The sequence below is a fragment of the Polynucleobacter sphagniphilus genome (assembly GCF_029892205.1).
In the GTDB taxonomy this organism is placed as follows: Bacteria; Pseudomonadota; Gammaproteobacteria; order Burkholderiales; family Burkholderiaceae; genus Polynucleobacter; species Polynucleobacter sphagniphilus.
In genome coordinates, this window is the sequence record NZ_JARXVX010000001.1 from 685427 (window position 1) to 743097 (window position 57671).

Annotated in this window: 52 protein-coding genes and 5 tRNA genes (2 of these 57 running past the window's edge); 33 read left to right on the top strand and 24 right to left on the bottom strand. The window is 45.1% G+C overall.

Going from position 1 to position 57671, the window contains the following annotated elements; all coding sequences use genetic code 11:
- From phaC to M2125_RS03655, 5 genes are all read left to right on the top strand, one after another.
- On the top strand, positions 1-1463 hold the 3' portion of the coding sequence (gene phaC, locus M2125_RS03635) for a class I poly(R)-hydroxyalkanoic acid synthase (protein WP_277540914.1). 169 nt of this gene lie to the left of the window's left edge; 1463 of the gene's 1632 nt are visible here — the last part of the coding sequence; its start codon lies off the left edge, out of view; its stop codon occupies positions 1461-1463.
- Positions 1464-1499: 36 nt separating this feature from the next.
- Complete coding sequence (locus M2125_RS03640; protein WP_076023317.1) at positions 1500-2240, top strand: 3-ketoacyl-ACP reductase; 741 nt, start codon at positions 1500-1502, stop codon at positions 2238-2240.
- A gap of 111 nt (positions 2241-2351) precedes the next feature.
- Positions 2352-2921: a polyhydroxyalkanoate synthesis repressor PhaR gene (gene phaR, locus M2125_RS03645; RefSeq protein ID WP_076023318.1), complete on the top strand. Its 570-nt coding sequence runs from the start codon at positions 2352-2354 to the stop codon at positions 2919-2921.
- Between the two features lie 2 nt (positions 2922-2923).
- The gene (rimO, locus tag M2125_RS03650; protein WP_076023319.1) at positions 2924-4282 is read left to right on the top strand and encodes a 30S ribosomal protein S12 methylthiotransferase RimO; all 1359 of its coding nucleotides are present in this window, start codon (positions 2924-2926) and stop codon (positions 4280-4282) included.
- A 69-nt stretch (positions 4283-4351) separates the two neighbouring features.
- Positions 4352-5536 (top strand): acetyl-CoA C-acyltransferase family protein, encoded by a 1185-nt coding sequence (locus tag M2125_RS03655; RefSeq protein ID WP_076023320.1) that lies wholly within the window; start codon positions 4352-4354, stop codon positions 5534-5536.
- Positions 5537-5541: 5 nt separating this feature from the next.
- Here M2125_RS03655 and serB read toward each other — a convergent pair whose 3' ends face one another.
- Entirely contained in the window at positions 5542-6432 is an 891-nt protein-coding gene (serB, locus tag M2125_RS03660) for a phosphoserine phosphatase SerB (RefSeq protein WP_280741496.1), read from the bottom strand.
- An 11-nt stretch (positions 6433-6443) separates the two neighbouring features.
- A complete protein-coding gene (gene mfd / locus M2125_RS03665) occupies positions 6444-9983 on the bottom strand; it encodes a transcription-repair coupling factor (protein ID WP_076023322.1) in 3540 nt (1179 codons plus the stop codon).
- Positions 9984-10006: 23 nt separating this feature from the next.
- Between mfd and ispD the strand changes: the two genes are divergently transcribed.
- The 9 genes from ispD (at position 10007) to M2125_RS03710 (ending at position 19256) form a co-directional block, all read left to right on the top strand.
- Positions 10007-10765, top strand: a complete 759-nt coding sequence (gene ispD, locus M2125_RS03670; protein WP_076023323.1) for a 2-C-methyl-D-erythritol 4-phosphate cytidylyltransferase — start codon at positions 10007-10009, stop codon at positions 10763-10765.
- A 15-nt stretch (positions 10766-10780) separates the two neighbouring features.
- Complete coding sequence (gene ispF, locus M2125_RS03675; protein ID WP_076023324.1) at positions 10781-11284, top strand: 2-C-methyl-D-erythritol 2,4-cyclodiphosphate synthase; 504 nt, start codon at positions 10781-10783, stop codon at positions 11282-11284.
- Between the two features lie 71 nt (positions 11285-11355).
- Positions 11356-11442: transfer RNA gene (locus tag M2125_RS03680), tRNA-Leu, on the top strand.
- A 56-nt stretch (positions 11443-11498) separates the two neighbouring features.
- The gene (gene tig, locus M2125_RS03685) at positions 11499-12836 is read left to right on the top strand and encodes a trigger factor (RefSeq protein WP_280742489.1); all 1338 of its coding nucleotides are present in this window, start codon (positions 11499-11501) and stop codon (positions 12834-12836) included.
- Between the two features lie 40 nt (positions 12837-12876).
- Positions 12877-13506, top strand: a complete 630-nt coding sequence (gene clpP, locus M2125_RS03690; RefSeq protein WP_076023326.1) for an ATP-dependent Clp endopeptidase proteolytic subunit ClpP — start codon at positions 12877-12879, stop codon at positions 13504-13506.
- A gap of 29 nt (positions 13507-13535) precedes the next feature.
- Positions 13536-14906 carry an ATP-dependent Clp protease ATP-binding subunit ClpX gene (gene clpX / locus M2125_RS03695; protein ID WP_280742490.1) on the top strand — a complete coding sequence of 457 codons (1371 nt, stop codon included), beginning with the start codon at positions 13536-13538 and terminating at the stop codon, positions 14904-14906.
- 180 nt (positions 14907-15086) lie between these two features.
- Positions 15087-17519, top strand: coding sequence for an endopeptidase La (gene lon / locus M2125_RS03700; protein WP_280742491.1), 2433 nt, complete (start codon positions 15087-15089; stop codon positions 17517-17519).
- Between the two features lie 106 nt (positions 17520-17625).
- Positions 17626-17701 (top strand) — tRNA-Val (locus M2125_RS03705).
- A gap of 88 nt (positions 17702-17789) precedes the next feature.
- Positions 17790-19256 (top strand): peptidylprolyl isomerase, encoded by a 1467-nt coding sequence (locus tag M2125_RS03710; RefSeq protein ID WP_076023329.1) that lies wholly within the window; start codon positions 17790-17792, stop codon positions 19254-19256.
- Between the two features lie 10 nt (positions 19257-19266).
- Here the strand turns inward: M2125_RS03710 and M2125_RS03715 are convergent, their stop codons facing one another.
- A complete protein-coding gene (locus tag M2125_RS03715; protein WP_277540947.1) occupies positions 19267-19923 on the bottom strand; it encodes an arylesterase in 657 nt (218 codons plus the stop codon).
- Between the two features lie 28 nt (positions 19924-19951).
- Between M2125_RS03715 and M2125_RS03720 the strand changes: the two genes are divergently transcribed.
- The 3 genes from M2125_RS03720 to M2125_RS03730 are packed head-to-tail and all read left to right on the top strand — an operon-like array spanning position 19952 to position 25457.
- Positions 19952-20632, top strand: a complete 681-nt coding sequence (locus M2125_RS03720; RefSeq protein ID WP_076023331.1) for an ABC transporter ATP-binding protein — start codon at positions 19952-19954, stop codon at positions 20630-20632.
- Between the two features lie 21 nt (positions 20633-20653).
- Complete coding sequence (purL, locus tag M2125_RS03725) at positions 20654-24691, top strand: phosphoribosylformylglycinamidine synthase (protein ID WP_280742492.1); 4038 nt, start codon at positions 20654-20656, stop codon at positions 24689-24691.
- A 10-nt stretch (positions 24692-24701) separates the two neighbouring features.
- Positions 24702-25457, top strand: coding sequence for a spermine/spermidine synthase domain-containing protein (locus M2125_RS03730; protein ID WP_280741501.1), 756 nt, complete (start codon positions 24702-24704; stop codon positions 25455-25457).
- Between the two features lie 100 nt (positions 25458-25557).
- Here M2125_RS03730 and M2125_RS03735 read toward each other — a convergent pair whose 3' ends face one another.
- Together M2125_RS03735 and M2125_RS03740 are read right to left on the bottom strand one after the other, a co-directional pair.
- On the bottom strand, positions 25558-28143 hold the full coding sequence (locus tag M2125_RS03735; RefSeq protein WP_280742545.1) for a bifunctional aconitate hydratase 2/2-methylisocitrate dehydratase: 2586 nt from the start codon (positions 28141-28143) through the stop codon (positions 25558-25560).
- 142 nt (positions 28144-28285) lie between these two features.
- A complete protein-coding gene (locus tag M2125_RS03740; protein WP_076023334.1) occupies positions 28286-28474 on the bottom strand; it encodes a superinfection immunity protein in 189 nt (62 codons plus the stop codon).
- A gap of 121 nt (positions 28475-28595) precedes the next feature.
- Between M2125_RS03740 and M2125_RS03745 the strand changes: the two genes are divergently transcribed.
- From M2125_RS03745 to ftsB, 4 genes are read left to right on the top strand one after another with little or no spacing between them, the layout of a single operon-like run.
- Positions 28596-30257 (top strand): CTP synthase, encoded by a 1662-nt coding sequence (locus M2125_RS03745; RefSeq protein ID WP_280742493.1) that lies wholly within the window; start codon positions 28596-28598, stop codon positions 30255-30257.
- Positions 30258-30263: 6 nt separating this feature from the next.
- Positions 30264-31127, top strand: a complete 864-nt coding sequence (kdsA, locus tag M2125_RS03750) for a 3-deoxy-8-phosphooctulonate synthase (protein ID WP_076023336.1) — start codon at positions 30264-30266, stop codon at positions 31125-31127.
- 33 nt (positions 31128-31160) lie between these two features.
- Positions 31161-32453 (top strand): phosphopyruvate hydratase, encoded by a 1293-nt coding sequence (gene eno, locus M2125_RS03755; protein WP_277540970.1) that lies wholly within the window; start codon positions 31161-31163, stop codon positions 32451-32453.
- 20 nt (positions 32454-32473) lie between these two features.
- Positions 32474-32806, top strand: a complete 333-nt coding sequence (ftsB, locus tag M2125_RS03760) for a cell division protein FtsB (protein ID WP_280741503.1) — start codon at positions 32474-32476, stop codon at positions 32804-32806.
- A gap of 16 nt (positions 32807-32822) precedes the next feature.
- On the opposite strand, the gene hslO is transcribed toward ftsB, so the two are convergent.
- A complete protein-coding gene (gene hslO / locus M2125_RS03765; RefSeq protein ID WP_277540975.1) occupies positions 32823-33788 on the bottom strand; it encodes an Hsp33 family molecular chaperone HslO in 966 nt (321 codons plus the stop codon).
- A gap of 56 nt (positions 33789-33844) precedes the next feature.
- Here hslO and gltX point away from each other — a divergent pair, with 56 nt between their 5' ends.
- From gltX to M2125_RS03785, 4 genes are all read left to right on the top strand, one after another.
- Positions 33845-35251 carry a glutamate--tRNA ligase gene (gene gltX, locus M2125_RS03770; protein WP_420875825.1) on the top strand — a complete coding sequence of 469 codons (1407 nt, stop codon included), beginning with the start codon at positions 33845-33847 and terminating at the stop codon, positions 35249-35251.
- A gap of 78 nt (positions 35252-35329) precedes the next feature.
- Positions 35330-35405: transfer RNA gene (locus M2125_RS03775), tRNA-Ala, on the top strand.
- A 36-nt stretch (positions 35406-35441) separates the two neighbouring features.
- Positions 35442-35517, top strand: a tRNA-Glu gene (locus M2125_RS03780).
- 51 nt (positions 35518-35568) lie between these two features.
- Positions 35569-35645 (top strand) — tRNA-Asp (locus tag M2125_RS03785).
- Positions 35646-35709: 64 nt separating this feature from the next.
- On the opposite strand, the gene M2125_RS03790 is transcribed toward M2125_RS03785, so the two are convergent.
- Positions 35710-36588, bottom strand: a complete 879-nt coding sequence (locus M2125_RS03790; RefSeq protein WP_280742494.1) for an alpha/beta hydrolase — start codon at positions 36586-36588, stop codon at positions 35710-35712.
- Between the two features lie 51 nt (positions 36589-36639).
- On the opposite strand from M2125_RS03790, the gene M2125_RS03795 reads away from it, so the two are divergent.
- Both M2125_RS03795 and M2125_RS03800 read left to right on the top strand, forming a co-directional pair.
- Positions 36640-37098: a DUF4118 domain-containing protein gene (locus M2125_RS03795; protein ID WP_076023340.1), complete on the top strand. Its 459-nt coding sequence runs from the start codon at positions 36640-36642 to the stop codon at positions 37096-37098.
- A 62-nt stretch (positions 37099-37160) separates the two neighbouring features.
- On the top strand, positions 37161-38630 hold the full coding sequence (locus M2125_RS03800) for an MmgE/PrpD family protein (protein WP_076023341.1): 1470 nt from the start codon (positions 37161-37163) through the stop codon (positions 38628-38630).
- Between the two features lie 34 nt (positions 38631-38664).
- Here the strand turns inward: M2125_RS03800 and M2125_RS03805 are convergent, their stop codons facing one another.
- From M2125_RS03805 to M2125_RS03815, 3 genes are all read right to left on the bottom strand, one after another.
- Positions 38665-39402, bottom strand: coding sequence for a sterol desaturase family protein (locus tag M2125_RS03805; protein ID WP_076023342.1), 738 nt, complete (start codon positions 39400-39402; stop codon positions 38665-38667).
- A gap of 15 nt (positions 39403-39417) precedes the next feature.
- The gene (locus M2125_RS03810; RefSeq protein WP_269844382.1) at positions 39418-39552 is read right to left on the bottom strand and encodes a hypothetical protein; all 135 of its coding nucleotides are present in this window, start codon (positions 39550-39552) and stop codon (positions 39418-39420) included.
- Between the two features lie 246 nt (positions 39553-39798).
- The gene (locus tag M2125_RS03815) at positions 39799-40386 is read right to left on the bottom strand and encodes a hypothetical protein (RefSeq protein WP_076023344.1); all 588 of its coding nucleotides are present in this window, start codon (positions 40384-40386) and stop codon (positions 39799-39801) included.
- Between the two features lie 150 nt (positions 40387-40536).
- Here M2125_RS03815 and hyi point away from each other — a divergent pair, with 150 nt between their 5' ends.
- The 3 genes from hyi to M2125_RS03830 all read left to right on the top strand — a co-directional run bounded on the left by hyi (position 40537) and on the right by M2125_RS03830 (position 42892).
- Complete coding sequence (gene hyi, locus M2125_RS03820) at positions 40537-41313, top strand: hydroxypyruvate isomerase (RefSeq protein ID WP_076023345.1); 777 nt, start codon at positions 40537-40539, stop codon at positions 41311-41313.
- Positions 41314-41328: 15 nt separating this feature from the next.
- Positions 41329-41916, top strand: coding sequence for a YqiA/YcfP family alpha/beta fold hydrolase (locus tag M2125_RS03825; protein ID WP_083657499.1), 588 nt, complete (start codon positions 41329-41331; stop codon positions 41914-41916).
- Between the two features lie 175 nt (positions 41917-42091).
- Positions 42092-42892: a DUF3108 domain-containing protein gene (locus tag M2125_RS03830; RefSeq protein WP_280742495.1), complete on the top strand. Its 801-nt coding sequence runs from the start codon at positions 42092-42094 to the stop codon at positions 42890-42892.
- An 8-nt stretch (positions 42893-42900) separates the two neighbouring features.
- Here the strand turns inward: M2125_RS03830 and M2125_RS03835 are convergent, their stop codons facing one another.
- Entirely contained in the window at positions 42901-43455 is a 555-nt protein-coding gene (locus M2125_RS03835) for a phasin family protein (RefSeq protein WP_425334232.1), read from the bottom strand.
- Positions 43456-43648: 193 nt separating this feature from the next.
- On the opposite strand from M2125_RS03835, the gene M2125_RS03840 reads away from it, so the two are divergent.
- Together M2125_RS03840 and M2125_RS03845 are read left to right on the top strand one after the other, a co-directional pair.
- Positions 43649-44536 carry a DMT family transporter gene (locus M2125_RS03840; protein ID WP_076023347.1) on the top strand — a complete coding sequence of 296 codons (888 nt, stop codon included), beginning with the start codon at positions 43649-43651 and terminating at the stop codon, positions 44534-44536.
- Between the two features lie 88 nt (positions 44537-44624).
- Positions 44625-45647 carry a serine hydrolase gene (locus M2125_RS03845; RefSeq protein ID WP_076023348.1) on the top strand — a complete coding sequence of 341 codons (1023 nt, stop codon included), beginning with the start codon at positions 44625-44627 and terminating at the stop codon, positions 45645-45647.
- 3 nt (positions 45648-45650) lie between these two features.
- Here M2125_RS03845 and M2125_RS03850 read toward each other — a convergent pair whose 3' ends face one another.
- The 13 genes from M2125_RS03850 to M2125_RS03910 all read right to left on the bottom strand — a co-directional run bounded on the left by M2125_RS03850 (position 45651) and on the right by M2125_RS03910 (position 57367).
- Positions 45651-46469, bottom strand: a complete 819-nt coding sequence (locus M2125_RS03850; protein ID WP_280741506.1) for an IclR family transcriptional regulator — start codon at positions 46467-46469, stop codon at positions 45651-45653.
- Positions 46470-46544: 75 nt separating this feature from the next.
- Positions 46545-47573 (bottom strand): quinone-dependent dihydroorotate dehydrogenase, encoded by a 1029-nt coding sequence (locus tag M2125_RS03855; RefSeq protein ID WP_280742497.1) that lies wholly within the window; start codon positions 47571-47573, stop codon positions 46545-46547.
- 8 nt (positions 47574-47581) lie between these two features.
- Positions 47582-48328, bottom strand: a complete 747-nt coding sequence (locus M2125_RS03860) for an arginyltransferase (protein ID WP_277540999.1) — start codon at positions 48326-48328, stop codon at positions 47582-47584.
- Positions 48325-49062: a leucyl/phenylalanyl-tRNA--protein transferase gene (aat, locus tag M2125_RS03865; RefSeq protein WP_076023351.1), complete on the bottom strand. Its 738-nt coding sequence runs from the start codon at positions 49060-49062 to the stop codon at positions 48325-48327. Before aat ends, M2125_RS03860 begins: the two co-directional genes overlap by 4 nt.
- 14 nt (positions 49063-49076) lie before the next feature.
- Positions 49077-49637 (bottom strand): NUDIX hydrolase, encoded by a 561-nt coding sequence (locus M2125_RS03870; protein WP_076023352.1) that lies wholly within the window; start codon positions 49635-49637, stop codon positions 49077-49079.
- A 7-nt stretch (positions 49638-49644) separates the two neighbouring features.
- Positions 49645-51477 carry a bifunctional chorismate-binding protein/class IV aminotransferase gene (locus M2125_RS03875; protein ID WP_280742498.1) on the bottom strand — a complete coding sequence of 611 codons (1833 nt, stop codon included), beginning with the start codon at positions 51475-51477 and terminating at the stop codon, positions 49645-49647.
- A gap of 21 nt (positions 51478-51498) precedes the next feature.
- Entirely contained in the window at positions 51499-52068 is a 570-nt protein-coding gene (locus tag M2125_RS03880) for a peptidylprolyl isomerase (RefSeq protein WP_076023354.1), read from the bottom strand.
- Between the two features lie 37 nt (positions 52069-52105).
- Positions 52106-52738 carry a 2-hydroxychromene-2-carboxylate isomerase gene (locus M2125_RS03885; RefSeq protein WP_280741511.1) on the bottom strand — a complete coding sequence of 211 codons (633 nt, stop codon included), beginning with the start codon at positions 52736-52738 and terminating at the stop codon, positions 52106-52108.
- The gene (locus M2125_RS03890) at positions 52735-54048 is read right to left on the bottom strand and encodes a replication-associated recombination protein A (protein ID WP_076023356.1); all 1314 of its coding nucleotides are present in this window, start codon (positions 54046-54048) and stop codon (positions 52735-52737) included. Before M2125_RS03890 ends, M2125_RS03885 begins: the two co-directional genes overlap by 4 nt.
- Before the next feature lie 7 nt (positions 54049-54055).
- On the bottom strand, positions 54056-54535 hold the full coding sequence (locus M2125_RS03895; protein WP_280742499.1) for a DUF3429 domain-containing protein: 480 nt from the start codon (positions 54533-54535) through the stop codon (positions 54056-54058).
- 35 nt (positions 54536-54570) lie between these two features.
- The gene (locus M2125_RS03900; protein WP_076023358.1) at positions 54571-55425 is read right to left on the bottom strand and encodes a 3-hydroxybutyryl-CoA dehydrogenase; all 855 of its coding nucleotides are present in this window, start codon (positions 55423-55425) and stop codon (positions 54571-54573) included.
- Between the two features lies 1 nt (position 55426).
- On the bottom strand, positions 55427-56167 hold the full coding sequence (locus M2125_RS03905) for a glutathione binding-like protein (RefSeq protein WP_277541014.1): 741 nt from the start codon (positions 56165-56167) through the stop codon (positions 55427-55429).
- Between the two features lie 6 nt (positions 56168-56173).
- Positions 56174-57367 (bottom strand): pyridoxal phosphate-dependent aminotransferase, encoded by a 1194-nt coding sequence (locus M2125_RS03910; RefSeq protein ID WP_076023360.1) that lies wholly within the window; start codon positions 57365-57367, stop codon positions 56174-56176.
- A gap of 66 nt (positions 57368-57433) precedes the next feature.
- On the opposite strand from M2125_RS03910, the gene yaaA reads away from it, so the two are divergent.
- Positions 57434-57671, top strand: partial view of a peroxide stress protein YaaA gene (yaaA, locus tag M2125_RS03915; protein ID WP_280742500.1) — the 5' end (the start) only. Its footprint extends 539 nt past the window's final position; the window shows 238 of its 777 coding nt (coding positions 1-238); it begins with the start codon at positions 57434-57436; its stop codon lies off the right edge, out of view.

Below are 57671 nucleotides of genomic sequence, written 5' to 3' on the forward strand. Positions count from 1 at the left end.
AAGCTTGGCACTCTTCATGGAGCAAAATCATCGCCGCAACTTATCTGCTTAATTCAAGGTATTTGATGAATTTGGCGAAAGCGGTGGAGGCTGATGAAAAAGCAAAGCAAAAAATCTTGTTCACCACAGAGCAGATGATTGATGCATTATCGCCGTCCAATTTCATTGCAACCAACCCAGAAGTTTTAGAGAACATCATTAGCTCCCAAGGCCAGTCTATCCAAAACGGGATTGTTAATCTGCTTGGCGATATGAAAAAGGGGAAGGTGTCCTTAACTGACGAGAGTGCATTTGAGGTCGGCAAAAATATCGCCACCACCGAAGGCCAAGTTGTTTTTCGTTGCCCGCTGTTTGAGTTGATTCAATATAAACCAGCCACCGAGACTGTTTTTGAAAGACCTTATTTAATGGTGCCTCCTTGCATCAATAAATATTACATATTAGATCTACAGCCGGATAACTCGGTGGTTCGTCACATGGTGAATGAAGGTCACACTGTATTTTTAGTTTCTTGGAAAAATCCTGATAATTCCATGGCAAAAGTGACCTGGGAAGATTATGTTGGCGGTGGTGTGATCAAGGCTATTGAGGTTGTGCAAGAGATCAGCGCCAGCAAGCAAATTAATATCCTTGGTTTCTGTGTTGGGGGTACGCTAACTAGTTGCGCTCTCGCAGTATTGGCGGCAAGAAAAGAAAATCCAGTGGCCAGCGTAACCTTGTTAACTACGTTGCTAGATTTTTCTCATAGCGGAGTGCTGGACGTCTTTATCGATGAGACCATGGTAAAGATGCGTGAAACCACCATCGGTGGTGAGGGCGGAAACTTTGGGATGATGTCGGGCTTAGATCTTGGAAATACCTTTTCCTTCTTACGTCCCAATGACCTGGTATGGAATTACGTAGTTGAGAATTACTTAAAAGGAAATTCTCCGCCACCATTTGATTTGCTCTATTGGAATGGCGATGGCACCAATTTACCCGGGGCGATGTACTGTTGGTATTTACGTCATACCTATTTACAAAATGATTTGATCAAGCCAAACACAGTGACTATTTGTGGGCAAAAAATTGATTTAAGCAAAATCACTATTCCAGCTTATATTTATGCATCCCAAGAGGACCATATTGTTCCTTGGAAATCGGCATATGAATCCACGCATCTCCTCAAAGGGAAAAACCGTTTTGTGTTGGGTGCCTCCGGACATATAGCTGGCGTGATCAATCCGCCAGCAAAAAATAAACGCTATTACTTTGAGAATGACGCTATTGCTAAAACATCCGATGAATGGTTGGCAGGCGCCAAAGAAATCAAGGGGAGCTGGTGGCCAAACTATACAAAGTGGCTTGCTCAATTTGGCGGAAAAAAAGTACCAGCCAAAACGACATTCGGTAACGCGAAGTACAAAAAGTTGGAGGCTGCACCGGGTAAATATGTAAAAGAAAAAATTGGTACAGCTGTTTAATTTAATAATAAAACTGATTTCACAAGGGGGAGCACAATGTCTCAAAAAGTCGCATACGTAACTGGTGGTATGGGTGGTATTGGTACCGCTATCTGTCAACGCTTAGCTGCAGATGGCTTCAAGGTGATTGCTGGATGTGGTCCGAATTCTCCACGAAAAGACCGCTGGATTGGCGAGCAAAAAGCATTGGGATTTGACTTTATTGCTTCAGAGGGCAATGTGTCTGATTGGGATAGTACCGTTGCTGCGTTTGATAAGGTGAAGGCTGAAGTAGGGCGTGTGGATGTCTTGGTAAACAACGCAGGCATTACCCGCGACAGTGTTTTCCGTAAAATGACCCCGGATGCTTGGAAGGCGGTAATTGATACCAATCTCAATTCCTTATTTAACGTCACCAAACAAGTGGTTGATGGCATGGCTGATAACGGTTGGGGTCGCATTATCAACATCTCCTCTGTAAACGGTCAAAAAGGACAATTCGGCCAATCAAACTACTCAACCGCAAAAGCGGGCTTGCATGGATTTACGATGGCCTTATCCCAAGAGCTTGCTTCTAAGGGTGTCACAGTCAATACGGTTTCTCCTGGCTATATTGGCACCGACATGGTTAAGGCGATCCGTGAGGATGTACTTGAGAAGATTATTGCCGGGATTCCAGTCAAACGCCTTGGCACTCCAGAAGAAATCGCTTCAATTTGCTGTTGGATTGCTTCAGAGGATGGTGGTTATGCAACTGGTGCTGACTTCTCCTTAAATGGCGGTTTGCATACGGGCTAAGCTGTTTTTAGGCCATATTAAGTGCCCAACATCGGCAAATTTACCCAAAGTAGAAACTAGGGATAAACTATGCCGATGTTGCATTGCAGTACATAAATTGAGGAAACATAAATGGCCACCCGTACCAAGACTCCAAGTGATGAGCGTTTAATTAAAAAATACCCCAATCGCCGTCTATACGATACCCAAACGAGTGCTTATGTGACCCTATCAGACATCAAGGCTTTGGTGATGTCTGGGGAAGTATTTAAAGTGCTGGATGCCAAGACTGACGATGACCTCACTCGCAATATTCTTCTGCAAATTATTTTGGAAGAAGAGGCTGGGGGTGCCCCTGTTTTTTCTAGTCAGATGCTTTCCCAGATCATTCGTTTTTATGGAAACTCAATGCAAGGGCTGATGGGTAGCTACCTTGAAAAGACCATGCAGTCTTTTGTTGATATCCACAATAAATTAGGCGACCAATCCAAGGGGATGGGAGCAGGCAGCAGTCCTGAGGCCTGGGCGCAAATGCTCAGTATCAATAATCCTTTGATGCAGGGCCTCATGGGCAACTACATGGATCAGAGCAAGGATCTATTTGTAAAGATGCAAGAGCAAATGCAAGGTTCTCAAAATTTGTTCAGCAGCTTCCCTTTTGGGCAGCAAGCCCCTAAAACTGATAAAGCAAGCAAAGAATAATCGTGGTCGGAAAAGTTGGTTTTGTATCCTTAGGATGCCCTAAGGCCCTGGTTGATTCTGAGCTTATTTTGACGCAATTGAGTGCAGAAGGTTATGAGACCGCTAAAGATTATTCAGGTGCGGATCTCGTTGTTGTAAATACCTGTGGTTTTATAGACTCAGCCGTAGAGGAAAGTCTTGCCGCTATTGGTGAGGCACTTGCCGAGAATGGCAAGGTGATCGTGACTGGTTGCCTGGGTGCGCGAAAAAATGCCGATGGCAGCGACCTTATTCAGAGCATCCATCCAAAGGTGTTAGCCGTGACTGGCCCACATGCTACGGACGAAGTGATGCAGGCGATACATCAACATTTGCCCAAGCCGCATGATCCGTTTACAGATTTGCTGCCACCGATTGGCGTCAAGTTAACGCCAAAGCATTACGCCTATCTCAAGATCTCAGAAGGCTGCAATCACCGTTGTACCTTTTGCATCATTCCCAATTTGCGTGGCGATTTAGTTTCCAGACCAATTGGTGAAGTGCTACTTGAGGCTAAACGCCTGTTTGAGTCTGGTGTGAAAGAGCTGCTTGTGGTCTCACAAGACACTAGCGCCTATGGTGTAGATATACAGTACCGTACTGGTTTTTGGGATGGTAAACCAGTTAAGACACGCATGTATGATTTGGTGAATGCACTCAATCAGATTGCCAGGGAGCATCAGGCTTGGGTGCGTTTACATTACGTCTACCCCTATCCGCATGTGGACGACATTCTGCCTTTAATGGCCGAATTTTCTGAGCACGGTTATGGCGTCCTGCCGTATTTAGATATTCCGCTGCAGCATGCGCATCCCGATGTGTTAAAGCGGATGAAACGACCTGCCAGTGGTGAAAAGAATTTGGAGCGTATTTTGGCCTGGCGTGAAGCTTGCCCAGACTTAGTCATTCGCAGTACTTTTATCGCGGGCTTCCCAGGTGAAACCGAAGAAGAATTTGATTACCTTCTTCGTTTCTTAGATGAAGCCCAGATTGATCGCGCTGGTTGCTTTGCTTATTCTCCAGTTGAGGGTGCATTGGCTAATGCGCTCGATAAGCCGGTTCCCGATGCCATCCGCGAGGAGCGCCGTGCCCGTTTTATGGCAAAAGCAGAAGAAATCTCAGTGAACCGCCTGACAAAAAAAATCGGGAAGCGCATTCAGGTGCTCATAGATCGAGTCGATGATGCTGGTGGAATTGGCAGAACTGTGGGCGATGCCCCTGAAATTGATGGATTGGTGCGGGTTTTACCGCCTGCTAAGCCCTCCAAGCGCTATCGTGCGGGTGAGATCATTCGTGCCACAGTCGTGAGCTCCCAAGGGCATGACCTAGTAGCGCAGACTTGATATTTAGAATAAAACTGCAGTTTGATTTACTAATTTAGCCCAAAACAGGGTTTAGCTAAGGGGATTGATATGAGTCGTGATGTCGTTGTCTTAAGTGCAGTTCGTTCCGCAATTGGTACCTTTAATGGAGCCTTAAGCAGTTTTGAGCCATCTGAACTCGGTGGCATTGTGATGAAAGAGGCGGTTGCACGCTCTGGTGTAGATCCAGCCTTAATAAATTACGTCACTGTAGGCAATACGATTCCTACAGACAGTCGATACGGTTATGTTGCGCGCGTAGCTTCAATACAGGCAGGCCTGCCAATGGAGTCTGTGGCTATGGCATTAAACCGTTTATGTAGCTCTGGTTTACAGGCCATCGTGACAACGGCTCAGCAAATTATGTTGGGCGATTGTGACTATGGTGTTGGTGGCGGTGTTGAAGTGATGTCACGCGGTATGTATGGTTCACCTGCGATGCGTAGCGGTGCACGCATGGGCGATACCAAAATGATTGACTTGATGGTGGGTATTTTGACTGACCCATTTGGTGTTGGCCATATGGGTGTGACTGCTGAGAACCTGGTTGAGAAATGGAAGTTGACGCGCGAAGAGCAAGACGCGCTTGCGGTTGAATCACATCGTCGTGCAGCAAATGCAATCAAAGAGGGTCGCTTTAAGTCCCAGATCGTTCCAATCACGATCAAGACTCGTAAGGGCGATATCGTGTTTGATACAGATGAACACTGCAAGCCTGACACCACCATGGAAACATTAGCCAAGATGAAGGCTGTTTTCAAAAAAGAGGGTGGTAGCGTGACTGCTGGTAATGCCTCAGGTATTAATGATGGCGCTGCATTCTTTGTGTTGGCTGATGCCGAAACGGCTAAAAAAGCAGGGCATAAGCCGCTTGCGCGATTGGTTTCTTATGCAGTTGCTGGAGTGCCAAATCACATCATGGGTGAAGGCCCCATTCCAGCAACCAAGATTGCTTTAGAACGTGCTGGTCTGAAATTAGATCAAATCGATGTCATTGAATCAAACGAAGCATTTGCAGCCCAAGCATTAGCTGTCACCAAAGGGCTTGGACTTGATCCAGCAAAAACCAATGTGAATGGTGGTGCAATTGCTTTGGGTCACCCGATTGGATGCTCTGGTGCTGCCATTGCCACCAAAGCGATTCATGAGTTGCAACGCGTTCAGGGCAAATATGCTTTGGTCACCATGTGTATCGGTGGTGGACAGGGTATTGCCACTATTTTTGAGCGTCTTTAATTCGCTTATTGAATTAGCAGCAGCGCTGCATCTAAGCCGACTCGGTCAAAAGCCGCGTCGGCTTTTTCTTTAACCAAGGGTTTGGCTTTATAGGCAATGCTAAGACCAGATCCATGCATCATGGGCAAATCGTTTGAGCCGTCACCCATCGTCATTGCATGCGCTTTACTCACTCCCAGAGCCTGACAGGCTTGGTCCACGTACATGGACTTGGCGGCACCATCAACAATCTCCCCAAGCACATTGCCGGTCAGTTTGCCGTCAATGATTTCTAGTGTATTGGCTTGAGTTTGTTTAAATCCCAATTGCACGCGCAGCTTTTCAGTAAAAAAAGTAAATCCACCAGAAACTAGCAGCGTATAAAGTCCTCGCTCATGCGCACCATTGAGCAGCTCGTATGCTCCAGGGTTTGGTCGCAAACGCTCTTGATAGATGGATTCTAGAACATCCTCTGAAACACCCGATAACAGTTTGACGCGTCTACGCAAACTTTCCTTAAAGTCTTTGATTTCACCGCGCATAGTTGCTTCGGTAATTTCTGAGACTGCTGCTTTTTTGCCTGTGAAATCGGCAATCTCATCAATGCACTCAATATTGATTAAGGTTGAATCCATATCCATAGCTAATACTTTTATTGCATGGGGTTTAAATGCAGCAGATAAGAAAGCGAGATCTGATTGGTGTTGGCTGGCAATTTCCCTTAATACTGCGCGAGCTTCTGGCGGGATAGTTGATGATGCCGTCCAGCGTTGTGAAAAATAAGGTGGCGCATTTGTATCGAGTTGAGATGGCAGTAATTCCACTCCAATAATCTGTGCATGATGTGTCAGTGAATCATTTAAAGAGGAGTGTATTGGCGCGGTAGATAACGCGACTAGGGTCTGAGGATGGCTCATGGTTAATTGGCTTATGCAGTAGAAAGCATGGCAGATTCGTTGAGGCTGCGCAAGATACGGCGAATATGTTCTAAGCGTTGCTCAAGTTTTTGGAAATCATTTTCTTTTTGCGGCAGAATCTTCAGCTTATCTTGCCCGTTTAATTGAATATGCTTTGAAGACTGAATCAAACGAATAATCTTCATTGGATCAATCGGTGGATTGGGAATAAATTGAATCTGTATTGAAAGCGGGCTAGCATCAATTTTTTTGATACCAAAGCCGGCCATTTCAAGGCGCAGTCGATGGGTTTCATAAAATGATTTTGCTTGATCTGGCAAGTCGCCAAAACGGTCTATTAATTCTTCGCGTAGACCCATGAGTTCCGAAAAATCATTGGTGCCCGCAAAGCGCTTGTAAAGGGATAGGCGTTCGTGAACGTCTGGGCAATAATCATCCGGAAAGAGCGCTGGAACTCCTAGATTGACATCTGTAGTGGCTTGAAGGGGTGAGAGAAGATCAGGCTCTTTGCCACTACGGAGTGCTTTGACAGCGCGGTTGAGCATCTCCGTATAGAGCTGAAAACCAATCTCATGAATTTCACCGGATTGCTTGTCGCCTAGGACCTCTCCAGCCCCGCGAATTTCCAGATCATGCATGGCAAGATAAAAACCAGACCCCAATTCTTCCATTGCTTGAATAGCATTTAAGCGTAATTGCGCTTGTTTACTAAGCGCATCCGGATCAGGAACCAGTAAGTATGCATAGGCTTGATGATGGGAGCGACCAACTCGGCCACGCAATTGATGTAATTGAGCCAAGCCAAACTTATCGGCGCGATGCATGATGATGGTATTGGCGGTCGGCACATCGATGCCGGTTTCGATAATAGTTGTGCACAGTAAAATATTGGTGCGCTGTGTTACGAATTCACGCATGACCGATTCGAGTTCCCGTTCATGCATCTGACCATGAGCAACGCTGATGCGCGCTTCTGGTATGAGTTCTTGTAAAGCGTGTTTGCGATTTTCAATAGTCTCGACCTCATTGTGCAGGAAATACACTTGGCCGCCACGTTTGATTTCGCGCAATACTGCTTCTCTGATGACGCCATCACCTTCACGTCGCACAAAGGTTTTAATAGCTAAACGCTTTTGAGGCGCTGTTGCGATGATAGAAAATTCACGCAAACCTTCCATTGCCATACCTAAGGTGCGAGGTATAGGGGTAGCAGTTAACGTCAAGATGTCCACTTCAGCGCGTAATGCTTTGAGGGCATCCTTCTGGCGCACCCCAAAACGATGTTCTTCGTCAACGATCACAAGACCCAAATTGGCGAATTGTGTTTCCTTGGAAAGTAGTTTGTGGGTGCCGATAATGATGTCTGCTTCCCCCTTGGCGATTGCCTCGAGGGCGGCATTAATTTCTTTGGTAGTCTTAAAGCGAGAGAGCTCAACAATCCTCACCGGCCAATCCGCGAAGCGATCCTTCCAGGTTGCTACATGTTGCTCTGCCAGCAGGGTGGTAGGGGCCAATATTGCAACCTGTTTGCCACCCATCACAGCAACAAAGCTAGCGCGTAGGGCCACCTCTGTTTTTCCAAAACCGACGTCGCCGCATACTAGGCGATCCATTGGTGTACCACTGGTCATATCGCCTATGACTGCAGCAATGGCATGAGCCTGATCAGGGGTTTCTTCAAAGCCAAAGCTTTCGGCAAAAGCAGCATAGTCATGAGCAGAAAATTCAAAGGCATGCCCCTTGCGTATCGCTCTAGCTGCATACAATCCCAGCAGTTCTGCAGCGGTATCTCTGATTTGTTCTGCTGCTTTCCGTTTCGCTTTATCCCATTGGCCTGAACCTAGGTGGTGTAAAGGTGCCGTATCAGGATCAGAACCTGCATAACGAGTAACCATTTGTAGTTGCTGTACTGGGACGTATAAAGTGGCGTCCTTGGCATAAACCAAATGTAAAAACTCTTCGAAAATAGGGGCGTCTTTCGGCGGCGCAACATTGAGCAGCACTAGACCTTGGTAGCGACCAATGCCATGATCTGCATGCACTACGGGGTCACCAATCTTGAGCTCTGATAGATCCTTAAACAACATATCTGGATCGGCGCTATCAGAGCTTTTCCCCCTACGGCGTTGCCGAGCGGTGGATGTAAATAATTCTGCTTCCGTGATGACAATGAGATTTTCACTAGGCCAAGTGAAACCATTAAAGAGCGGTGCCGTTACTAAACCAAACAGAGCATCGCTCTTAATGAAGTCGGCAATGCTCTCAAAACCCTCTGGCTTGAGCGGGTAGAGCGACCTACCATCTTGTCCAGCGACGGAGTTACTTTCTTCAAATAATTGTCGGATAGATTCTTTACGACCAGCACTATCACTGCATACCAAAACTCGAATACGTTCCTTAGAGACGAGATCGCGTAAGCGGGCTATGGGATCAGCATCGCGACGGTGAACGGCAATGTCTGGAACTTGAAGAAACGCGGCTTCATTATTTTTATCCCCGCTTATCTCAAGTGCTAGACGGGCATTCGGTTTTAGTTTGGAGAAGAATTCATCCGCATCTAAAAACAGTTCGGCGGGTGGTAGTACAGGACGATCAAGATCGTGCTTCAGAAATTCGTAGCGCTGGAGAGTGTCTTTCCAGAAACTGCGTATCGCTTCATCTGCATCACCAATGCTGACTAACCAGACTGGGTCGCCAGAGCGGGGGAAATAATCAAAGAGGGTGGACGACTCATCAAAAAAAAGCGGCAGATAAGATTCAATGCCGGCGCTTGGTATACCTAAGTTCGCGTCCTTATAGATTGAGCAGCGCGTTGGATCGCCTTCAAACACTTCACGCCAACGATTTCTAAATGCAGTACGAGATTGATCATCAAAGGGAAATTCATGACCAGGCAACAGGCGCACCTCTTTCACTGGATAAAGGCTGCGCTGTGTATCTGGATCAAAGGAGCGTATCTGCTCAATTTCATCGCCGAATAGATCAAGGCGATATGGCAGGCTAGATCCCATTGGAAATAAATCAATCAGTCCGCCGCGAATACTATATTCGCCAGGACGCATCACGGCACTGACGGGGTCATACCCAGCCTGTTGCAGTTGTAACTTCAATGCTGCTTCATTGAGCTTGTCACCCTGCCTGAAAAAGAAGGTGTGCCCTGATAAAAACTGGGGCGGACCTAAACGCTGTAGGGCCGTAGTGACGGGGACTAAGACAATGTCACAACTACCATTTAGTAGCTCATAGAGGGTGGCAAGACGCTCAGAAACCAAATCCTGATGGGGGGAAAAATGGTCATATGGGAGGATTTCCCAGTCAGGTAGTAGGCGAGCTTTAATTTTTGGGGCAAAAGCCGGAATTTCCTCAAGCAGGCGTTGTGCATCTTGCGCATGGGCGCAAAAAACAACCATGACTGAGTAGTTTTGTCGGTGGCGTGTGGCTGCTTGGGCAATCAGGGCGGCATCAGCGGAGCCAACGAGCCCTGAAAAGGTAAAGCGCTGCCCAGCCCGCGGTGCAGGTATGGGGGGTGCTAGTTCTAATGCATCTGACATCGAAGCTCATTATAGAATCAGGTATGAGCTCAACGAATAGCAAGTTGCCTAAATGTCATGTCCTTTTGCCGACTGCAGGGGCTGGTTTGCGTTTGGGGGGCGAGCTTCCCAAGCAATTTCAACAATTGGCGGGGCGCCCAATGCTTGCTTATGCGTTAGAAGCTTTTATGCAAAGTCCTCGAATTAACTCGGTATGGGTTGCAGTGAGCCATAGTTTTATCGATAACCTGATTTTGTCTAAGCTTGCCGCCAGCCCAAATTGCAACAAGCCATTGCATTTTTTGCCTACGGGCGGTCCAACCCGCCAGGAAACAGTCAAAAACACTTTAGCTGCCATGTTGACGGCTGGTGTCTCTGAGAATGATTGGGTTTTAGTCCATGATGCTGCGCGCCCTGGTATTACGCCAAAATTGATAGGCCAATTAATTGAGGCTGTCGAATCATCTGATTCTGGAGGTTTGCTGGCTATTCCTGTGGCCGATACATTGAAGCATTCAGATTTTAATTCTGCGATTGCAGGTAATCCTACTAGGGTGGATAAAACAATTTCACGAGATCATCTCTGGCAGGCACAAACGCCCCAAATGTTTTGTTTAAAGCAGCTGCATGACGCACTAGAGCTTGCTATTCTTGGAGATGCGGATGTGACTGACGAGGCCAGTGCAATGGAGCTGGCAGGTACAAAGCCGCTTTTGGTTCAAGGCTCTATTCGTAATTTCAAGGTAACCCATCCTGCAGACTGGGAGCTCATGCAATCATTGCTCATGGCAGCTCGCAACTAACTTCTAGCTATCTTTATGACTCAATCTCCCACTCACATTCCACAATTTCGTATTGGGCAGGGCTATGACGTCCATGCCTTGGTGGAGAATCGAAAACTCATTTTGGGCGGTGTCCATGTCCCTTATGAAAAGGGGTTATTGGGTCACTCCGATGCGGATGCCTTATTGCATGCGATTACGGATGCCTTGCTGGGAGCTGCCGGATTAAATGATATTGGGCAACTCTTTCCTGATACAGATCCTGCTTTTAAAGACATGGATAGTCGAATTTTGCTTAGAGCAGCTTTGCAAAAGATTCAATCCGCTGGTTTTCACATTGGCAATGTCGATGCCACCATCATTTGCCAAAAGCCCAAATTGGCTGATTTTCTGCCTGAGATGGTTCGAAATATTGCTGCTGACTTAGCCGTTACACCTAGCCATGTCAATCTAAAGGCCAAAACAAATGAGTCTTTAGGGCATTTAGGCAGGGGTGAGGGCATTGCTGTTCATGCCGTCTCCCTGCTTTATAAAGTCTAAATACGCCGAGCATTGTAGAATTACGGTCTTTAGAGTGAAGTTTAAGCTCGGTAGCGTTTGCGGAAATTCGCGCGAGGATGGCGAAATTGGTAGACGCACCAGGTTTAGGTCCTGACGCCAGTAATGGTGTGGGGGTTCGAGTCCCCCTCCTCGCACCACAAAGTGCTACTTGGCTTGGACTTCACATACCCTGTTTTTCAATTAAGAGACGAGAATGGCTGTGCAGATAGAAAATTTAGGTCAGTTAGACCGCAAAGTAACCTTGGAATTTGCTCGTGCAGATTTGGCTAAAGCGCGTGAAGCCCGCTTGGTTAAATTAGGCAAGACCATGAAGATGGCCGGCTTCCGTCCAGGCAAAGTGCCTAAGAATTTAGTTGAAAAGCAATATGGTATGCAGGTTGATTTCGAACTTCAGTTCGACAAAGCCTCTGAGTTGTTTTATGAACTCGCGCAAATAGAAAAGATCGCGCTAGCAGGACAACCGCGCTTAGAGCCTAAAAGTGAATTAGAAGCAGATACAATCGTGTTTGATGCATTGTTTGAAGTATTGCCAGAAGTAAAAATTGGCGACTTTAGCAAAGCCGAAGTGACTAAGTACCTTACCGAAATCGCAGATCCTGAGATCGATCGCGCAATTGATGTCTTGCGTAAACAGCAAGTTCATTATCACCCACGCGGTGAAGCTGGTCATCATGGAGATGGCGGTGCAAACATGGCAGCCCAAGCTGGCGACCAAGTGGTGATCGACTTTGTTGGCAAGATTGATGGTGTTGAATTCGCTGGCGGCAAAGCGGAAAACTTTGAGTACGTTCTGGGTGAGGGCCGTATGTTGCCTGAGTTTGAGGCGGCTACATTGGGCTTGAAAGCCGGTGAAAGCAAAACTTTCCCATTAGCATTTCCTGCCGACTACCATGGCAAAGATGTGGCTGGCAAAACAGCCGAATTCACGATCACTGTTAAATCAGTGAATTGGCCGCACCTTCCCGCTGTTGATGATGCCTTTGCATTGTCAATGGGTGTAACTGAAGGCGGTGTTGCAAAAATGCGTGCAGAAGTAAAAGAAAACTTAGATCGCGAAGTAAAGCGCCGCATCACTTCATTGTTGAAAAACGAAGTGATGGAAAAGCTCAATAGCTTGTGTGAACTCGATGTTCCAAAATCTTTGGTTGCCTCTGAGCAGGAGCGATTGGTTGAGTCTGCACGTCAAGACTTGATGCAACGTGGCATTCCAAATGCAAAAGACGTTCCGATCCCTGTTGAAATGTTTGCCGAACAAGCTACTAAACGTGTTCGTCTTGGCTTGATTTTGGGTGACCTTGTTAAGCAGCAAAACTTGGCTGCAACTGCTGATCAAATTAAGGCTGAGATCGATGAACAGGCTGCTACTTACGAAGATCCAAAAGAAGTGGTGCGTTGGTTCTACAGCAATCCAAGCCGCTTAAAGGATATTGAGAATTTGGTCTTAGAAGATAACGTCATTAAGTATTTCACGTCACTTGCAAAAGTAACTGACAAAGTCATTTCTTTTGAAGAGCTCAGCAAGTTAAACTGATCTTCATAAAGTATTTAATCTTTTATAAAGGCCCAATCCCATGATCCAGAATCATTCCCTTTCAGAGAATTTAGAGCCTAAATCCTTGGGCTTAGTGCCCATGGTGATTGAAACTTCTGGGCGTGGCGAGCGAGCTTATGACATTTATTCCCGTCTACTGAGAGAGCGTGTGGTTTTCTTGGTGGGTGAGGTAAATGATCAAACCGCAAATCTAGTGATTGCACAGCTTTTATTTTTGGAAAGTGAAAATCCAGATAAAGAGATTTCTCTTTATATAAATTCTCCAGGCGGTTCGGTGTCTGCTGGTCTGGCCATCTTTGACACTATGCAATTTATTAAGCCGCACGTCAGCACATTATGTATGGGAATGGCTGCCAGTATGGGCGCCTTCTTACTGTGTGCCGGTGAGAAAGGTAAGCGCTACGCTTTGCCTAACTCACGTGTGATGATTCACCAGCCATTGGGCGGTGCTCGTGGTCAGGCGTCTGACATAGAGATTCAGGCCCGTGAGATTTTGTATTTACGTGAGCGTTTAAATAAAATTTTGGCCGATCGTACTGGTCAATCCATTGAGACGATTGCCAAAGATACTGACCGCGATAATTTTATGTCTGCAGAGCAGGCTCGTGAATACGGCTTGATCGACAAGGTTATTGAAAAGCGCCCTTAAATCACGGCACTTATAAATAGGTAATTATTTTGAGCGATACCCCAACTACTAGCGGTTCAGAAAAGATTTTATATTGCTCCTTTTGTGGCAAAAGTCAGCACGAAGTTAAAAAACTGATCGCCGGCCCTTCAGTTTTTATTTGCGATGAATGTATCGACTTATGTACTGACATCATTCAGGAAGAAATTGCCAAGCTACCAAAGGAAGAGGGCGATGGTTCTTTGCCTACGCCCCACCAAATTCGTGAAAACCTAGATCAATATGTCATTGGGCAGGATCACGCTAAAAAGACTTTAGCTGTTGCGGTCTACAACCATTACAAACGTTTGCAATATTTGCCTAAGCCGAAGAAGGCTAAACTTGATAAAGATGGCAAGGAAATTGAATCTGTAGACAAGGCTGCAGACACTAAATCAAAATTGCCTGCTAAGGCAATGGTTGATGGCGTTGAATTGGCTAAGAGCAATATCCTTCTGATCGGTCCAACGGGCTCTGGTAAAACTTTACTGGCTCAAACATTGGCACGCATGTTGGATGTGCCGTTTGTGATGGCTGATGCAACAACGCTCACCGAAGCGGGATATGTTGGCGAGGATGTTGAAAACATCATTCAAAAATTACTCCAAGCTTGCGATTACAACGTTGAAAAAGCACAGCGCGGCATTGTGTATATCGACGAGATCGATAAGATCTCGCGTAAGTCTGATAACCCCTCAATTACTCGTGATGTATCGGGTGAGGGTGTTCAGCAGGCACTCCTTAAGCTCGTTGAAGGGACAATGGCTTCTGTGCCCCCTCAAGGTGGCCGTAAACACCCTAATCAAGATTTCTTTCAGGTTGACACCACTAATATTCTGTTCATTTGTGGCGGCGCTTTTGATGGTCTTGAAAAAGTTATTCAACAACGTTCTGCCAAAACGGGTATTGGCTTTAATGCAACTGTTCCTGGCAAGGATGATCGTGGCGTCTCCGATCTGCTGCTTGAAGTGGAGCCCGAAGATTTAATTAAATTTGGCTTGATTCCCGAGTTAATCGGTCGTCTGCCAGTAGTGGCCACTTTAGCCCAATTAGATGAGTCAGCACTCATTCAGATTCTGACTGAGCCAAAGAATGCGCTTGTTAAGCAATATCAAGCACTGCTAACCATGGAAGGCGCTCAATTGGAAGTAAGGCAGGCAGCTCTGTCAGCTATCGCTAAAAAGGCGATTGCTCGTAAGACAGGTGCTCGCGGCTTGCGCTCCATTCTTGAGGGTTCGTTGATGGATGTCATGTACGACTTGCCCTCTTTGAAAAATGTTGAAAAGGTCGTTATTGACGAAAGCAGCATTCAGGATGGTGGAAAACCACTTTTAGTCTACAAAGCTGATGCTAATCAGGCTGATTTAAGTAAAAAAGCCTAGTTTTTCTGAGTTTTTTGCTGGTTTTCAGGCCTTTTTGCACATTTTTGGCATTTTCCCCCCTTGTTTTTCAAGTGGTCAAACCCATATAGGTAGTATCCTATTTCATAACAGCAACTCTATTTAGTGTTTTAAGCACTTTTGGGGATTTCTGGGGACTGACTACTTTGGAGGATTTGCCCTATGCCTGGCCACTTATTACTACCCTCTGAATCCATTCAACTACCTTTGCTCCCTTTGCGGGATGTAGTTGTATTCCCACACATGGTAATTCCATTGTTTGTGGGGCGCCCAAAATCGATTAAGGCCCTTGAAGCTGCCATGGAAACTGGCAAAAATGTGCTTTTGGTGGCTCAAAAAACGGCAGCTAAAGATGAGCCCTCTGTAGAGGATCTTTATGAGGTTGGTTGCATTGCCAATATCTTGCAGATGCTTAAGTTGCCTGACGGTACTGTGAAAGTGCTTGTCGAGGGTGTTCAGCGTGCTGAGGTAAGTCAAGTTGAAGATAGCCTGGGTTATTTCAATTGCGAAGCGACTCCTACTGCGATTGCCGCAATTGACGCTCATGAAACAGAGGCTTTACGCCGTGCCATCATGGCTCAGTTTGATCAGTACGTCAAACTGAACAAGAAGGTGCCGCAAGAAATTTTGTCCTCCTTAGGTGGTATTGATGACCCTAGTCGCTTGGCAGACACAATCTGCGCCCATCTGCCAGTCAAGTTAGAGCAAAAGCAACGCTTACTCGAAATGACTGAAGTAGTACAACGCTTGGAGAGTCTTTTGGCTGATCTTGAGAGCGAGATTGATATTCTTCAAGTTGAGAAGCGTATTCGTGGTCGTGTAAAGCGTCAAATGGAAAAGAGCCAGCGCGAGTACTATCTCAACGAGCAAGTTAAGGCCATCCAGAAAGAATTGGGTGAGGGCGAAGAGGGTGCTGATTTAGAGGAATTAGAGAAGCGTATTAAAGCAGCCAGGATGCCAAAAGAAGCTTTGAAAAAAGCGGAGTCTGAGTTAAAAAAGCTCAAGTTGATGTCACCAATGTCGGCAGAAGCTACAGTCATTCGGAACTTCATTGATACATTGGTAAATTTACCCTGGAAGAAAAAGAGCAAGATAAATAATGATTTGCCTAATGCTGAAAAAGTATTAGATGAGGATCATTACGGGCTTGATAAAGTAAAAGAACGTATTTTGGAGTACCTCGCAGTTCAACAAAGGGTTGACCGTGTTAAGGCTCCGATTCTTTGTTTGGTTGGGCCTCCAGGAGTCGGAAAAACCTCGCTTGGACAGTCGATTGCTAGGGCTACCAACCGTAAGTTTGTCCGTATGGCATTGGGTGGTGTACGAGATGAGTCTGAAATTCGTGGTCACCGTCGCACTTATATCGGTTCAATGCCTGGCAAGATTCTGACCAGTATGACCAAGGTAGGTGTGCGCAATCCTCTGTTCTTGCTCGATGAAGTCGATAAGATGGGGATGGATTTCCGTGGTGATCCGGCCAGTGCGCTATTGGAGGTTTTGGATCCCGAGCAAAATCATACATTCCAGGATCACTATGTAGAAGTTGATTTTGATTTGTCTGATGTGATGTTTGTTGCTACCGCGAATTCTTTAAATATTCCAGGCCCTTTATTGGATCGCCTCGAAATCATTCGTCTTGCTGGTTACACGGAAGATGAAAAAACGAGCATTGCAATCAATTACTTGATTCCCAAGCAGATCAAAAATAATGGACTGAAAAAGGACGAGCTCAAGATTGAGGAGAGCGCTGTCCGCAACATGATTCGCTATTACACCCGTGAAGCAGGCGTACGATCTTTGGAGAGGGAAGTTAGCAAAATTTGTCGTAAGGTGGTGAAGCTACTGCTTCTGAAAAAAGAGGCCGCTCCTGTGGTAGTTAATGCGGATAACCTAGATAAATTCTTGTCAGTACGACTTTATGATTTTGGTTTAGCTGGTAAAGAAAACCAAGTGGGTCAAGTAACGGGTTTAGCTTGGACTGAAGTGGGTGGTGATTTATTAACGATTGAGGCTGCCGTGATGCCAGGTAAGGGCGTGATAACGCGCACTGGCTCCATTGGTGATGTTATGAAAGAGTCTGTAGAGGCTGCACGCACGGTGGTTCGCTCGAGGGCAAGGCGACTTGGAATTAACGATGAGTCTTTTGAGAAAAAAGATATTCATATTCATTTTCCTGATGGTGCAACACCTAAGGATGGACCGTCTGCTGGTATCGCAATCACTACAGCCTTGGTTTCTGTCTTAACAGGAATTCCAATTCGTGCTGATGTTGCTATGACTGGCGAAATTACTCTGCGCGGTGAGGTGCTTCCTATCGGCGGCCTTAAAGAGAAGCTCTTGGCGGCTCATCGAGGTGGAATTAAATTGGCCCTGATCCCCGAGGAAAACGTGAAGGATTTAATTGATATTCCAGACAAGGTCAAGAATGCAATTGAAATCGTTCCGGTTCGTTGGATTGATCAGGTGCTAGAGTTGGCTCTCGAGCGTAAACCAGAAGCCTTGCCTGAGCTCAGCCCAGAAGAGCTGGCTAAAAAAGCCTCTGAAGCCAGTAAAGCAAATGAAAAGGCAGCTAGCTCAGAAGTCTTAAAACACTGAGAATAAAAGGGTTCCAAGTCAATTTTGTAATCATTCTGATTGCGTTTTGATGCGGAATCCTTCTTTTATTTTCATACTAGGTTACAATCTCGTCTGTACTAAATTGGGGCGCTTAGCTCAGATGGTAGAGCGTCTGCCTTACACGCAGAATGTCGGCGGTTCGATCCCGTCAGCGCCCACCAGTTCCCCACCTGCTTTTAAGGCTTTCTAGGACTCTAGACTTCATGCCTAGTACACTCGCATAATTGACATTTTCTAAGTGACTTTTACATGTTCGATACCGTTCGTAAACACCAGAAGCTATTGCAAATAGTTTTGATGCTTTTTATTGTTCCTTCATTTGCTTTCTTTGGTATCTCCAGCTATTCAGGCTTCATGGATAAAGAAACAGACCTGGTTAAGGTCAACGGTAAAGCCATTACCGCTCAGGAGGTTGACTCTGCAGCCAAACGTCAAGCCGAGCGAGTTGGGGGTAGCCCACAAATTGCGCAAAGCCTGCAATTTCGCCAAGCCATTCTGAGCGAACTACTCCAGCAACGTGTTTTGGCCTATGCAGTCAATGATTTGCGTTTGCAAGTGAGTAAAGATGCTTTGATTAAGAGCCTTCAAAACATTCCTCAAATTCGGGCGCTGTATAAACCAGACGGTAGTTTTGATGATGCCCGCTTTAAACAATTATTAGCTGCAAATGGTTTGAATGAAGAACAGTTTTATGCTGGCCAAGGTTTCGACTTAAAAATTCAGCAATTAGTTACCTCGGTAGCTCGCACGGAAATAGCAACCCCCAAACTTTTTGAAGCGATTTCCTCTTTATATGAGAGCGAGCGTGAAGTTCAAGCAATCACATTCTCAGCAAAAGACTATCTATCTAAGGTAGACCCCTCTTTGGATGAGCAACAAGCTTTTTATGAAGCCAACTCAAAGCTCTTTGTTAGTCCCGAATTAATTGATGTTGACTATCTCGTGCTGAAGGCCGATCCCAAGGAGGATCCCAAGTCATTTAATGAAAAGGCAGATCAATTTACCAATATTACTTACGACCAGGCTGATAGCTTGAAGCCTGCTGCTGATAAATTGAAGTTATCGGTTCAGTCTGCCAAAGGAATTTCTCGCGGCGGTCTTGCTGGAGCGCCCAAAGAGAGCCCAATTGCCAATCCTAAAGTAGTTCAAGCACTCTACAGTGATGACTCCCTGAAGAACAAGCGCAATATCGAAGCTGTACAAGTGTCTCCAGGTGTTTTTGTTTCCGCACGAGTGGTTGCATTCCATCCTTCTCAAGTACTACCATTTAAGGAGGTTGCGCCTGAGATTAAGCGTCAACTTAGTCAGCGCGCAGCAGAGGCATTGGCAGTTGCTGCAGCCTCTGAGCGATTGAATACCCTCGAGAAAGATCTCAAAGTGGCAAGCGGTTTTGGAAGCCCATTTTGGGTCTCACGCACTAAGCCGGGCAACTTAACTGGTAGCGCCTTAGATGATGTGATGTCAATTGATGCCGCCAAGTTACCAGCACTTGTAAAAGTGCTTAATCCCGGTGTTGGTGAAACTATCTATCGCGTCGATCAAGTTCGACAGCAAGCTGGCGTTGATCCAAAGATTCATCAAGCTCAAGCGCGGCAAATTCAATCTTTGTCTGCTCAGTCCGAATTTGCAGGTTTTATGGCCTATTGGCGCAATGCAGCTGGTGTCAAAGTCATCAACCCCCTCAAGGCTGTAAATTCCGGCGGAGCGGGTAGTTAATCTTTTCCAGCTACTTCTGCAGCAAATCATAATATGGGGCCAAAGCGCCCCATACGTTTTTAAATAGAACTTTTTGCGCCTGTTCATTTGGATGCATTCGATCTGCTTGGAATAATTCTGGTTTATCAATGACGCCAGTGAGGAAGAATGGTAAGAATGCAGTTCCTTCTGTCTTTGCCAGTCTTGTAAACATATTTGCAAACTGCTTGGTGTAATCTTGTCCATAATTAGGCGGCAACTGAATGCCAATCAGCAGTACCTTTGCCCCCGACTGTTTACTCATGACAATCATCTTCTGGAGATTTTTTTCGCTTGCAGCAATAGAGAGGCCGCGTAATCCATCATTGGCACCCAATTCAATAATCACTAAACCAGGTTTCTTCTTTTCCAGTAAAGAGGGAAGTCGGTTTAATCCCCCTGCGGATGTTTCACCGCTAATACTCGCATTAAAAACATTCCAAGGGCTGGCTTCTTTTTGTAGTTTCTTTTCGAGTAAATCGACCCAGCCACTGCCATGGACTAGGCCATACTCGGCTGATAGACTGTCCCCAAGAATGAGAATCGTATGAGATGCTCGTGCATCAGCATGGCCTCCCATTAACAGGCAAAATAGAGCGGTAAATGCTAAATTGCACTTCAACTTGTTGATGTAATTAAATCGTGCCATTGTTTCTATAGGTTAATCTAGCGCCCTTATGCGTAATCCATCCCAGGTTATCAGAGTGAATCAGCTTCAAAAGGTGGTGAAAGCCAACGATGGAGAACTGATTATTTTGCACGATATTAGTTTTGCCATTGAGGCTGGCGAGAGTGTAGCGATTGTTGGCAGTTCTGGCTCCGGAAAAAGTACCTTACTTGGTCTCTTGGCGGGCCTTGATGACGCATCTGCTGGTGATGTATTTCTTATGGGGCAGACACTTTCAGGTTTAAATGAGGATGGAAGAGCAAAGCTGCGCGGTCAATCGGTTGGCTTTGTTTTTCAGTCATTTCAGCTGCTTCCCCATCTAAATGCCCTTGAAAATGTCATGCTGCCATTGGAATTAGCTGGAATTGGCTATTCTGAGGCTAAAAATACCGCCCAAATTGCTTTAGAACAAGTAGGTTTAGGTGCTCGCATAGGTCACTTTCCCAAGACATTATCCGGGGGCGAGCAACAACGTGTTGCTTTGGCAAGGGCTTTTGTAAAGAGGCCAGCAATCTTGTTTGCCGATGAGCCTACGGGTAGTCTGGATGAGGCTAGTGGCCAAGCTGTCATCGAGCTACTTTTTGAGCTCAATCGGGTAAATTCCTCCACCTTGGTCTTGGTGACCCATGACCCAGCCCTAGCTGCACGATGTGAGCGTCAGTTTCACCTACAAGGCGGCAGATTGCTTTGATCAAAACCTTATAATCTAGGGATGTCATTTTTCCTTTGCTTGCCCGGGGCTGATGCCCTTTCAGCCTTCCGTCAACAGCGACTTTTAACAGCGCTCATGGACCAGGGCATTGAGCTTGAGTCTATTGAAGCTCAATATCTCCACTTAATTTGGTCTGAAGCGCAATTAGCTCCTGGAAAACTAGATCTCCTCGCGAGTTTGCTTACTTATGGCGATCCTTTTGCCTCCAAACTCAAATCATCCGGTTCTTGGTTTGGTAGGGGGGTCGATCAAAAGCAACAAGCGCTTGTTATTCCACGCTTGGGTACTGTTTCACCATGGGCCAGTAAGGCTACTGAGATTGCTCGTCAATGCGGGCTTGATATTTTGCGTGTTGAGCGCGGTGTGCAATATGCCTGGCAAAGCAAAAAAGCTTTAAACGAGACCCAACATCACCTTGTTTTGGCTGCGATTCACGATCGTATGACCGAAAGTGTCATTGAAGATTCTCAATTAGCCAAGGCGCTCTACCAAACCTTAGATGACAGGCCCTTAAAACGCGTAGCCGTATTGACTGAGGGTAGGTCAGCGCTTGATAAAGCGAATCAAGAATTAGGCTTGGCTTTGTCAGATGATGAAGTTACCTACCTAGTAGAAAATTTCACACGCTTAAAGCGTAACCCAAGCGATGTTGAACTCATGATGTTTGCGCAAGCAAACAGCGAACATTGTCGTCACAAAATTTTTAATGCCAGCTGGACTATTGATGGCGATGATCAAGAGCGATCCTTGTTTGCAATGATTCGCAACACTCATCAATTGCAGCCAAAGGGCACCATCATTGCTTATTCTGATAATTGTGCGGTGATGGTTGGTTGTGAGTCGGAGACTTGGGCGCCACAAGGCAATGATCATCAGTATGCAAAGGATACTCGCCTAGTACATACCTTGATGAAGGTGGAGACCCATAACCATCCCACTGCAATTGCACCTTTTCCAGGCGCGTCTACCGGCGCTGGCGGAGAAATTCGTGATGAGGGTGCAACAGGTATTGGCGGTCGTCCAAAGGCGGGTCTGACAGGTTTCTCAGTTTCAAATTTGAATATCCCTGGCACTGATTTGCCATGGGAGCTTGAAAAATATGGCAAGCCCGAACGAATTGCCACTCCATTGCAGATCATGATTGAAGGGCCCCTTGGCGGTGCTGCCTTTAATAATGAATTTGGTCGCCCGATTTTAGGTGGTTATTTCCGCGTCTTCGAACAGACCATTCATGGTACAAGGCGTGGATATCACAAGCCCATCATGATTGCGGGCGGTATTGGCAGCATCGACACTATTCATACGGAGAAAAAAGCAATTAAACCGGGACATCTGCTCATTCAGCTCGGTGGACCGGGTATGCGTATTGGTATGGGTGGGGCAACAGGTAGTTCGGTAGCCACGGGTACCAATACAGCAGACTTGGATTTTGATTCAGTGCAACGTGGCAACCCTGAAATGGAGCGTCGTGCTCAAGAGGTGATTAATGCTTGTCGTGCGATGGGTGAAGATAATCCCATCATTTCTATCCATGATGTAGGGGCAGGCGGTCTATCTAATGCTTTCCCTGAATTGGCTGATGGCGCTGGTCTGGGCGCTCAATTTAAATTGCGCAGCATCCCTCTTGAAGAGAGTGGCATGAGTCCTGCTGAGATTTGGTGTAATGAATCTCAAGAGCGTTATGTGCTTGCAATTGAAGCTGAGCAACTCGAATTATTTAAAGCACTTTGCCAGCGCGAACGTTGTCCGTTTGCTGTGGTTGGTGAAGCAACCGCTGAACGTCAATTGAAGTTGAGTGATAGTAAACAAGAGCCATCAGCTGATGCTGCCTTGCCAATCGATATGCCAATGGAGGTACTGCTTGGTAAGCCGCCTCGCATGCATCGAGATGTCACTCGAGTTGAACAAGAATTTTCAGAATTAAATGTCACTGACGCTGACTTGGCTCAGTGCATTGCTTGGGTTTTGCAACAGCCCACTGTCGCTAGTAAATCATTTTTGATCACCATTAGCGATCGCACGGTTGGCGGCCTTAATGCTCGGGATCCTTTTGTAGGTCCATGGCAAGTTCCAGTGGCTGATTGCGCTGTCACTTTGATGGATTACAAGGGTTACCGTGGCGAAGTCATGACGATGGGGGAGAGGACCCCCTTAGCTATTATTGATGCACCAGCAGCGGCTCGCATGGCGGTAGGTGAAGCCATCACTAATTTAATGGCAGCTGACGTGGCCTCCCTTGAGGAAGTCAAGCTTTCTGCGAACTGGATGGCTGCTTGCGGCGCACCAGGTGAAGATGCTAAGTTGTACGACTCAGTTCATGCAATCGGCATGGAGCTTTGCCCTGCCTTGGGTATCTCCATTCCGGTGGGTAAAGATTCTTTATCGATGGCAACGGAATGGCGTGATGATGGTCAAACTAAGAAAGTAGTTTCCCCAGTCTCTTTAATCATTTCTGCCTTTGCCCCTGTTGTCGATGTGCGCAAAACTTTGACACCTTTACTGCAGCTCGCAGATCAAAGCGGCAACACCTTGGATACAGAGTTGATTTTGATTGATCTGGGTCGCGGTCAAAACCGTATGGCTGGCAGCATTCTGGCTCAGGTTTTAAATCAGTCAGGCAAAGCTGCCCCAAATATAGATCGTCCTGAAGATTTAAATGCATTTGCTGCTGCAATTATTCAGTTACGCAACGAAGGTAAATTGCTGGCCTACCACGATCGTTCTGATGGCGGTTTATTGGCCTGCATAGCTGAGATGGCTTTTGCATCCCATTGCGGCATTTCAATCAATGTGGACATGATTGCTGTGGATGCTGGCCAAGAGCCAGATCATGGCGATGCCAAAAATTGGGCCCAGCAAATCTCTGGCCGTCGTCATGAGCAAACCATGCGCGCACTATTTAATGAAGAGCTAGGCGCTGTGATTCAGGTTCGTCGTGAGGATCGTGATGCAGTGTTTGCGGTGTTGCGTACCCTCGGTTTAAGCGCCTATAGCCATGTGATCGGCAAACCTAATACGAATGGCCGTATTGAAATTTGGCGTGATGCAAAATCCATTTTTGCAGAACCACGCGAAGTGCTACAAAAGATGTGGGCCAATACCAGCTATCAGATTGCACGTTTGCGTGACAACCCCGCATGTGCCGACAGTGAATTTGCTTTGCTAGATAATTTGTCTGATGCAGGCATGTCACCGAAGCTGACTTTTAATCCAGCTGAAGATATTGCCGCTCCATTTATACAAAAAGGCGCTCGTCCTAAAGTTGCCATTTTGCGTGAGCAGGGTGTTAATTCCCATGTCGAGATGGCTTACGCTGTCGATTTGGCAGGCTTTGATAGTTACGACGTCCACATGTCTGATTTACTCTCGGGTCAAGCCAAGTTGGCTGATTACCGTGGATTAATTGCTTGTGGCGGTTTTAGTTACGGGGATGTGCTGGGTGCTGGCGAGGGCTGGGCAAAAACCATTCTGTTCAACGATAAATTACGTGATCAATTTTCAGCGTTCTTCAATCGCAATGACAGCTTTGCCTTAGGTGTATGTAATGGTTGCCAAATGATGAGCAATCTTTCTGGAATTATTCCAGGGGCGCAAGCGTGGCCTAAATTTACTCGCAATCAATCGGAGCAATATGAAGCCCGCCTAGTCATGGCAGAGGTGATGCCTTCGCCATCGATATTTACTCAGGGCATGGAAGGCAGTCAATTGCCTATAGCGATTGCTCATGGAGAAGGCTTTGCAAACTTTAGTCAGCAAGGCAATCTAGAGCTCTTACAAGATCAAGGTCTTGCAGCATTACGCTTCGTTGATCATCTAGGTAAACCCACAGAAACCTATCCTTTGAACCCCAATGGCTCACCTGGTGGCCTAACAGGGGTAACCACCCCTGATGGTCGCTTTACCGTCATGATGCCTCATCCAGAGCGCGTATTCCGTGCTGTACAGATGAGTTGGTGCCCTCCTGAGTGGTTAGATATCCCAGATGGTGCAAGTCCGTGGTTGCGTTTATTCCGCAATGCACGCCGCTGGGCAAATTAATATATTTCTCATGGAACCGGTAACCTTCTCTGAAAGTGGCGGTATTCGCTATTTGCATTTTGGTAGCGAATTGATTCAAGGGGCCATGCGTATGCGTGACCCTGACGAGATTTATTTGGAATATAACCAGCAAATGATGGCTTGGCTATTGTTTTTGGAAACAAAGCCTGGAATGCAAGTGGCCCAACTTGGATTGGGCACCGGCGCATTAACGAAATTTCAGCATCGGTATTGCCCCGCTGTTAAAACTACGGTTGTGGAGCTAAATCCGGCCGTCATTGTGTCTGCCAGAAGCATGTTCTTTACCCCTGACGATGACCGTCGCCTGAGCACTTTGCGGGCGGATGCAAAAGTATTTGTTAACAACCGTCAATATTGCAATTACTTTGACGCGGTTCAAGTGGATTTATACGATGCCATTTGCGATGGTCCTGCAGCTAGCTCGCTTGATTTCTATAAGGGGTGCTTTAATATCCTCAAAAGCCCAGGTGTAATGACGGTTAATTTATTTTCTCGCCATAAAAGTTTTAACGTCAACCTCAAGAATATTTGTGAGGCTTTTGGCAATAGAGTGCTGTTGTTTCCAGAATCCCATGATTGCAATGTCGTTGCGCTGGCATTTAAGGGGCCAAAATTAGAGGTTGAGTGGCAAGATGTCTCTAAGCGCGCAAAAGTCATTATGGAAAAAACAGGCTTGCCAACCAACACGTGGGCGGCAGGTTTGAGTCGTGAGAATGCACGCCAAGAAATTTGTTTATCTATCTAAGCCAATAATTTAAAGCTTGTTTTTTCTAGCGCTCTGCTAAGAAAAAAGGCGATCCACAGATCGCCTTTTTATTTGCCTAATACTACGAGCGTATTGCAATTTAGACAGTCACAGCATCAGCAACATCAGTGAATGCTTTGATCTTGTCAAAGTTCATATAGCGATATATCTCTGCTGATTTACTCTCCAATGAAGCCACTTGCTCAAAGTATTCCGTTGGAGTTGGCAAGCGGCCTAAGAGGGCGGCTACTGATGCCAATTCTGCAGAAGCTAAGTAAACCCGCGTATCAATACCCAGTCGGTTAGGGAAGTTACGTGTTGATGTAGAAACCGCTGTCGAGCCCTTACGGATTTGAGCTTGGTTACCCATGCAGAGAGAGCAACCCGGTGTTTCCATACGAGCACCTGTACGACCTAGGACCCCGTAGTAGCCTTCTTCCGTAAGAATCATCTGGTCCATCTTAGTTGGGGGAGCAATCCACAGGCGAGTAGGCATATCTGTTTTACCTTCCAGCACCTTGCCAGCTGCGCGGAAGTGACCAATATTGGTCATGCATGAGCCAATGAATACTTCATCAATTTTCTCGCCAGCAACTTCGGATAAGAACTTCACATCATCTGGATCATTAGGGCAGGCCAAGATCGGCTCCTTAATATCATCCATATTAATTTCGATGACTTCAGCATACTCAGCATCGGCATCAGCCTTTAGTAGATTTGGATTTGCAATCCAAGCTTCCATGGCTTTAATGCGACGACCCAGCGTGCGTTTGTCATCATAGCCATTAGCAATCATCCACTTCATCAGGGTGATGTTGGAGCGCATATATTCAATAATGGGCTCTTTGTTGAGCGCTATAGCGCAACCGGCAGCAGAGCGCTCGGCTGATGCATCTGATAATTCGAATGCTTGCTCAACCTTCAGGTCTGGCAAGCCTTCGATTTCTAAGATGCGGCCAGAAAAAATATTCTTCTTGCCTTGTTTCTCAACAGTCAACAACCCTTTTTTGATCGCGTACAAAGGAATTGCATTAACTAAGTCACGCAAGGTGATGCCAGGCTGCATCTTGCCTTTAAAACGCACCAATACAGATTCAGGCATATCTAAGGGCATTACGCCAGTGGCTGCGGCAAAAGCCACCAATCCAGAGCCAGCCGGGAATGAAATACCAATGGGGAAGCGGGTATGACTATCACCACCAGTACCGCAAGTATCAGGCATTAGCAGGCGATTTAACCAGCTGTGAATGACGCCGTCGCCTGGACGCAGTGAAACACCGCCCCGATTGGTCATAAAAGCAGGTAATTCATGATGGGTACGAATATCGACTGGTTTTGGATAAGCGGAGGTATGGCAGAACGACTGCATTACCAAGTCTGCCGAGAAGCCCAAGCAAGCCAAGTCTTTCAACTCATCGCGCGTCATAGGGCCAGTAGTATCTTGTGAGCCAACAGTCGTCATATGGGGTTCGCAATAGGTGTCTGGGCGAACACCTTGACCTTCAGGCAAACCACATGCGCGACCCACCATCTTCTGGGCCAAGCTAAAGCCTTTCTTATTATCAGGCGGGCTTACTGGAATGCGGAATTCTGTAGAGGCAGGCAGACCAAGCGCTGCACGTGCTTTGGCTGTTAAACCGCGACCAATGATCAATGGAATACGACCGCCTGCTCGCACTTCATCAAAAATGACGGGTGATTTAAGTGAAAAGCTAGTAATTTCTTTGCCGTTTTTAAATGCTTTTCCATCATAAGGGCGCAATTCAATTTCATCACCCATATCCATTTGCGATACATCTAATTCAATAGGCAATGCGCCAGCATCTTCCATCGTATTAAAGAAAATTGGGGCAATCTTTGCACCGAGGCAAACGCCACCAAAGCGCTTATTAGGCACAAAAGGAATGTCTTGACCGGTCCACCATAAAACCGAGTTGGTAGCGGACTTGCGTGAAGAGCCTGTACCCACAACGTCACCGACGTAGGCGATTTGATTGCCTTTCTTTTGCAAGGCTGCAATTTGCTTCATAGGGCCGCGAACGCCAGATTCATCTGGCTCGATATCGGGACGTGGATTTTTGAGCATGACTGTGGCATGCAATGGAATATCGGGACGACTCCAAGCATCGGGAGCGGGGGATAAGTCGTCAGTATTTGTTTCGCCAGTAACTTTAAATACTGTTAGCTTCATGCTTTCAGGAACGGGTGGGCGGCTAGTAAACCACTCTGCATCAGCCCAACTTTGCAATACGCTTTTTGCGTTTGCATTGCCTTTTTCAGCCAATTCCTGGACATCGTGAAAATAGTCAAACATCAACAGAGTCTTTTTGAGGGCGGCTGCGGCTGCAGTTCCACATTCAGCATCAGATAGGAGCTCAACCAAAGGCTTGATGTTGTACCCACCAAGCATAGTGCCCAAGAGTTCAGTTGCTAAAATTCGGGAGATTAAAGGCGATTTTTCAGTGCCTTTTGCTACCGCATCTAAATACTCCGCTTTTACTTTGGCTGCTTCGTCAACGCCTGCAGGAACGCGGTTGGTAATCAGCTCTACCAGTTCAACTTCCTTTCCCTTTGGAGGATTTTTTAGCAAACCGACTAATTCTGCGGTTTGATCCTTGGTTAATGGGAGGGCTGGAATGCCAAGAGAGGCACGTTCGGCAACTTGGGCGTTGTAGGCTTCTAACATCGTGTTTCCTAAGGGGTAAAGGTTATCAACAGAAAGGCCAAGCGGGATCATGAACCCCGATTTTTATGATTGTAAAGCGTTGTACCTAGCCTGAATATGGGTTTAACTACTGATTTTTGCCAAAAATGAACCAAATTTGGGCTTAAATGACCTGCTCTTCTTTAATCGCCCAAACTAGGGCGATAACCCAACCAACAAAAGACCATCCTAAAAATAGATTCAAGACAAAAATGGCGCCTGTATTTGCACGCTTTTTGTTAAAAGCGATAGCAAAGGGTAGCAGGTAAAACAGGGAAAAAACGGTAATTAAAATAGCAAAAAATAGGCGCATGGCTTGTAAATAATGGGATCCGAGTCAGTTTTTTTCAATCTTACCTTTTTATCACCATTTTTATTTTAGAAAAATGCAGGTTGCTATCGTTATAATTATTTTTTCCAACAGAGCTTAAGCGATGACCAAATACGTTTTTGTCACTGGTGGTGTGGTTTCTTCTTTAGGGAAAGGAATCGCAGCTGCCTCGCTTGCCGCGATTCTCGAATCCCGCGGCCTGAAAGTCACCCTCCTAAAATTAGACCCTTATATCAACGTTGATCCTGGGACGATGAGTCCACTTCAACACGGCGAAGTATTCGTAACAGAGGATGGCGCTGAAACTGACCTGGATTTAGGTCACTACGAGCGATTCGTATCTGCCAAGATGCGTAAAAGTAATAATTTCACCACAGGCCAAATCTACGAGTCAGTGATTAGTAAAGAGCGTCGTGGTGAATATCTTGGTAAGACGGTTCAGGTAATCCCCCATATTACTAACGAAATTCAAGCATTCATTGAACGCGGCGCTAAAGCCAGTCACGATGGCCATGCAGACATTGCGATATGTGAGATCGGTGGAACGGTCGGGGATATTGAGTCTCTCCCATTTTTAGAGGCTGCAAGGCAGATGAGTATTCGTCTGCCAAAACACAGTTGTGCATTTGTGCATCTCACACTAGTGCCCTATATCAGTAGTGCTGGCGAACTGAAAACCAAACCTACGCAACATTCCGTCCAGAAGCTGCGTGAAATCGGCATCATGCCAACAGTATTGCTCTGCCGCGCTGATCGTCCTATTCCCGAGGATGAGCGCAGCAAGATTTCTCTCTTTTCAAATGTGCGCGAAGAGGCTGTCATTTCTGTATGGGATGTGGATACGATCTACAAAATTCCAGAAATGCTTCATGCTCAAGGTATGGATGACTTGATCTGTAGTGAATTGGAGATTCAAGCTAAACCTGCCGATCTTTCTGTCTGGGCGCATCTTGTCTATGAAATGGCAAACCCACAATATGAGGTCACGATTGGCATGGTTGGCAAATATGTAGAGCTAACTGAGTCTTATAAGTCTCTGATCGAAGCATTGCGTCATGCTGGCATCCATAACCACACCCGCGTGAACATCACCTATATTGATTCTGAGCAACTTGAAAAAGATGGCGTAGATTGCCTAAAGAGCTTGGATGCTATTTTGGTGCCAGGTGGATTTGGTAAACGTGGCACTGAGGGTAAGATTACTGCCATTCGTTATGCACGTGAGAATCACATTCCTTACTTGGGAATTTGCCTTGGTATGCAATTAGCAGTGATTGAATTTGCTCGTCATGTAGCTAATATTGCCGATGCAAACAGTACTGAGTTTGCGCCTGATACACAAAGCCCGGTGGTTGCGCTAATTACCGAATGGGTTGACCGCGAGGGGCATGTAGAGAAACGTACGAATGATTCCGACTTGGGTGGAACAATGCGCTTAGGTTCCCAGCGCTGTCCTGTGAGAGCGGGTACTTTGGCACATCGTATCTATGGATCTGAGGTCAATGAACGCCATCGCCATCGTTATGAAGTTAACAATAACTATGTTCCGCGTTTAGAGCAGTCGGGTTTAATTATTTCTGCCAGAACACCAAATGAGTCCTTGCCCGAAATGATGGAGCTTCCATCTGCTATGCATCCTTGGTTCTTTGGGGTGCAATTTCATCCAGAGTTCACCTCTACACCACGCGATGGTCACCCCTTATTTTCTGCTTTTATTAAAGCCTCGCTTGATCATCAACAACTAGCAAGCAAAAAGGTGGCTTAATTACTTATGAGCTCATTTAAATTATGCGGATTTGATGTTGGTTTAGAGCATCGTTTTTTCCTGATTGCAGGCACTTGTGTGATTGAGTCTGAACAATCAGCAATGGATGTCGCTGGACAGCTAAAGGAAATTGCTAAGACTTTGCAGATCCCCTTTATTTTTAAAGCTTCGTTTGATAAAGCCAACCGTTCATCTGGAAACTCTTACCGCGGTTTGGGTATGGAGAAGGGTCTTGAAATTTTGGCAAAGGTGAAGCGAGATATCGGCGTGCCCGTCTTAACGGACATACACGATATCAGCGAAATTGAACCAGTAGCTAAAGTCGTTGACGTTTTGCAAACCCCGGCCTTCTTATGTCGACAGACTGATTTCATTCGTGCATGCGCTCAAAGTGGTAAGCCCGTTAACTTCAAGAAGGGACAGTTCTTATCTCCACATGAAATGCTCAATGTGATTGAAAAGGCGCGTGCAGCCGCAGCTGAAAAGAATCTTCCGGATCAATTTATGGTCTGTGAACGTGGTGCATCTTTTGGCTATAACAACTTAGTATCAGATATGCGCAGTTTGGCGATTCTGCGTCAATCCCATGCCCCTGTTGTTTTTGATGCAACGCATTCGGTTCAGTTGCCTGGTGGCCAAGGTAATTCAAGTGGTGGTCAACGCGAATTCGTACCGGTATTAGCCAGAGCAGCGGTTGCTGTAGGTGTCAGCGGCTTGTTTATGGAAACCCACCCAGACCCTGCCAAAGCCTTATCCGATGGCCCAAATGCAGTGCCATTACATAAGATGCACGAGTTGCTTGAGTCCTTAGTAACAATCGATTCCGCCGTCAAGAAGAGCGGCTCTTTTTTAGAAGATAGTTTTAATTAAACCCAATTTCATATTGCTTGAAGGAGAAGGTGCATGAGCGCCATTGTTGACATTATTGGTAGAGAAGTTCTTGATTCACGCGGCAACCCAACCGTTGAGTGTGATGTATTGCTAGAGTCTGGTGTAATGGGTCGTGCTGCCGTGCCATCAGGGGCATCTACTGGCTCGCGCGAGGCAATTGAATTGCGTGATGGCGATCAAGCCCGCTATCTCGGTAAAGGCGTTCTAAAAGCTGTTCAAAATATTAATATTGAGATTGCAGAAACCATTCTAGGTTTAGATGCCAGTGAGCAAGCATTCCTAGATCACACCCTCATTGAGTTGGATGGCACTCATAACAAAGCGCGCCTTGGTGCCAATGCGACCTTGGCCGTATCTATGGCTGTTGCTAGGGCTGCAGCTGAAGAGGCTGGTTTGCCTTTGTATCGTTATTTTGGTGGATCGGGCGGCATGCAGTTGCCAGTGCCCATGATGAATATTGTTAATGGCGGCGCGCATGCTAATAACAGTTTAGATATTCAAGAGTTCATGATCATGCCTGTTGGCGCCAATAGCTTCCGTGAAGCCTTGCGTTGTGGCGCTGAAATCTTTCATGAACTCAAGAAAATTCTAGCCGCTCAAGGTATGCCAACCTCAGTAGGTGATGAGGGCGGTTTCGCGCCAAACTTCAAAAGTAATCATGAGTGTCTGCAAACCATTTTGAAGGCCATTGAAGGTGCGGGATATCAGGCCGGAGAAGATGTTTTATTGGCATTGGATTGCGCTGCCAGTGAATTTTATAAAGATGGTAAATACCATTTGTCGGGTGAGGGCTTGCAACTATCCTCTAGCGAGTTCTCTGATTATCTCGGTCAATTGGCCGATCAATTCCCTATTGTTTCCATCGAAGATGGTATGCACGAAGCGGATTGGGATGGATGGGCGGATATCACTAAAAAATTGGGTAAAAAAATTCAATTGGTAGGTGACGATCTCTTTGTGACTAATACACGCATCCTACAAGAAGGTATCGACAAAGGAATTGCTAACTCTATTTTGATTAAGATAAATCAGATTGGTACTTTGACTGAAACCTTTGCTGCCATTGAAATGGCTAAACGGGCTAATTACACCAATGTGATTTCTCATCGCTCCGGAGAGACTGAGGACAGCACTATTGCTGATATCGCAGTTGGCATCAATGCTGGTCAAATTAAAACAGGTTCTTTATCTCGTTCCGATCGTATTGCAAAATACAATCAGTTGCTGCGTATCGAAGAAGATTTAGGGGATGTTGCTAAATATCCTGGTAAATCGGTCTTTTATAACTTAAAGCGCCAGAGCTAATTTCTAGTTTTTAACAGATCATGCGCCTTGTCATCTACTCCATGCTCTTATTGCTGATAGCAATACAGTACCCCCTTTGGTTGGGGAAGGGTGGATGGCTCAAGGTATATGAGATGGAAAGACAGTTGCAGCTTCAAGAGGCAAAAAACAGTTTGTTGGCCCTGCGCAATGCTAAATTGGCAGGTGACGTAAAGGATCTGAAAGAAGGCACTCGTGCCATAGAAGAACGCGCACGAGTGGAGCACGGCATGATCAAAGAGGGTGAGTACTTCGTGCAAATTCTGCCAACTGAAAAAGCGCCATCGAGTGCAAATTCACCTGATGGCCTTAAGCCGCCAACATCAAAACAGTAGTACTGGATTACATGCTTTAATGGCCGCTCGAGGGTGGCCGAGTTGCATCAGCCAATAAGTCAGTGGAGAAAACTTGGCGACAATCTACTGCATCAAAACGGTAGGTTTTGGTGCAAAAATCACACACTGTTTCCACTGCCCCTTGTTCTGCAAGAATACCTTCCACTTCCACCTCTCCGAGCATACGCAACACATCTGCCACTTTCTTGCGTGAACAGCGACATCCGAAACGAATTTGTCGGGATGGGAAACTGCGAACGCCATTCTCCGATGACTCTTCTAGGAATAAGCGACGCAAGATGGTTTCGGGAGGTAATGCGAGCAATTCCTCATCGGTGATGGTTTCACCTAGAGTTTGAATGCGATTCCAGCCTTCAGCGGCCATTTGTTGATCAATGTGGGCATGACCCCCTGAATTGGGTAGGCGCTGCAAGAGAAGACCGCCTACATGCGTTTCATTTGAGCTGAGCCAAATCCTGGTCTCCAGTTGTTCTGAATTTTGCATATACAAAGCAACTGCTTCGGCAGCGCTGGTAACTGGCTTGATTACTGTCCCTTGATGGTCTTGAAGAGCCACAATGCCTTGATAGGGGGCTTGGCCCGGTTGACGATCTGCTGGATCTAAGGTAATTACTAGGCGGCCAGAATTGCTGGCATCCAAAAGATCTCCCAATGTGGCGTCTGAAGCAATTTCAGATGGCTCAACAGATAATTTGACCGTAGCCCGCATGGAAAGGTCAGATTTGCATTCAACCACCAAAAGTTGAATTGGACCCTTGCTTTGTGCTTGAATGATCAAGGTGCCTTCAAATTTAAGACTAGCGCTCAGTAGGGTGGCTGCGCCAACAAAATCACCCAAAATTTTACGAATAGCAGGGGGGTAATTGCGGTTTTCAAGGACGGCCTGCCAGGCTGTGCCAATGGAAACGATTTCTCCGCGCACGGGGGCGCCATCACACATAAATACAAGTAGTTCATTCATAGGTCAAAGTATCCACTTTTTTAGGGTTTTCGTCTTTTCAATCTCGACCTGAGATAATGATATTCATGCATATTCGTACACGTTTCGCCCCCAGTCCCACGGGCTTTATTCATCTGGGCAACCTGCGCAGCGCACTCTACCCCTGGGCGTTTGCAAGGCATCATGATGGTGAGTTCATCCTGCGCATTGAAGATACCGACTTAGAGCGTTCCAGCCAAGAGGCGGTGGATGTCATCATCGAGGGCATGGCCTGGCTTGGCCTCGATTTTGATGAGGGCCCCATTTATCAAATGCAGCGCATTGATCGATATCGCGCAGTGCTTAAACAACTAGTCGACGCTGGTTATGCCTACCCCTGTTACATGAGTGAGAATGAGCTCAATAAGTTACGTGATGAGCAGATGGCTAAAAAAGAAAAGCCTCGCTATAACGGTTTATGGCGTCCTGAGCCCGGCAAAACATTGCCGGCGATACCGGAGGGAGTATTGCCTGTATTACGGTTTAAGAACCCGATTGGGGGCTCTGTAGTTTGGGATGACGCCGTTAAGGGTCGCATCGAGATTAGCAATGATGAGTTAGATGATTTAATTATTGCAAGGCCAGACGGTACGCCTACTTATAATTTTTGCGTAGTAGTTGACGATCTAGATATGAAAATCACTCACGTAATTCGTGGCGATGATCATGTGAACAACACACCAAGGCAAATTAATATCATGAAGGCCTTAGGGGCTACACCACCAGTCTATGCGCATTTACCTACTGTATTAAATGACTTGGGTGAGAAGATGAGTAAGCGCAATGGGGCTATGAGTGTGCGTGATTATCAAAAAGCAGGCTACTTACCTGAAGCAATTTTGAACTACTTGGCTCGTTTAGGTTGGTCACATGGTGATGCTGAAGTTTTCAGTAAAGAGCAATTTGTAAATTGGTTTGAATTAGAAAGTTTGGGTAGATCACCAGCCCAGCACAATCCGGAAAAATTACTTTGGCTAAATCACCAATATATTCAACAGGCCGATCCTGAAGAGCTAGCCAAAGCGACCAAACCATTTGCCCATGCTATTGGCATCGATACAGAAAGCGGTCCTAACTTTACACAAGTGGTTGCATTGCTAAAAGATAGAGCAAACACCTTGATAGAACTCGCTGAAGGCGCCAAGTTGTTTTATATTCCGGCACCAGTACATAGCAAGGATGCCATTGCTGAAAATATTCCTGCTGCGATCGCTCCAGCTCTAACAGAGTTATTCGAAATGATTAAAGCAACCGAGCCAAGTAAGGAGGCTTACGGGGCCGCTTTTAAACAGGTCTTAGCCAGCCACAAGATTAAAATGCCGGCACTAGCTATGCCTGTACGTTATGCCCTATTTGCAACTACGCAAACGCCAGCAATTGATTCTGTCTTAGTTGTTTTGGGGAAAGATGAGGTCTTAAAGCGTTTATCTGCAGTGCTTGAGTAATAAATTCGACAAGCCCAGGAAAAATAGTATAAAATCTTGGATTGTTTTGAGTGTCTTGTAGCTTTAACGCGAGATTACGGGGGTATAGCTCAGCTGGGAGAGCGCTTGCATGGCATGCAAGAGGTCAGCGGTTCGATCCCGCTTATCTCCACCAAGCATTTGAAGCACGGTAGTAAACGTAGTAGTCCAGGTCCCCATCGTCTAGAGGCCTAGGACATCACCCTTTCACGGTGAGTACGGGGGTTCGAATCCCCCTGGGGACGCCAAGATTTTGGCTAGTTGTTGAAGTAAGTGACACAAGTAGCGCGTTGTAATTTGGAGCGGTAGTTCAGTTGGTTAGAATATCGGCCTGTCACGCCGAGGGTCGCGGGTTCGAGTCCCGTCCGCTCCGCCAAATTAAAAAACCCAGTAAATTTATGTTTACTGGGTTTTTTGTTTTTAGAAACTGCAGCTTGCTTTTAGTCGCTACGATCTTTTATCACCAAACTAATTGCCGGCGACTTTGTTTGCTTTTTAAGTTGATGTGACTGTTGAATTTGAGTGATGAAATTAATGGTTTCATTTACAACAATTTCTCGCTCATTATCAACGGTGATCATGTGGTAACAATTGCCTAGCCATATGATTTTACGAATGTCAGAGGAAACCTCTTTAAGAATTAAGTCTGGGTTTTTGGGAGATGCAGTTTCATCGTCAACTGAATGGATGATGAATAGTGGGACAACCACTTCATGTAAATTTCTTTTTACATCGCCAATCATTCGTAGGGCTTGATATAAGCTATGGGCTGGTAGGTGGGCCGCACCAAGCTCACTCACTTCATTATTTTTTACGGATTTTTCAATTCTGCGCCGAAGCTCTCTATTTTTGACGCCATACGGGGCAGTTTCTTTGTGGTGCCAATTGCGAAAGCCAATGGCATAAATGAACTTTAGTAGGGGCTGATACCAGGAAACTGACCAGCCGTCAAAAAAGAGTACGGGGGACAAAAGAACCAAGCCATCAATACCATCATTTCTCTCAGCAACGGCAAGTGCTAGGGTGGCACCCATGCTCATACCTACAATCGAGACCGTTTTGTAGTTCTTTTTAAGAGCGATGACAATGTCATCTACTTGTTCTATCCAATTTTCGTATTGACTAATTCCGGTATGGGCCAAATATCCTGAAATGCGAGGAATGACATAGCTGCAATTCATTTTCTTCAGTTGGCGCGGAATGGTGCCAAGCTCCAATTCTGATCCACATAAGCCAGGAAGGAGAATGACTACATTCCCGCTGCTACCTTGGTAGAATGATTCGTAGGTCTGATCATTGGGCAATATATTGTTTTCCATTACAGCTTATTCATCCAAAGGGTGATTTTATCAATAGAAGGATTATTACTCATGCAAATCCACAATGTAAAACGTTGGTCTGAGCCTGGTCTGAAGCCCTATATTGTTGCTTCTTTTGGGATACTGTTCGCATTCTGCCTGCGGTACACTTTACATGACTATCTGCAGACGGGTCTCCCTATGACCTTTTTTATTGTAAATACAGTCATCATTACGCTACTGTATGGATACAAACCCAGTATTTTTACGATGGTCATATCAGTCCCTCTGGCATCCTACTTCTTTCTTCAGCCTTTTGCTGCCTATACAGTCCCCACGTCACAAGACATATTCCATTTTTTTGCTTACATATTAATTGGGCTTATCGCAGTTGGCGTAATTGAATGGCTTCAAAGGGCTCGCTATAAGGCCATTTTAATTTCCAGAGTGGCAACGAGCCGCTATCGTCTTTTAGCTAAAGCCAGCTCATCCTTAAAAAAGTTTGAGGCTGACTCAGTGGATCTTGAGTAATTCTGGCACATTAATGTATAAATACTTCCTAAAACACTAAAACCAACAGTTGGAGACAAAAAATGAGTGAATTAAATCGGCGTCAGCTATTAAAAATGGGGGCACTCGTTGCCGCAATGGCGCCTGCGATGAGTGGCACCGCAAATGCAGGGGATGCCCCTGCTGCAACCATGACACCACCCGATTCGCCTGCAGCTAAAGGCGCTACACATAAATTAGCGCATTACATTGTGAATGCACGGTATGAAGATCTTCCCCTAAACGTGCGCAAAGAGGGTGTTCGCACCCTGTTCAATTGGGTGGGTGTGGCTGTAGGTGGCTCTGGTCATGAAACTATTCAATGCGCCATTAAAGCTTTAAATCCTTTTTCTGGGCCAAGACAGGCAAGCTTGCTGGGAAGACGCGAGCATTTTGACATCATGAATGCGGCCTTTATTAATGGCGTGAGTAGCCATATTTTTGATTATGACGACACCCATCTAAAAACCATTATTCATCCAGCTGGCCCAGTGGTATCTGCGCTGATTGCTTTATCACAGCACCAAGCGATCACCGGTAAAGATTTTTTAAATGCCTTGGTATTGGGTGTGGAAACTGAGTGCCGTATTGGTAATATGGTTTGGCCCAATCATTATGATGTTGGCTGGCATATTACTGGAACTGCAGGAGTGTTTGGTGCAGCAGCTGCTGTTGGTAAGGTGCTGGGCTTAAGTGAGCAGCAAATGGTTTGGGCCCTTGGTCTTGCAGCTTCCCAACCAGTTGGTTTGCGTGAATCTTTTGGCTCAATGAATAAGAGCTTTAACCCAGGACGAGCAGCAAGTAATGGCTTGTTTAGTGCATTACTGGCGCAGCAGAACTTTACCAGCTCAGACGGCATGATCGAAGCTAAGCGGGGTTGGGCTAATACCATCAGCACCAAACAAGACTACAGTCAAATTACGGAAGGCTTAGGTACCCATTATGAATCTGCACTTAATACCTATAAGCCATTTGCTTGCGGTATTGTGATTCATCCTGCAATTGATGCCGCTATTCAATTGCGCAACCAATATCATCTCAAGCCCGATCAAATAGCAAGCATTCAGTTAAAAGTAAATCCACTGGTAATTGAATTAACTGGCAAAAAAACTCCTCAAATTGGCTTGGAGGGTAAATTTAGTATTTATCACTCCGTAGCTGTTGCGATTGTTGATGGGGCTGCTGGAGAAAAGCAATACAGCAATTCCAAGGTACAAAATGCTCAAATTATTGCAGTTCGCGATAAGGTGACTGCCATCATTGATGACAATATGAAACCTGAGCAGGTTGATATGACAATAGTGACGACAGATGGGCGCACTTTGCATATTTTCATTGAGCATGCAATTGGAAGCGTTGAAAAACCAATGACAGATGCTCAGCTTGAGGTCAAGTTCATTGATCTAGTGGAAGATATATTGCCATCAGCCCAAGTACAGAAGTTAATCAAACTTTGCTGGAATATTGAGCAACTTTCATCGGCAGCATTGATCCCGCAAACTGCATCTTTGTAGTAATTGATAAACCCCCTGGGTTGTACCAGGGGGTTTATTCAACGGCTTTACATGCCAGCATGGCTGTCAACTTCTTTTCGGACTCCATCTCAAAACCACATTCCACTTTTCGTGAAGAGTTTTCATATGTGGCAAATAATATATCCCAAATAGGTAAGCCGTAATTATTATGGTGACGCCCACGTTCATGATGAATGCGGTGCATTTCAGGTCTCACAATGAAATAGCCAAGCCAATGGGGTGTTTGGATATTTGTGTGCTCCCAAAACTCAAAAATTCCAACCCAAAGTGCTGCCCAGGCTGCAGAATTGATGTCAAAGCCTAAGAGGCAATAGCAGACGATATTAATAATCAAGGCATTGGCAACAAAGTCACTAGGGTGACCATATAAGGCGGTAAGAGCCTCGAGTCGATATGTGCTGTGGTGTATTTGATGAAATATTTTCCACAATACATCGCTGTGATGCCGCAGTCGATGCCACCAATACACAAAGAAGCTTATACAAAAATACCCAATTAAGCCATTGACCCAGGCTGGAACAAGATTAAATAGCTTCCCCAGCGCTGGATATATAGCAACACCGCCAAGCAAGGGCAATAGATAGATCCCGGTGATTTCAGTTAATGCTACCCCAAGACTGCCAAGTATTATCAGACGCAGTACCCAGAAGGCATCCTTGGTATATAGATGCATGGGTCTAATGCGCTCAAGTATCATCATGATGCTAACTGCACCAAGAGTAATGAGGATTGCATTTAAAGGGCTAAGCATTACTTATAACCGGATTCAATTTGGCTTATTGAGTAGTTTGGCGGTGAGTTCTTGGTACCAAAGAACGCCCAGCGTCATTCCGGTTACCAAAACCTCCATATCGCTGACTAAACCATGGAAATTATCGGCAGCATAGGAATCAGAGTTCATGTTGATAGTTAATTCAAGGAGTATCAGCGAGGCTGTGAAGGTTAGTCTTGCACACTTAAATCCTGTACCCATTTGGCCCACCAATTGTTTAGCATGGATTATTAGGTAAACAACACAAACCGCATTTATAAGCCAAAAGAATAAAATCAAAGGGGTCAGAACAAATGGGGCGCTAACATAATAGATAGCGGATATTAAAAGCTGCAAAGGGAGGAGAATGAGTCTGACCATGTTCATTAGGGGCCATTATTTTTTTGGGGAGGTAATTGAAGCTGCCATTGCATCGTAGTAAATTACTTTCACTTGCTCGCCAGCATTGACATCAGCCAATATTGCGGGGTTCTTCACCTTCACTACAGTAATTTTTCCACTTGGACCCTTAACGGAAACCATTTGTGTGGTGCGATTCACATCGACGATATCGGCAATGATTGTGGTTTTATTCGCAATCACCTGAGAAGGCTTTTGATTTTCCTTAGAAATCTTATCGGCCTCCGTTTCCACTTTACTGCGAATGCCGTCATTTTTGGTTTTAATTAGTTCAATAGCTACTGCTAATTCATAACTTACGCTGAGGTGATCACCCTTTTTAATCTGATCAAAGTTTTTAATTTCGGGCCCAGCAACAAATTGAGATTCGCCCTCATTATTTTTAAAGGTGATAGTGCGAGTTTTTTTATCAATCTTCACAACATCTCCTTCATAGAGCTCGTATTTATGATCTGTGACGGCAGCATCAATGACGACAGGCTTATCTGTTTGTGCAAAGGCGAAAAGTGGTGAGCTGAGTGCGCTTAAAGCGAGGATGATGTAAGCGGCAAATGCTTTATTCATGACAATTCCTTTAACTATAGGTTATCAGTGCATATTAGCGCATTTCGTTATAAATTAAATTACAGGTCCTAACCATTGGGGTTATAAAATCATCTCAATGTTTGTTAACATCTGCTCATATATTGTGCAGTTTTTTATAGAGGGTAAAAAATGCCACGCTTTGCAGCCAATCTGACAATGCTATTTAACGAAGACCCCTTTATGGAGCGTTTTGCGCGTGCCAAGATCGCTGGATTTAATGCAGTTGAGTTCTTATTTCCTTATGCATTTCCAGCGCAAGAAATTAAAGCAAAATTGGATCAGTATGCTTTACAGCTTGTTTTGCACAATTTGCCCGCAGGAAATTGGGACGCGGGTGAGCGTGGCATAGCTTGCCTGCCTGATCGAGTTGAGGAATTCCGGCAGGGAGTTTCTAAGGCGATTGAATATGCCAAGGTATTAGAGGTTCCACAACTCAATTGTTTGGCGGGTATCGCTCCAGCAAACGTTAGCCCAGAACTCTTGCGCAGCACTTTTTTAGATAATTTGAAATACGCTGCAGCTGAGTTAAAGAAAGCGGATTTAAAACTATTAATCGAACCCATTAATACATTCGACATTCCTCATTTTTACCTATCCAAAACTCAACAGGGCATTGATATTCTCAAGGAGGTAGGTGCTGATAATGCCTATCTTCAATATGATATCTATCACGCCCAACGGATGGAGGGTGAGATAGCGAATACTATTGAAAAGAATCTAACAAGAATTGGACATATTCAACTCGCCGATTCCCCTGGTCGTCATGAGCCTGGGACGGGTGAAATTAACTATGATTTCCTATTTGAATTTCTGGACCGTCTTCCTTATGAGGGATGGGTGGGTTGCGAATATAAGCCTCTGACCAATACTGATGACGGTCTGTCTTGGATCGCCAAACATCTATAAATAAGGTTTTATGAAATGGCTTCAACCTTGGTTGTTTACTTGCATGGCTTTCGTTCCTCACCAAACTCTAGTAAGGCCGTAAAAACGAAAGAGGCTATCAAAGCCCATTCAACAATGAGTGATCCAATTCATTGGTATTGCCCACAACTACTTGCATCGCCTAAACAAAGTATGGATATGGTGATTGAGTATATTCAAGCCAATCCAGTCGACCGGTTGATTGTGATTGGGTCTTCTTTGGGCGGTTTTTATGCTAATTATTTAGCCGAACGTTATCAATGTAAGGCGGTCACTCTAAATCCTGCTGTGAGGGCGCCTCGTGAGCTAGCGCCTCATGTCGGGGTGATGACTGCCTATGATAGTGACGAGCCATTTGATTTTCGCCCTGAATACATTGATGAGTTATGCGCATTACAGGTTGAGCGTTTAACGCGGCCAGAGAACTATTTTTTGATTGCTGCTAAGGGTGATGAGTTGCTGGATTGGAAAGAAATGGTTGATTTTTATTCTGGTGCGCAGCAATTGGTACTTGAGGGCAGTGATCATGGTATTTCTGAGTATTCTGAGTATTTACCTCAAGTGATGCGTTTTATCAGTAACTAATGCTTTGAAACGATACTCCCCTTTTTGGGTATTCTGCTGTGCCTTGATGCTCTCTCTATTGGGGCATTTCCTTCTTTTTTTCGGCCTCCCTTTTTATCAAATAATCTACACGGAACCAACTGAAGATGGCGTTTTAAAAGCGGAGCTCAAGGTCGAGCCACCTACAAAAATCAAAATGTCTAGACATGCAGCAAAGCGTGTTTCCTCAAACACTTCTCAAATTGGCTTGCCTAGCAATATCCTCGGTGAGGATCTGTTAGAGCAGGGTGACTCAACTAATCAGAAAGGTCAGGCATTTCGTTTGCCTGAGCCTGGTATATTTTATTTTGATGCCTATGTTGACGGTCAGCTGTATCAACGGGGTGAGCTCCGCTGGTTTGTAGATGGCAATAACTACCACTTGTCCATTAACATTCCTTATGCATTTGTCGGGCCTTTTGTATTTGAATCACGTGGTACGGTAGATTCTTATGGTTTGGCTCCTGCTATTTACTGGTCGCAAAGGGGCTCAAATGCACCCCGGTTTTCACGCTTTGATAGGGACGGGCTTGGTGCTGGAAAGATGTATTTTTCCGAAAAGCCGGACCATACTCCAGATCTTTTACCAGGAACCCAAGACCGGTTTAGTTTGATGTTTCAATTTGCATCACTATTAAATGGTAGTGACAAAATAGATGAACCTGAGAGTGTTCGATCCGTTCCGGTGGTAGATTACAACTCCTTAGAGTTATGGCAATTTAAAAGTTATGGCGAGGTCATTTCAGAAGATGTGCCCACTCTAGGGCTCAGCAAGATTAGGCATTATGCTTTGATTGCACGAGAAAACGATCCTTATAAAAGACAGATCGATTTTTGGTTGGCGAAGGATTTGGATTGGTTGCCAGGCCGCATTCGCTCAAAGGAGGCTAACGGCAGGGTCTTAGAGCTTATTTTTAAACAAAAAAGTCCTGCTCCTTCTCAAGGAGGCGATCTATGATCGATTGCTTATTTTTTCTTAGTCGATTTATCAAAAGCGGAGACGGACTTGAGTGCGGTTTCAGCCGTGCTATTTAAATTCGTTTGTGCAATATTAATCGCATGTGTTACTGATTTCTGACTAGTTTCGTAGACCTTGGTGGCTGAAGCGATTGCCTGCTTCATTGCTAACACTGCTGCATCAGATCCAGCTGGTGCATTCTTGGTCCAGTCTTCTACTAGCGCATTCATTTTTTTCTGCCCATCATGTAATTCTTTTTCAGCAGACTTTGTAAAATTGGCCTGAGTTTCATGGGCTAATTTATATAGATGCCTACTGTAGGCCATGATTTTTTCAGCCATGGGTTGCACTGTTTCAGCTTGATTTGCCAATAGCTGCTGAATATCTTTAATTTCAAGTGCTTTCTTTGCGCTGCTCATACTATCGCTCAGACTTTGTTTTGCAATATGCATATTGAGCTCAACCAACTTTTCAATGCTTTGCAAGGCTTGATTGGTTAAGCCGCTCAATGTCTCTAAATTTGCCTTTTGTGCCGCCGCAATTTGCTCTGGAGTTAAGTTCATTGGCATATTTTTCAATAGGGTGGTTAATTCATCCTACTATGATCCTTTATGGTGATTAATTCAATTGGGAGTTGAGCGGATTGAGATTGACGCATTGCAACAATATAGTTGATGCCATAGACACATAAAAGCCTCGTGGTTGAAAAGAGCCTAAAATTACCCCTGCACAAACCATTATTCCAGTAATTTACTCATGAAATTAAAGCTAGACAATGTAATAGCGCCATTATTTGTTCTCATATGGAGCACTGGATTCATCATTGCGCGTCTGGCGATGCCCTATGTCGAGCCGGCGACATTTCTATTTTGGCGTTTTACTGGGGTCATCATGGCCATGATCGCATTTAGTTTGGTCTGGAAAATCAATTGGCCTACGCGCTCTCAAATTAAGCATATTGCCATTGCAGGGCTCATGCTTCAATTTGGTTATCTCATTGGCGTTTGGTGGGCGGTCCGTCTTGGAATGACAGCGGGTTTAGTTGCCATTATTGTGGGCCTGCAGCCCATATTGACCGCTTGGTTTGCGGCTTGGGTTTCAGAAAAGGTAACGCCGAGGCAGTGGCTCGGTCTAGGTTTCGGATTTATGGGTGTTGCATTGGTAGTGGCTGAAAAATTAGGCTTTGCCCACATACCCTTTGCAAGCTATGTCCTTGCATTTGGTGCATTACTGTCCATTACTTTTGGGACTTTATATCAAAAGAAGTTCTGCCCAGTATTTGATCTCAGAGCGGGATCTTCCATCCAATTTGGGGTATCAGCGGTAGTATGCTTTGCCTGTATGTATTTTTTTGAGTCTGGTGTCATGATTTGGAATGTGCCAGTGATTACAGCATTGCTTTGGGCTATTTTCCCGCTCTCGATTGGCTCGATTAGTTTGCTCTTTATGATGATTCGTAAGGGTGCAGCAACTAAGGTAACGAGCTTGCTATATTTGACTCCGCCAACTACGGCTGTGATGGCCTGGATTTTTTTTAATGAACCATTTACCTTGATGATGGGGATTGGATTGGGTCTAACCATGACTGGAGTTGTTTTGGTGAATGCGCGGCAATCGAATGCTTTAGCAACCATTCCAGAATAAATTTATCGCTCGTAAGCGATTATCCCTCCTCAAATGAGGAAAATTAATTATCATCTCGTATGTTGAAAGTTTTGGAAGGTATGCTTGGATGTATTTAAATCGTTTTTGGCTTTCAGCCACTACCTGTGCCTTAGTAGCCGTAACCGTCTTTTGCAATCCTGCGCTTGCAGCCAACAGCGATCAGCAGGTCAAAAGTAAATCGCAGGCAGCAACAAAGACGGCCACCAAAACAGCGAAGGCTCCAAAACGACCAAAGCGAGTGCGTGTGGCAGTTACTCGTTCCATGGAGCCAGTTGTGCCAGCAATGCCATCCTTGGCAACGGCTTTGGGTTTACGTAATCAACATGATCAACTTAACTTAAAGTCCACCGTTGTCTTGGTGGTAAATCAAGACACTAAAGACGTTTATTACGAAAAAAATCCTTCCGTCAGCCTGCCTATTGCATCCATTTCTAAGTTGATGACGGCGATGGTAATGCTTGATGCAAAGTTACCTATGGATGAAGCTTTGGTAATTAATGCCGAAGATGCTCATATCTACAAACATTCCCGCTTGGCAGAGGGAACTATATTGACTCGGGAGGATGCCTTACATCTTGCTTTGATGTCTTCTGAAAATAGAGCCGCATACACCTTGGCCCGAAACTATCCTGGTGGTCTGCCAGCATTTATTGTTGCTATGAATCACAAGGCCAAAGAGCTTGGGATGGAGCATACGCACTTTGAAGATCCTACTGGGTTAACTAGTGAGAACGTTGCTTCTGCTGAAGATTTAACTCGTATGCTCAATGCCGCCTATCAGTACAAGATTATTCGCGAGTTTTCAACTTGGCCCGACATGACCATGATGATTGCTAATCGCCCCCAAAAATTCCTCAACACAAATCGTTTGGTTCGTGCTGGGGATATGGACATTGGATTACAAAAGACGGGCTTCATTAATGCGGCAGGGCGTTGCTTGGTCATGCAGGCCAGAATTAATAACACCCCTTTACTGCTCGTGTTCTTAGATTCAGTTGGAACTCAGTCCCGATTCGCTGACGCAGTAAGAGTGCGAGATTGGTATGAACGTATGCCCTCAGGTGCTCAACCTATCCGTCGTTTAATGTAAATCCTAGGAGGATGGGTTTGCGCTTTTTGGTTTGTAACCCATTCCTTTAGAAATTTGTAAGGCTGTATCTTGCAGTGATTTAATCCAATCAGCTTGTATTCGATCGGTTGGTGCACTCAAGGACAACCCAGCAACTAATTTGCCAGTGTCATCAAGGATGGCTGCAGCTACGCAACTAACGCCAAGCTCAAGCTCTTCATTATCTTGTGCATTGCCAAGTCGGCGCACTTGATTTAATTCATCTTCCAGTTTTGATAACTCGGTAATGCTATTGCGCGTATGTCCTGAGAGTCCTGTGCGAGTAACGTAAGCGCGGACTTGACTTGGATCGTCGCTAGCGAGAAAAAGTTTACCAACCGAAGTTAGGTGCAAAGGAGCGCGTCCACCTATCGCTCGAACCACTTGCATGCCTGATCGCTCGCTATACGCACGATCAACATACACAATTTCATCTCCTTGGCGAACTGATAAATTAATCGTTTCACCAGTGAGCTTATGTAGAGCGCGCATCGGGGATTGAGCTGCATCACGAACGGATAAACGTGCCTTTACTAAATTGCCTAATTCAAGCAATTTAAGACCCAATCGATATGTACCACCATCGCCTCTTTCAACCATTCTGCAGGCGACTAAATCATTCAGAATGCGGTGCGCTGTTGAAGCGTGTAGATGGGTTTTTTCAGCAAGAAGCTTGAGGCTGCTTGAGTCTTCTTGTTCGGCCAAGGCATCCACTAAATTCATCATGCGCTCAACAACCTGGATAGCAGTTTTTCCTGCTTCACCACTGGCTTTAATAGATTTGCTTGGCTTCGGGGTACTCATATTAATGATTGTATCCAATCTTTTGGGCATTGCATATTATGAAATTCAATTTCAAAACAGCAAAAACAGGTGTTTTTAGTGCCTCAAAGCAGTAACACACTCTTCAATCAACTCGGGACCCTTGTAAATCAGTCCACTGTAGAGCTGAATGAGACTTGCCCCAGCTGCAATCTTTTCTTTTGCATCAGCCCCAGACAGGATGCCGCCAACCCCAATGATTGGCAGTGCATCGCCTAATTTAGACCTTAAGGCATGAATGACCTGATTGGAGGTGTTTTTTACTGGAGTGCCAGAAAGGCCGCCAGTCTCTTTGCCATATTTCAGGTGCCTTACAGATTCACGTGCAACTGTTGTATTAGTTGCGATGATGGCGTCAATGCCAAATTCAAGCAGTAGATCTGCAATTAAATGAATGTCGGCTTGTTCCAAATCTGGTGCAATTTTTAAGAAAAGCGGCTTACGCACACCAAAGCGATCGCAAAGTCGATCTCTCGCGATATCGATTGATCCGAGAAGGGCGCGCAGCATCTCTTCGCCCTGAAGCGCACGCAGATTTTGGGTATTAGGAGAGGAGATATTGACGGTGATATAGGATGCGATTTCATAAACAGCATCCATTGCTTTGACATAATCTGAAGCAGCATTTTCAATTGGGGTGCTTGCATTCTTGCCTATATTCAAACCTAAAACTCCGCCTTCTTGCCAGTATCGAGATTGGCGAACGCGTTCAACGCATGCAGTCACTCCATCATTATTAAAACCCATCCGATTAATGATTGCTTGAGCCTGCGGAAGTCGAAACATACGCGGCTTCGGGTTTCCCGGTTGTGGAAGCGGTGTAACAGTACCTATTTCTAGAAAGCCAAACCCAAGTGCGGCTAGCGCGTCGATGTGTTTACCGTCTTTATCTAATCCTGCCGCCAAGCCAACCGGATTTGGGAATTCAATACCAGCAAAATGGCTTGGGTCTGATTTAGGCTTAGGAAAAAGGCTTGATAGAAGACCGAGTTGTTCAGCTTTATCCAAGCTGCTTAAAGCAAGATTGTGGGCTTGCTCTGGATCAAGGCAAAAAAGCAGGGGACGCAAAAGAGAGTAACTATTCATGAACGATATTATGAACGAGCTAGTGCTTGCCAATGATCATTGATCAGCCCCTCAATTGGCTGGTAATTGATTTTATAGGCCATTTTGCCGCTATTTTTAATGTAATAGCCGAGGTAAATGTAGGGCAACTTCAGTAGTTTGGCTTGCTCAATTTGCCAAAGGATGCTGTAGCTACCTAGGCTTGTCGATTGCTCGCTAGCATCATAAAAAGTGTAAACAGAAGAAATGCCTTGCTCTAATATGTCTATCATGCTGATCATGCGTAAGCGACCGGGATGGGCGTCGAGTGGACCATCTCGAAATTCTATTAAGCGAGAATTGACTCTGCTTTGCAATAAGAACTGAATATATTGATCCCGATCACCACTATCCATCTCGCTGCCGCTATGACGCTGTTGCTGGTAGCGATGGTATAGCTGATAGTGTTCTTCTTGGAAACCGAGATTTAGAGTGCGCACTTCTAAACCGCTATGTTTTTTAGTGGTGCGTCTTTGAGTGCGATTTGGTTTGAATTGATCAACCGCGATACGAGTAGATATACATTCCTTACAGGCATCACAGTAGGGTCTATATGTATGCAGTCCGCTGCGCCGGAAACCTGCATTGACTAGTTCACTGTAAATAGCCTCGTGAATAAGGTGTGAGGGTGTTGCAACTTGGGATCGGGCTTCCTTGCCAGGCAGATAGCTGCAAGGATAGGGTGCCGTTGCATAAAACTGGAGCGCAGTAAGAGGGAGTTCTTTTAACTTCGTCATAGCCAGAATCGGAGGATATCTTTATTGAAATTCCATGTTCTCGTTATATTAGTTTGATTTACTGCAAACTGCACATGCTCAAGAAACTGTCGACGAGAAATTGGCCTTGCTCCAAGTGACTTGAGGTGTTCTGTTTCTTGTTGGCAATCAATCCATTCAATTTGATTGCGAATGCACCAGGCACAAAGAGCAGCCAACGCTATTTTGGAGGCATTCGGTTTGCGGCTAAACATCGACTCCCCGAAGACCATCTCCCCAAATGAAACGCAATATAGACCGCCAATCAGGGCGCCATTTTCAACTACGGCGATGCTATGGGCATGCCCCCCTTGAAAAAGAGCTTCATAAGCGCTCGCAATTTCATGTGTAATCCATGTTCCATCTTGATGTTTGCGCTCAATCGTCGCGCAGGCACGTAAGACAGCACCAAAATCCTGATCTAACACTATCTGCTTGTTTTGATCATCCAGAAATTGATTGATCGTTTTTTGTAGGGAGGAGGAGCATTTAAAGGCACTTGCTTTGAGCACCATCCTTGGGTCAGGCGACCACCATAAAACCGGTTGGTTATCAGAATACCAAGGGAATATCCCCAATTTATAAGCCGATTCAAGCTGACCTGGGTATATCTGTTGGCTAACGGCAATTAAACCTGGCACACTGGAATCGGGGTCTGCCACCACCAGTGGATTTGGAAAAGGATCTTTAGCGCCTAGCCAGGAAATATTACTCATAGAGAAGCAGGCAATTAAATCCTCTCGCTCGGGTCGATATCACGGGTTCTTAAGGCAATCGGTGATGAATCATTGAATAAGCCCTTAGCTCGATCTTCGAAAAACCATATCAGTGTTTGTTTCACCGTCGGGAAGGCCAATTGATCCCAGGGAATTTCATTTTCACTAAATAATGCCACCTCTAGACTCTCTTCACCTGCACAAAAATCAGGATTAATCATCTGAGCCAAATAAAAAAGATGAACTTGTTCGGCGTGCGGTACATTAAGAAGGGAGAACAGTGGACCCATCTCAACAACTGCCCCCGCTTCTTCCATCGTTTCTCTTGCGGCACCGGCCGAAGTGCTTTCACCTAGCTCCATAAACCCTGCTGGTAAAGTCCAATAACCCAAACGGGGCTCTATGGCTCGTTTGCATAGCAAGACTTTATCGCCATACACCGAAATGCTGCCAACAACGTTACGCGGGTTTTGGTAGTGAATGCTGCCGCATGAATCGCAAACATGACGTAGCCTAGTGTCATCCGTTGGCACTTTAAGTGAGAGAGGGGCTGCGCAATCAGAGCAGTATTTCATTGGATCCTTATTTTATGTATGCAGTTAATGCACCGCGCAGAGAATTGGTTAACATAATCGCATCTGCCGATAAAACATCTTCGGGGGTAAAGTTTGCTTCTTTTGCATTCCACCTGGGATCACTTAGTATCCTTGATCGCATCGCTCCAGGCAAAACCCCGGCACCAATAGGGGGTGTTATCCATTCATTCTGATCGGCTAATTTAATAAAAATACTACTTCGGCCCCCTTCGGTGACAAAGCCGAGTTCATTGGTAAATAAGGCATCAAATCCGCCATGTACTTCTGCTGCAGACCATGCCTCATCATAAATTTTTCTGTGACTAATTTTGTGCCTAAGGAGGGGATTTTGAGACTGGACAATGGCAGATAAAGGATTTTTCAAGATATTTTTAGCCCAAAAGATTGCAACCTTAGTAGGCAGTTGTGCCAATAGGCCTTTGCTAATTGTTTGCTGCCCATCTGGTGATAGGTCTAAACGAATGCGATATTGATTGGAGGTATCTAAGGAGCTGATGACGCTTGAAATAAGACCTTTGGCCTTGATCAGATCAAAGGGGATATTTAAATATTCTGCTGAACGCGCCATCCGATCTAAATGACACTCTAAAGCTTGAACTAGACCGCTAGTAACTAAAATGGTCTCAAAGATTCCTGTGGGGCTTGGAAGATCAACTAAGAATGAAGATTTAATTCGACATTCTTCCCATTCATTTACGGGGTTTGATTCTATGGTGATACCAGCACCCACCCCCATAATTAAATCACTTGAATTGGATTGTGGTTGATGCTCCATTTCGATTGTCCGGATCGGAACACTGAATGCCAAATCACCATTTGGATCCATCCATCCCAGAGCGCCGCAGTAGTAGCCCCGTCTTTCGCTTTCCAATTCATTGATGATTTCCATACTACGTTTTTTTGGGGCACCCGTCACCGAACCACATGGAAATACTGCTTCTAGTATTTCCTGGAGGGATAGATTGGGTTTTGTAATAGCCTCGATGGTTGATGTCATCTGCAATACATCGCCGTGACGCCGAACATCAAAGAGGCTGGTTACCGATATTCCATTTGCTTGGGCTAATTGACTAAGGTCATTCCTTAGCAAATCAACAATCATGACATTCTCAGTTTGATTTTTTAAATCAGCAGATAAATGCTCAAGTGGTTGTAGTAAGGCGTTTGCCGTGCCTTTCATCGGCATCGCTCTTATCGTTTCACCTTCCTTTTGAATGAACAACTCTGGGGAGAGTGAAAGAATATATTGATTGTCATTTTCAATATATGCGCTAAATCGCACTGGCTGGCGCTCCCTTAAACGCCGGTAAAGGGCTATCGGCGATCCAAAAGCGTGCGCATGGATGCGATAAGTGTGATTTATTTGATAGGAATCACCAGCGCGCAAATAATCTAAGATGCGTTCAATGTCACTCTCAAATTGTTCAAATGAGAGGCTGTTATGAACATGACTCAAGCCGGCAACTTGGGCGTGCTCATCCAGATTTATAAAACGTGCCTCTAGCCATGCATCTACCTCAATTTTGCTTAGCTTTATGTATTCCTTAAAAGCCCAAGCTTGAATTAATGGTTGATAAGAGCGCTTGGCTGATAATCCCTTGAAATGATTACCCAATTCATAAGTAAATGCGGTGATGATGTATTCACCCCGATCTCGGGATGAGGAGATTTCAGCCAAGCATTGCTTAATTGCTGCATCAGTTTTTAGCGGGTCTTGTTGGCAATTTATCACCCATGAAGACAGGGGATTTTCATAAAGACGGCTCGTAGGATGGTTGATGGTGCTATCCGCATCATCGAGCAAAATCGTCAGAGCCATCTTATTCGATTTGGAGATGTTTTATTTCAAGATGGTGGCTGATTCAATGACTACCGGTGTAGTGGGTACATCATCTAAGCGGCCGCCACGTGGTGCGGGCGTCGACATTGTTGGAACCTTGCGAATCGCATCAATGGTTTGGGTACCCGAAATCACTTTGCCAAAAACAGTGTAACCGCCACCTCTTGGGTAATCTAAATTAAAGTTATCAGTAGTATTAATAAAAAACTGAGAAGTTGCAGAATTAATTGCAGCCGTTCTTGCCATTGCAATGGTGTATTTCTGATTTTTTAAACCATTTTGAGCCTCAGAAACAACGGGATCATTGGTTTTCTTTTGAGTCAAATCAGCCGTGAATCCACCGCCTTGAATCATGAAGCCATCGATGACGCGATGAAAGATCGTCCCGTTATAAAAACCACTTTTTACATAATCCAGGAAATTGGCGCTTGTTTTGGGCGCTAATTCAGGATCAAGCTCTACTACAAAATTTCCCATACTGGTTTTGAACTCAACTTTTGGGCCAGCAAAAGCAAAGCTACTGAACAGGCAACTTGCTATGATGAAAATACTAACTAATAATTTACGCATGTTATTTCCTTTGGATTAATGGATGTAATAAAAGAGTCTAAGCCCTAGTCAGCCCATTGGGCACATTAATGGCTTGAAGGTAGTGGGCCTCCGAAAACATACCTGGAGAGTGCAAATAATCCAAGGTCCAAGCAATCGTATCAACACCCCAGAAGCATTGGCCATCAACAACTAAAGACGGCACACCAAATGCACCCTCCTTTTTAGCCTCTTCTGTATTTGATATTAATTGCGCTTTAACTTCTAGGTTATCAGGCATAGATGTTAAGCCGGATAGTCCAAGGTGTTCGCAAAATTCTGCCCAGGATAAGTTGGGATCTTTGCCTTGCACCCATATGAAATCGAATGCTTTTTCAACCATTTCCCAATCAGCATGTTCTTGAACGAGAAGACGTTGGGCTGCAACGGTCATGAATGGATGATGTTGTGGAAATTGAAAAGGTATATTTAATTTATGCGCTAACCATACGCAGTATTTATAAAGGTGTAGGCGCTTTGCAGGAATTTCTGCTGGACCTTTATTTTCAGTTGATCGTAATAAGCCACCAAGCAAAACTGGAACTGGCTTGATTATTAAATCTTCTTCTAATAGGTGCCGTTCCTTTACATAGAAATAGGCAAACGGGGAAATAATGTCATAGTAAAAATGAGCTAATTTTTTATCTTTCATTTCTTTTTTGACTCCTCATCTAATTTTCTTAAGAAGGCCATTTTCTCTGAAATTTGACTCTCTAGGCCTCGATCGACGGGTTCATACCAATTAGGCTCCTTCATACCTTCAGGAAGGTAAGTTTCACCAGCAGCATAAGCATGAGGCTCATCATGTGCATAGCGATATTCTTTACCATGCCCTAGTTCTTTCAGGAGTTTAGTTGGCGCATTGCGCAGATGAGTGGGTACAGTTTGACTTTGATCGTTTGCAACATAGGCTCGTGCAGCGTTATAGGCCTTATAACTAGCATTACTCTTTGCGGCTACAGCAAGATAAATAACAGCCTGGCCTAAAGAGAGCTCACCCTCTGGTGAACCCAAACGTTCATAAGTCTGTGCGGCATCATTTGCCAATTGAATTGCCCGTGGGTCAGCCAGGCCAATATCTTCCCAGGCCATGCGAATAATTCTTCTCGCTAGATATCTGGGGTCGGCGCCGCCGTCTAGCATACGGCATAGCCAATACAGGGCAGCATCCGGGTTTGATCCGCGTACTGATTTATGAAGCGCAGATATTTGATCATAAAAATGATCACCACCTTTATCAAAACGGCGTGCTTGAATGCTTATGGCATTTTCAATAAATGCATGATCCACTTTTTTGGCAATACTATTGGATCCTAAAATCGCATTGCGGATTTGCTCAAGCAGATTTAGAAGGCGACGCGCATCTCCATCAGCATGTGAAATAAGTGTTTCAATGGCAGCATCCTCGAACTCTATGTCTGTTAACGCATATTGTTTTGCTCTAGTAAATAACAGTCGTAGCTCACCGTGATTTAAAGATTTCAGTACATATACTTGTGCGCGGGACAGAAGGGCGGAATTAACCTCAAAGGATGGATTTTCAGTAGTAGCCCCAATAAAAGTAAACAGGCCAGACTCTACATGTGGCAGTAGAGCATCTTGTTGGCTTTTATTAAAGCGATGGATTTCATCTACAAATAAGATAGTTTGTTTCCCGTGTTCAGCCATACTCTGCTGAGCCTGATCGATTGCCTCTCGAATTTCTTTCACGCCAGCAAGTACAGCTGATATGGCAATGAACTGGCGATCAAATGCCTTCGCCGATAAGCGTGCCAAAGTCGTTTTTCCAACACCAGGAGGGCCCCATAAAATCATGGAGTGTGGCTTGCCAGAGGCAAAGGTTAGATTGAGTGGTTTACCGTCCGCTAGTAAATGCGACTGGCCAATGACTTCAGCAATTGTTTTGGGGCGTAATGCTTCTGCCAAAGGAGGTGGGGGATTGCTGGCAAACAGACCGTTCATCAATGATTTATGCCTGCATAAAAATGATAACAACAGCTGCCCATAGAAGACATGCTACAGCGGTGTAAGTTAATCGTTTTCTAATTTGAATAAATGCAAGGCGGGCTGCATCATTTGAAAAATAATAAGCATAAGTATCGACATCAATATTGCGTTGAATCAACAGCATCGAGGCAAGAATCACCAATCCTACTGGGATGTATACATGTAAGGCGACCCACGCTACTAAGGCTGGGATAATACCCCAGATCCATGCATTGCGATTTTCCCAGCGATCGCTTGGCGGTGTTTTTCCAAGGGTATGTAAATTAGCGCCCCAATGGATAGCCCCTAAAAAGGAGGTGATCACAGCACCATAGCCTGCAAGGGATTCGGCGCTAAGGTAGTTGACTGGGGTGGGTGCAAGTTGCACCATCAACGCCAGGGCAATAAAGGGAATAATTCCAGCGTAAGCTAGATTGCGGAGGAGGGGCGGTAACGGATTCACAAAATTATTTTCTGCAGAGGGTTAAAAAGATGATTTTAGTGATCGTAGGTGTAAATACCTCGACCAGTTTTGCGACCGAGATAGCCTGCGGCAACCATTTCACGCAAGAGTGGGCAGGGCCGATATTTTGAGTCGCTAAAGTTTCCAAAATAGACCTCCATTACTGCAAGGCAGGTATCAAGTCCGATGAGATCTGCTAATGCTAGGGGGCCAATGGGCTGGTTGCAGCCTAGCTTCATACCGGCATCAATATCTTCAGGACTTGCTAGACCTTCAGATAAGACAAAAAAGGCCTCATTAATCATAGGCAATAAAATTCTATTGACCACGAAGCCAGGAGAATTTTTAACAGTGATGGGTTCTTTGCCAATGTACCTTGCCATTTCAATAATTGCCAAATGGGTTTGATCGCTGGTCTGCAAGCCGCGTATTACTTCGACTAAAGCCATCAATGCTGGAGGATTAAAAAAATGCATTCCAATAAATCGCTCTGGATGTGAATCTAATGCGGCTAACTTGGTAATGGAAAGGGATGATGTGTTAGTGGCAATGATTGTATTTTTGCTCACAATCTCATCCACTTGCTTTAAGATTTTTTCTTTGATTGCTTGATTTTCAGTGGCTGCTTCAATAACTAAATCAAGACCATTCAAATCTTGGTATGCTGTACTGACTTTAATTAAATTCAAGCAAGACACTTTGGCTTCGCTTGTCAATGAACCTTTCTTGACCAAGCGATCCAAACTGTTACCAATTTGCTCTAGGCCTCGATCGACGGCAGCTTGATTGATGTCAAGCATCACTACCTGAAGACCTGCTGCTGCACATACCTGAGCAATGCCATTGCCCATGGTGCCAGCGCCAATGACTCCAACTGATTGAATCTTCATACTATTTCCCCTGCCGAGATTGACTGAATCCAAATAAAAGTTCTTTGGCTTTTGCATCATGCAATGGCTGTCGAAGGCTAGCTAATACCTCAACACCGCGCCTAACAGCTGGACGATCACCGACATTTTCAAACCATTCCTTAAAATATGGGTAATCGTTTATCTCAATGCCTTGATTTTTCCAATTCCGAGTCCATGGAAAAATGGCAATATCCGCAATTGAATAGGTTTTACCAGCTATGTACCTATTATCTTTCAGTTGCTGGTTAAGTACGCCATAAATTCTTTTTGCTTCATTTGTGTAGCGATTGATGGCGTACTCAATCTTTTCTGGTGCATAGAGGCGGAAATGGTGGTTTTGACCGAGCATGGGGCCCAATCCACCCATCTGGAACATGAGCCATTGCAAAACCTCAAACTTGCCCCTGGTGCTTTTGGGTAGAAATTTTCCAGTTTTGGCTGCCAAATAGAGCAATATAGCCCCAGATTCAAACACACTGATTAATTTGCCATCCGGTCCATAGGGGTCAATGATGGCTGGAATTTTATTGTTGGGACTAAATGCTAAAAACTCAGGTTTAAATTGATCGCCAGCCCCAATATCTACGGGTATGGCCAACCAATCTCGCCCAAGTTGGTAGCCACACTCTTCCAGCATGATGTGTACTTTATGACCATTAGGTGTGGCCCAGCTATATACCTTGATAGGCTCTTTAGTTAAATTATTTTTTAGTGGTTTCATTTATTTTTAAATACCCTGTAATCGTTTGACGGCTTCACTTAAGGTACTCTCTTTTTTCGCAAAACAAAAACGAATTACTTTTGATTCTGTCTTGTCTTGATAAAAAGCAGAGACGGGTATGGCGGCAACCCCAATTTCAGTGGTTAACCAAATACAAAAATCTTCCTCATTCAAATTTGATTGCCAATTTTTTAGACCTGAGTAATCCACGCACTGAAAATAGGTGCCTGGTGTAGGCAATAATTTGAATTCAGTTTCAGCGAGGCCTTGCCTAAAGAAATCGCGCTTTGCTTGATAGAATCTAGGTAACTCTAGGTAATGCATTGGATTATTTAGATATCGTGCAATTCCATATTGCATTGGGGAATTCACTGTAAATACATTGAATTGATGCACTTTACGAAACTCGCTCATCATCGCCTGAGGTGCAGCAACATAACCGACTTTCCACCCAGTGACATGATACGTTTTGCCAAAACTAGAGATAACAAAACTGCGCTCCACTAATTCAGGGTGGGACGATATACTGCAATGGTTGGCGCCATCAAAAACCATGTGCTCATAAACTTCATCACTCAGTATGAGCGCATTTGAGTCTCTAACAATGTGTGCGAGCCGCTCTAGATCAGAATTGGTCCAGACAATACCGGTTGGATTATTGGGCGTATTGATGATCAATAAACGCGTTTTAGTATTAATAGCATTTTCAAGATCTACCCAAGGAATTTGATATGACTGAACAAACCCAGAATCATCACGCTGAACCTCGAGAGAAATTGCTACGGGAATACCTCCTGCCAACTCTATTGATGGTCGATAGCTATCGTAAGCTGGCTCGATAATAATGACTTCATCTCCTGGGCTGACACATGACAACACAGCAGTGAGGATGGCTTGTGTGCCACCTGCAGTAATCGTTATTTCATGGTCGGGGTGATATTGGTGTCCATGCAAATTTGCCAGCTTTTGGGTTATACCTTGGCGTAATTCTTCAATACCAATCATTGGTGGATACTGATTGTGGTTAGCCAGCATCGCATCATTGACCATTTGAATCAGGTCTGGATCACAAGAAAAATCTGGAAATCCTTGCCCCAGGTTAATTGCACTATGTTTTGCCGCTAAAGCAGACATGACTGTAAATATGGTGGTGCCAACATTGGGTAGGCGACTTGGAAATGTGGGGGTGGTGAGGCTCATGGGCTATTTATTACGGCTTTTATGAGTTGTCGCTAGAATGGTGGATATACATTCTTAAATTGTGCCATGTTGATCGTTCTTTCACCCGCTAAATCACTAAATTATGAAACACCGGTTGAGCTTAAAACCGCGACATTGCCAGACTTTGTCTCTGATTCGGCCAAGCTAATTGCCGATCTAAAGAAACTCTCGCCTCAAGCAGTTTCAGAGCTAATGGGTATTTCAGATCAGCTAGCAGTCTTAAATGTGGGGCGCTATCGTGACTGGTCAAAGAAATTCACTGCAGAAAATAGCAAGCCCGCAA

Excerpts from the sequence above, each read along its gene's own strand:
- M2125_RS03805 (WP_076023342.1), bottom strand. The coding sequence starts at position 39,402 with ATGCTTAGCCCTTTAAATGCAATCCTCATTACTCTTGGTGCAGTTAGC.
- serB (WP_280741496.1), bottom strand. The coding sequence starts at position 6,432 with ATGAGCCATCCTCAGACCCTAGTCGCGTTATCTACCGCGCCAATACAC.
- M2125_RS03740 (WP_076023334.1), bottom strand. The coding sequence starts at position 28,474 with ATGCGCCTATTTTTTGCTATTTTAATTACCGTTTTTTCCCTGTTTTAC.
- ispD (WP_076023323.1), top strand. The coding sequence starts at position 10,007 with ATGAGCTCAACGAATAGCAAGTTGCCTAAATGTCATGTCCTTTTGCCG.
- M2125_RS03880 (WP_076023354.1), bottom strand. The coding sequence starts at position 52,068 with ATGCGTAAATTATTAGTTAGTATTTTCATCATAGCAAGTTGCCTGTTC.
- tig (WP_280742489.1), top strand. The coding sequence starts at position 11,499 with ATGGCTGTGCAGATAGAAAATTTAGGTCAGTTAGACCGCAAAGTAACC.
- ispF (WP_076023324.1), top strand. The coding sequence starts at position 10,781 with ATGACTCAATCTCCCACTCACATTCCACAATTTCGTATTGGGCAGGGC.
- M2125_RS03860 (WP_277540999.1), bottom strand. The coding sequence starts at position 48,328 with ATGACGAAGTTAAAAGAACTCCCTCTTACTGCGCTCCAGTTTTATGCA.
- M2125_RS03850 (WP_280741506.1), bottom strand. The coding sequence starts at position 46,469 with ATGAGTACCCCGAAGCCAAGCAAATCTATTAAAGCCAGTGGTGAAGCA.
- M2125_RS03655 (WP_076023320.1), top strand. The coding sequence starts at position 4,352 with ATGAGTCGTGATGTCGTTGTCTTAAGTGCAGTTCGTTCCGCAATTGGT.
- M2125_RS03745 (WP_280742493.1), top strand. The coding sequence starts at position 28,596 with ATGACCAAATACGTTTTTGTCACTGGTGGTGTGGTTTCTTCTTTAGGG.
- M2125_RS03815 (WP_076023344.1), bottom strand. The coding sequence starts at position 40,386 with ATGAATAAAGCATTTGCCGCTTACATCATCCTCGCTTTAAGCGCACTC.
- lon (WP_280742491.1), top strand. The coding sequence starts at position 15,087 with ATGCCTGGCCACTTATTACTACCCTCTGAATCCATTCAACTACCTTTG.
- M2125_RS03885 (WP_280741511.1), bottom strand. The coding sequence starts at position 52,738 with ATGAAAGATAAAAAATTAGCTCATTTTTACTATGACATTATTTCCCCG.
- kdsA (WP_076023336.1), top strand. The coding sequence starts at position 30,264 with ATGAGCTCATTTAAATTATGCGGATTTGATGTTGGTTTAGAGCATCGT.
- M2125_RS03875 (WP_280742498.1), bottom strand. The coding sequence starts at position 51,477 with ATGGCTCTGACGATTTTGCTCGATGATGCGGATAGCACCATCAACCAT.
- phaR (WP_076023318.1), top strand. The coding sequence starts at position 2,352 with ATGGCCACCCGTACCAAGACTCCAAGTGATGAGCGTTTAATTAAAAAA.
- M2125_RS03720 (WP_076023331.1), top strand. The coding sequence starts at position 19,952 with ATGCGTAATCCATCCCAGGTTATCAGAGTGAATCAGCTTCAAAAGGTG.
- M2125_RS03710 (WP_076023329.1), top strand. The coding sequence starts at position 17,790 with ATGTTCGATACCGTTCGTAAACACCAGAAGCTATTGCAAATAGTTTTG.
- hyi (WP_076023345.1), top strand. The coding sequence starts at position 40,537 with ATGCCACGCTTTGCAGCCAATCTGACAATGCTATTTAACGAAGACCCC.
- M2125_RS03835 (WP_425334232.1), bottom strand. The coding sequence starts at position 43,455 with ATGAACTTAACTCCAGAGCAAATTGCGGCGGCACAAAAGGCAAATTTA.
- M2125_RS03790 (WP_280742494.1), bottom strand. The coding sequence starts at position 36,588 with ATGGAAAACAATATATTGCCCAATGATCAGACCTACGAATCATTCTAC.
- M2125_RS03845 (WP_076023348.1), top strand. The coding sequence starts at position 44,625 with ATGTATTTAAATCGTTTTTGGCTTTCAGCCACTACCTGTGCCTTAGTA.
- M2125_RS03730 (WP_280741501.1), top strand. The coding sequence starts at position 24,702 with ATGGAACCGGTAACCTTCTCTGAAAGTGGCGGTATTCGCTATTTGCAT.
- hslO (WP_277540975.1), bottom strand. The coding sequence starts at position 33,788 with ATGAATGAACTACTTGTATTTATGTGTGATGGCGCCCCCGTGCGCGGA.
- M2125_RS03890 (WP_076023356.1), bottom strand. The coding sequence starts at position 54,048 with ATGAACGGTCTGTTTGCCAGCAATCCCCCACCTCCTTTGGCAGAAGCA.
- mfd (WP_076023322.1), bottom strand. The coding sequence starts at position 9,983 with ATGTCAGATGCATTAGAACTAGCACCCCCCATACCTGCACCGCGGGCT.
- ftsB (WP_280741503.1), top strand. The coding sequence starts at position 32,474 with ATGCGCCTTGTCATCTACTCCATGCTCTTATTGCTGATAGCAATACAG.
- clpP (WP_076023326.1), top strand. The coding sequence starts at position 12,877 with ATGATCCAGAATCATTCCCTTTCAGAGAATTTAGAGCCTAAATCCTTG.
- M2125_RS03735 (WP_280742545.1), bottom strand. The coding sequence starts at position 28,143 with ATGTTAGAAGCCTACAACGCCCAAGTTGCCGAACGTGCCTCTCTTGGC.
- aat (WP_076023351.1), bottom strand. The coding sequence starts at position 49,062 with ATGAGTAATATTTCCTGGCTAGGCGCTAAAGATCCTTTTCCAAATCCA.
- M2125_RS03855 (WP_280742497.1), bottom strand. The coding sequence starts at position 47,573 with ATGAATAGTTACTCTCTTTTGCGTCCCCTGCTTTTTTGCCTTGATCCA.
- M2125_RS03810 (WP_269844382.1), bottom strand. The coding sequence starts at position 39,552 with ATGAACTCTGATTCCTATGCTGCCGATAATTTCCATGGTTTAGTCAGC.
- purL (WP_280742492.1), top strand. The coding sequence starts at position 20,654 with ATGTCATTTTTCCTTTGCTTGCCCGGGGCTGATGCCCTTTCAGCCTTC.
- gltX (WP_420875825.1), top strand. The coding sequence starts at position 33,845 with ATGATATTCATGCATATTCGTACACGTTTCGCCCCCAGTCCCACGGGC.
- M2125_RS03830 (WP_280742495.1), top strand. The coding sequence starts at position 42,092 with ATGTCTAGACATGCAGCAAAGCGTGTTTCCTCAAACACTTCTCAAATT.
- M2125_RS03905 (WP_277541014.1), bottom strand. The coding sequence starts at position 56,167 with ATGAAACCACTAAAAAATAATTTAACTAAAGAGCCTATCAAGGTATAT.
- M2125_RS03900 (WP_076023358.1), bottom strand. The coding sequence starts at position 55,425 with ATGAAGATTCAATCAGTTGGAGTCATTGGCGCTGGCACCATGGGCAAT.
- M2125_RS03640 (WP_076023317.1), top strand. The coding sequence starts at position 1,500 with ATGTCTCAAAAAGTCGCATACGTAACTGGTGGTATGGGTGGTATTGGT.
- M2125_RS03715 (WP_277540947.1), bottom strand. The coding sequence starts at position 19,923 with ATGGCACGATTTAATTACATCAACAAGTTGAAGTGCAATTTAGCATTT.
- eno (WP_277540970.1), top strand. The coding sequence starts at position 31,161 with ATGAGCGCCATTGTTGACATTATTGGTAGAGAAGTTCTTGATTCACGC.
- M2125_RS03795 (WP_076023340.1), top strand. The coding sequence starts at position 36,640 with ATGCAAATCCACAATGTAAAACGTTGGTCTGAGCCTGGTCTGAAGCCC.
- M2125_RS03800 (WP_076023341.1), top strand. The coding sequence starts at position 37,161 with ATGAGTGAATTAAATCGGCGTCAGCTATTAAAAATGGGGGCACTCGTT.
- M2125_RS03870 (WP_076023352.1), bottom strand. The coding sequence starts at position 49,637 with ATGAAATACTGCTCTGATTGCGCAGCCCCTCTCTCACTTAAAGTGCCA.
- M2125_RS03840 (WP_076023347.1), top strand. The coding sequence starts at position 43,649 with ATGAAATTAAAGCTAGACAATGTAATAGCGCCATTATTTGTTCTCATA.
- M2125_RS03910 (WP_076023360.1), bottom strand. The coding sequence starts at position 57,367 with ATGAGCCTCACCACCCCCACATTTCCAAGTCGCCTACCCAATGTTGGC.
- M2125_RS03825 (WP_083657499.1), top strand. The coding sequence starts at position 41,329 with ATGGCTTCAACCTTGGTTGTTTACTTGCATGGCTTTCGTTCCTCACCA.